The sequence below is a fragment of the Candidatus Pelagibacter sp. PS_40 genome (assembly GCF_059417765.1).
Map to the genome: position 1 here is coordinate 1,096,478 of NZ_CM182064.1, position 57,671 is coordinate 1,154,148.

The window sequence follows — 57,671 nt, forward strand, 5'->3', positions numbered from 1 at the left end:
CTTTTTGGTTTTTATTTTTTTTTAATAAACTAAAAACCGAGTCGTCTCCAAAATCTTCAATTTCTATATAATTTTTTTTATAATTTTCGCTATAAAGTTTGGGTGCTAAAACTTTATTTTTAATTAGAAGACTATTTATTGCATCATATATTAGCAAATTTTTCTCTTTTTCCTTAGAAGCAAAAACTATGATTGATTTTTTTTTTGATAATGACTTTCTATAAAAAGATCTAAATGATGCGTCACCTTTAATTTTTTTTAATTTATCATTAGTTTGTAACATCTATTATTTATTTTTAACTCCCTTAATTGTTAAATATCTTTTATTTAAATCATCATTGTATTCAAAATGTAAATCAATTTTGGAGTCAATAGTTTCTTTTATTTTCTCAGGCCATTCAATTAATGTCACAACTTCTTCTCTATTTTCAAATAAACCAATGTTTTTTATCGCACTATAGTCAGTCAACCTGTACAAATCATAATGCTGTATTATAAAATTTCCAACATCATATTCATTTACCAAATTAAAGGTAGGACTAGTAACTTCGGTTAAATTGACTTTATTTAATTGTTGAAGATTATTAATGAGATGTCTTATAAATGTGGTTTTGCCAACACCTATTTCACCATGAAAATAAGCTACATCTCCTTTTTGTAGTGTTCTTGAAAAACTTTTAGCTAGCTCAGATGTTTTATCTTCTAGGGAGATGTCTATTTTTTCGCTATTAGTAGCGATAAGCATCTGGTTTGAATGGACCTTCTGTTTCAACACTTATATAGTCAGCTTGGTCTTTTGATAGTTTCGTAAGTTTGGCACCTACTTTTTTTAAGTGAAGCATTGCCACTTTCTCATCTAATGATTTTGGTAATACATAAACTTTATTTTCATAATTTTTATGATTATGCCAAAGTTCAATTTGTGCCATTACTTGATTAGTAAATGATGCACTCATTACAAAACTTGGATGCCCTGTTGCACAACCTAAATTTACCAATCTACCTTTGGCTAAAAGAATAATTCTCTTTCCATCAACTAATTCTATTTCGTCAACTTCTGGTTTTACTTCTGTCCATTTATAATTTTTTAAGGCTTCTACTTGAATCTCATTATCGAAGTGTCCAATATTACAAAGGATTGCTCTATCTTTCATATTTCTCATATGATCTGCAGTAACAATATCTATATTACCTGTAGCAGTAACAACAATATCTGCCTTGCTTATAGCTTCATCCATTAAAACTACTTCATAACCTTCCATTGCTGCTTGGAGTGCACAAATTGGATCCGCTTCTGTAACCATCACTCGAGCACCACTTTGTCTTAAAGATGCAGCACTACCTTTTCCAACATCCCCAAAGCCTGCTACAATTGCAACTTTACCAGACATCATTACATCTGTGGCTCTTCTAATTCCATCTACTAAACTTTCTCTGCAACCATATAGGTTATCAAATTTGGATTTTGTAACTGAGTCATTAACATTAATTGCTGGAATCATTAATGTTCCATCTTTTTCCATTTTGTTTAATGCTTTAATTCCAGTCGTTGTTTCTTCTGAAACACCTTTTACTTCCTTTAACAAATCTTTGTAATCGCTGTGCATCATTGCAGTTAAATCACCACCATCATCTAATAGCATATTTGCTTTCCAGTCTTTTTTACCTTCTATTGTTTGTCTTATGCACCATACAGCTTCCTTTTCAGTTTCACCTTTCCAAGCAAAAACTGGTATTCCTGCTTTAGCTATTGCTGCAGCAGCATGATCTTGTGTTGAAAAGATATTACAAGAAGACCATCTAACTTCTGCTCCAAGCTCTACTAAAGTTTCAATTAAAACTGCTGTTTGAATTGTCATATGAAGACATCCCAGTATTCTTGCTCCTTTTAAGGGTGCTTTTCCTGAGTATTCTTCTCTTAATGCCATTAGACCAGGCATTTCACTTTCAGCTATCGAAATTTCTTTTCTTCCAAAGTCTGCTAGCGATATATCTTTAACCTTAAAATCATCCATTGCTCAGTTTTATATAATAAAAACTTAATTAATCAACTTATGATTAAACTTTAGGGAAGACAATCTCAACATTTGCGCCTTCTTGCGTTACATTGTTTGAGGCATTAATGGTAGCACTATGGAGTTCAACAAGGTTTTTTACTATATTTAAGCCTAAACCAGAGTGCTCACCAAAGGTGTCAGGTCTATTACTATAAAATCTATTAAATATTTTTTTTGTATCTGTTTCCTTAAATCCTTTACCTTCATCAATAACTTTAAAAATAATTTTATCTTTATCTCCTTTGTAAATTTCAACTAAGATTTTTTTGTTATCATCACTAAATGAAATTGAATTATCTAATAAATTTGCAATAATTTGTTCAATTCTATTTTCTATTCCATTAATAAAATATTCTTCTTGATCATCTTGATCATTTAACATTATTTTAATTCCTCTTTTTGCTTCATAAATATTATTAAAATCATCTACTACAGATCTTGCAATTAATTTGAGATTAATTTTTTTCATTTTTTCTTTACTTAATGCAACCTCATCTTTTAGTATTTGAGAATAATCAGTGATCAATCTTTCAATTCTTTGAACATCGTGATTGAGAATACTAATTAATTTACTTCTTTGAGATTGATCATCAGTTTCATTTAATATTTCTGAAGCACTTTTTAATGAGGTTAAGGGGTTTCTTATCTCATGAACAAGATCAGTTGAAAAATTTTCTGCATGTGAAATTCTTTTTTGAAGTTCACTTGTCATATCATCTAAAGAATTTGACAAAGTTCCTAGCTCGTCATTTCTACTTTTAAGTTCATTAATATTTGTTTTTTTTTTGCTCTTTTCTTTTATAATTTTTGTATATGCTACTAAGTTCTTTATAGGTTTTAGAAAATATCTATTTAAAACAAAAGAGAATATAAATATTACTATAATTATAAATATTGCTGTTCTTAGAATAAATGTTTTTCTTTCATCAATAGCAGATTTTACATCATTAGCATTTTCTGAAATTGCTAGGTATCCAATATTAACTCCATTTAGTGTTATGTTTTTAACTGTTGTTAGTAAAAATTGATCATAGCCTTCCTGTATAAAAGTAAAGGGCTTCCCATAATCTTTTGACCACGAATAATTAGTAAGAACATCTTTGAATGAAACGGTTTTTTCTTTATTTATATTTTTTGTTTCAACAATTTTTTTGCTTTTTTCTTCGTCTAATATTTCTAGCTCGACTATATCTAATCTACTAGAAAAGGATCTTGGGTCTAAATCTAGCGTATCAGTATCACCTACTAAATTAAATTGATTATCAAATAAGATAACTCTATCTAAGTTTTGAAATAAAAATCTTGTTGAAAATAAAAATTTTCTAATATCTTCTTCCTCAAATTTTATATTTAACCTTAAAATATGCTCAATTGTATTGTTAATTATTTGAATATGTTTGGAGGTTTTATTTTTTATTAAATTAGGTTTTGCATTGCTAATGTAAAGTGCTGTTAAAATTCCTATAATTAAAAAAATAACCAAATTAATGAATAAAAATTTTTTTAATATAGATAAACTTTTTAGAAAATTACTGAACATTAACTAACGTTCCATCTGTATCCACTGCCATATCTTGTTTCTATAGCTGTAAAATCAGGATCAACTTTTTTAAATTTTTTTCTAATTCTTTTAACATGACTATCAATAGTTCTATCTTCAATATCAGTATCTTCTCGATAAGCAATGTCCATAAGCTGAGCTCTTTCTTTTATTATTCCCGGTCTCTTTGCTAATTCTTTAACTATTAAAAATTCTGTGGTAGTTAGTTTATCTGGTAGTTGCTTGTTATCCCATTCACATTCAAGTTGTGAAGGGTCAAGTTTTAGCTTCCCATGTGAAATAATATTTTTTGTGTCTTCAAGATTATTGTTTATATCTTTTTTTCTAAGTTGAACTCTTATTCTTTCTATTAAAACTTTAATGGAAAAACCTCCTGATTTTTTTATAAAATCATCTGCACCCAATTTTAAGCCTAATAATTCATCTATCTCATCATCTTTTGAAGTTAAAAAAATTACAGGCAAGGAAGTTTTTTTTCTTAACTTTTTTAAAAGCTCTTCACCATCCATTTTTGGCATCTTTATATCTATAACAGCAAGGTCTGGTGGATTTCTAGTTAACCCAATTAGAGCACTTTCTCCATCAATGTAAGTTTGAACTTTAAAGCCTTCTTTTTCAAGAGCTATACTTATACTTGTGAGTATATTTCTATCATCATCAATAAGAGCTATTGTTTGAGTTTGCATATTCTACTTTAAAAATACTAAATTGTTCTAATTTAGGCAATGGAGATAAATTAATGAAGTATTCCCCAATTGTCCCCTGTATTCACGTCTACCGTCAATGGTGTTGAAAAAGTGTGTAAATCACTTTCTGTAACACTCGTCATTTCATCCTTGATTATTTCAGTTATATTTTTGACTTCTTTTACTGGAACTTCAAAAATTAACTCATCATGAATTTGTAATAATATTTTTGATTTATTATTTTTAATACTTTCAAATTTTTTATTAAGTCTAATCATTGCAAGTCGCATGATTTCTGATGCTGATCCTTGAATAGGAGCATTAATAGCTGCTCTTTCTTGAAAATTTCTTACATTGAAATTTTTATCATTAATTCCATTAAAATGAGATCTTCGACCAAAAATATTGGTTACATATCCACTTTTTCTACAAAACTTAATTGTATTATCCATATAAATTTTTATTTCGGGAAATTTTAAAAAATAAGCATTTAAAAATTCATCTGCTTCATGATTTGAAACGTTGATTTGTTTTGCAAGTCCATATTGTGAAATACCATAAATTATTCCAAAATTAATAGCCTTAGCCTTCCTTCTCATGTCTTGGTCTACTTTTTTAATATTAACGTTAAATACTTGGCTTGCTGTAAGAGAATGAATATCTTCATTGTTATTAAACGCTTTTTTCAGCTCCTTAACTTCTGCCAAGTCAGCTAAAATTCTCATTTCAATCTGATTATAATCTGCAGATATTAATGTGAAGCCCTTTTCTGCTATAAAAGCTTTTCTTATATCTTTACCATCCTCTGATTTAATAGGAATATTTTGTAGGTTTGGATCACTGGATGCCAGTCTTCCTGTTGTTGTTGCTGCCAATAAAAATGATGTGTGGACTCGTTTAGTATTTGGATTAATGTGTTCAGGTAAAGCATCTGAGTAAGTGTTTTTAAGCTTGGACACTTGTCTCCAATCTAAAATTAATTTTGGAAATTCATGTCCTTTAAATGCTAAGTCTTCTAACACACTTGCATTTGTGGCAAAACTACCTTTTCTAGTTTTTTTAAGTACAGCAATTTTTAAATCATTATAAATAATTTCACCTAATTGTTTTGGAGATGCAATATTAAATTCTTTTTTTGAAATTTTAAAAACTTCTTTTTCTAGTTTACTTATTTTTTTTTCAAATTTTTCAGACAAAACCTTTAAAAATTTATTATCAATTTTAATTCCTTCAATTTCCATAAATGCTAGTATCTTAATTAAAGGTTTTTCAAAGATTTCATAAATATTAGTTAATTTCTCTAATTTTAAATTTTTACTAAATATTTTGTATAATCTGTAAGTAATATCAGTATCTTCAGCAGCATACTCCATTGCCTTATCTAGCTCTACATCACTAAAGTTTATTTCTTTTTTACCTGTACCAACAATTTCTTTAAATGAAATTGTTTTATGCTGTAGATGAATCTCAGACAAGGTATCCATATTATGTCTATTTTTTCCAGCATCTAATACATAAGACATCAGCATTGTATCTTCCATTGAATTCATATTTATTCCATGTTTATACAAGACAATAAAATCAAACTTAATATTTTGACCAATTTTTTTTACACTCTTGTCTTCTAAAAGTGGTTTGAGTTTTTTAATTACAGTTTCTTTTTTTAAACATCCTTTAAACTTATGACCGATTGGAATATAACAAGCCTTGCCAATTTTAGTGCTTAATGAAATTCCCACTAAATCAGTCTGATGTGCATCTAAAGAACTAGTCTCTGTATCAATTGCTAGCTCTCCAGCTTCTTCTGCTTCATTAATCCACTCATCTATTTCTTTTTCATTTGTAATTAGATGATAATTTTTTTTACTTATATTTTGATGTTTTTTTTCAGGCTTTGTCTCTTTTGCTGTCTCTTCTAACAGTGGTTCTCCGTATGCAGAAATGACAGAACTAAGAAGTCTATTAAACTCCATTTCTCTTAAAAATTTATATAGTTTATCTTTATCAATCTTCTTGAGATGAAATTCCTCTAACTTTCTTTCAACTGGAGCATCTTTCATTAGTGTCACTAATTTTTTGCTAATTATCGCTTTATCTTTGTTCTCTATAAGTGTTTCTCTTCGTTTATTTTGTTTTATTTCTTGAGCGTTATCTAATAATTTTTCTAGGGTTCCATACTTATTAATCAATTCTGCTGCAGTTTTTACACCTATCCCAGGTACTCCCGGAACATTATCACTACTGTCTCCAGCTAAGGATTGAACATCAATAACTTTTTCTGGGCCCACTCCAAATTTAGTTACTATATCTTCAGGTGTTATAAATTTATTTTTCATAGGATCGAATATACGAACGTCTTTTCTATACAATTGCATTAAGTCTTTATCTGAAGAGACTATTGTCACCTTTGCACCCTTTGCTAAAATTTGCTCTACATAAGTGGCTATTAAATCATCTGCTTCATAATTTGGAAGATCTACAGATGGTAAATTAAAAGCAACTACAGACTTCCTTATGTATTCAAACTGTGGTGCTAAATCATCTGGGGCTTCTGATCTATTAGCTTTATAGTCTGAATAAATTTCATTTCTAAAAGTTTTTCTAGCAGCATCAAATATTACAGCAAAGTGTGTTGGTTTTTGAAGATTTTCATTTGATTTTGAATCCTCTAATAGTTTAAATAGCATACTGCAAAATCCACTAACTGCACCTACTGGAAGACCGTCACTTTTTCTAGTTAGGGGTGGTAATGCATAATAAGCTCTAAAAATGTAACCTGAACCATCTATTAAATAAAAATGATCTGTTTTTTTTATTTTATCCATTAAATAATATTATCTTAAATATTTTAAATACTATAAATGTATTACCACGCATGGAGCAAAAAAATATACTTTCTGTTAAAAATTTAAAAAAAATTTATTCAAACAAACAAGATGGGGACAACCTTGCATTAAACGATTTAAACTTAGACGTGAAAGAGGGAGAAATTTTTGGCCTTCTTGGTCCTAATGGTGCTGGGAAAACAACATTTATAAATATTTTAGCTGGAACAGTGGTTAAAACAGCAGGACAAGTAAGTGTCTGGGGTTTTGACTTAGATGAAAACCCCAGACAAGTTAGAGCTTCGGTTGGAATAGTTCCTCAAGAAGTAAATCTTGATCCATTTTTTAGCCCAAGAAAATTATTAGAATTACAGGCTGGTCTTTATGGAATTAAAGAAAAAGATAGAATTACAGATACAATTCTAAAATTAGTATCCTTAGAAAAACAAGCTAACAGCTATGCTAGAAGTTTATCTGGTGGAATGAAAAGAAGGTTGTTAATGGCTAAAGCTTTAGTTCATCAGCCACCAATAGTTATTCTAGATGAACCTACTGCTGGTGTTGATGTGGAGTTAAGACAAAATTTATGGAAAAATGTAAAATTATTAAATGAACTTGGTGTAACAATCATTTTAACAACTCATTACCTCGAGGAGGCTGAGGAAATGTGTGGAAGAATAGCTATATTAAATAAAGGAAATATTGTTGCCCTAGACAGCACTAAGAATTTATTAGATAGAATTCAAACCAAAAAAGTAACCTTTAAAACTGATATAAAGATAAATATTAACAATGATGATCTAGAATCTTTAAAAATAGTTTCACACTTAGATAATGAAGTTTGTGTTTCTTATGAAAAAAGTAAAATTAATATGGAAGAATTAATTAATTTAATTAAGAAAAATAACGTCAAAATTATAGATATTTCAACTGACGACGGTGATTTAGAGGATGTTTTTTTAAGATTAATAAAAAACTAGATTATCACATTAATAAATAGTAATTTGTGGATATGGATCTATTAAAAACAAATACAATTCAAAAAGTATTAAAAACATTTATTCTAATTTTTATAGGAACAATGGCTTTAACTATTTCAGCTAAATTAAAAATACCATTTTATCCTGTGCCTATGACAATGCAAACATTTGTAGTTCTTTTTTTAGGAATTGCTTTCGGGTATAAAATTGGCCTGGCATCTGTTGCCGTTTATCTTCTGGAGGGTATTCTAGGTATGCCTGTATTTTCTAACTCACCAGAAAAAGGTATTGGAATAGTTTATTTTACTGGTCCAACAATGGGATATTTAATTGGATTTTTATTTGCTTCTTTTTTTGCAGGCTATTTAAATCTTAATAAAAATATTTTTATAATTTTTGGAAAATTAATATTTTCTGTTTCTGTAATCTATGTATTTGGAGCTATTTGGTTGGGAACTTTAATTGGATGGGATAAACCAATTCTTCAATTAGGAGTGACACCATTTTTATTAGCTGAATTATTTAAAATTTGCTTATTGGCTATATTGGCTAAAAAAATTATCAAATTTAGAAAATTTATCTAGGGGATCTTTTAGATAAAATTCTTTGTAACGTTCTTCTGTGCATTTTAAGTCTTCTAGCAGTTTCAGATACATTTCTATTGCATAATTCAAAAACTCTATGAATATGTTCCCACTTAACTCTATCAGCTGACATGGGGTTTTCTGGTGGTTCAGCTTTTTTCTCTGGATCGGCTAGTAATGCTTTTTCAACATCATCTGCGTCTGCTGGCTTTGCTAGATAATCAATTGCACCTTCTTTAATCGCAGCAACAGCCGTTGGAATATTTCCATATCCTGTTAACATTATAATTCTACTGCTTGGATTAGAAATTTGAATTTGCTTTACTACCTCAAGTCCATTTCCATCAGCTAGTCTTAGGTCGACAACTGCAAAAGCTGGTTTTTTCTCTTTAACAGATAGTATTCCTTTTTGTACACCCTCAGCTTGAAAAACCTCAAATCCTTTTTTTTCCATAGCTCTTGCAAGCCTGTCTCTAAAGGGGTTGTCATCATCAACGATTAATAAGGATTTATTATCAAAATCACTTAATTTTTTTAAATTAGCTGCTTCAACCATATTATTAATATGGTGCCTTATCTGATAATTTCAACACCCATTATTTGCTTTACATTAATTAACTATTACCTTATTTGCATGATTTATATGAAAGTTTTTAAGTATTTAAGAACTTTTTTTTATTAAATTTTTTTTGGGGACATATGAAATGCAAAAATTTAAAACAGTTGATGAGCTTATAAATCAACTAAAACCAGAAAAGCCTATTTATTGTATTAGAAAAAAATCTATACAGTTTGCCTCTTCTTATTTTAGAAATAAATTTCCTGGTAAAGTTCTATATGCTGTTAAAACTAACTCACATCCTGAGGTTTTAAAAACAATAGTAGAAAGTGGAATTGAAAACTTTGATGTAGCTTCTATTCAAGAAATTAAAGACATCAGAGCTATCTCCCCTGATGCAAAATGTTCATATATGCATACTGTTAAGAGCAGAGAAAGTATTAAGGAAGCTTACTTTAACTATAATATTAAAACTTTTTCTTTAGATACTAAAGATGAATTAATAAAAATTATTGAAGCAACCAATCAAGCAAAAGATCTTGAACTATTTGTAAGAGTTGCTGTTTCAAATGAACATGCTCAAATAGATCTATCTAAAAAATTTGGTGTATTAACCTCTGAAGCTACTGGTTTATTAAGACTAACAAAACAATATGCAAAAAAAATTGGCTTAAGTTTTCACGTTGGCTCTCAATGTATGCACCCAATTTCTTATGCAAAAGGAATTGGAGAGATTGGAAATATAATAAAAAAAACAAAAATTATTCCTGATTACATTAATATTGGTGGTGGATTTCCTGCAATCTATCCTGATTTAGTACCTCAACCTTTAGAAAATTATTTTGAAGAAATAAAAAAAAGTTTAACTAATTTAGAACTAGAAAAACTTCCAGAATTATTATGTGAGCCTGGAAGAGCAATAGTTGCAGAAAGTGGCTCTACAATTGTCAGAGTAAATCTTAGAAAAAAACAAAAACTTTATATAAATGATGGAACATACGGAACTCTTTTTGATGCTGGCACACCAAATATGGTTTACCCATCTCGTTTAATTAAATCTAGCAAGATAATATCAAAAAAATTAACTGCTTTTGATTTTTATGGTCCCACCTGCGATAGCATGGATTACATGAAAGGGCCATTTTTACTTCCAAATAATATTAAAGAAAATGATTATATTGAATTAGGTCAGCTTGGAGCCTACGGTCTAACTTTTAGAACTCAATTTAATGGTTTTTATTCTAATGAGATTTATGAAGTAGAAGATGAGCCAATAATGACCCTGTATGGTAAAGACAGCAATAAGGCTATACTAGTTGCCTAATGTCAGAAAACAAAAATTTAACTCATAATAGTAAAAAAAGCTTCTTACAAAATCCAGTTGAACACATAGATATTACATCGTTTGATGCAAGAAAGATAATTTCCTCAATGGAAAAAATGTCTTTTGTTTCAAGAGAAACAGCAAATGCAGCCAACATTTTTAATGAAATGATTCAAGATAAGGATTGTACAATTTTTTTAACACTTGCTGGTTCCACTTCTGCTGCGGGATGTATGAATATTTATAAAGATTTAGTTAAATACAATATGGTTGATGCAATTATTGCTACAGGAGCTTCAATAGTTGATATGGATTTTTTTGAAGCTTTAGGCTTTAAACATTATCAAGGTTCACAATTTCAAGATGACACTGAATTAAGAAAAAACTATATAGATAGAATTTACGATACATATATTGATGAAGATGAATTACAGGAATGTGATCAAAAAATATGTGAAATAGCAGATACACTTGATCCTAAAAGTTACACATCAAGAGAATTTATTTATGAAATGGGAAAATATTTAAAGAAAAATTCTAAAAAAAAAGATTCTTTAATTGAAACTGCATATGACAATAATGTTCCCATTTTTTGTCCTGCATTTACAGACTCAAGTGCTGGTTTTGGATTGGTCACTCATCAAGAAAATAATCCTAAAAACCATATTACGATAGATTCTATTAGAGAGCTTCGTGAATTAACTGAAATAAAGATTCAATCAAAAGGATCTGGCTTATTTATGATTGGTGGAGGAGTTCCTAAAAACTTTGTTCAAGATACTGTTATCTGTGCTGAACTTTTAGGAAAAGAGGTTGAGATGCATAAATATGCAGTTCAAATTACAGTAGCAGACTCTAGAGATGGTGCTTGCAGCAGCTCTACATTAAAAGAGGCAAGCTCGTGGGGTAAAGTAGATATTGCAAAAGAACAAATGGTTTTTGCAGAAGCAACTAGTGTCCTTCCTTTGATTGCAAGTGATGCTTATCATAAAGGTGATTGGAAAAATAGAACGAGAAAAAACTTCTCAAAAATATTTAAATAAAATTGAAATATCTTTCTAATAAAAATGGTTTTCTAGGAATTGACAATGATGTTAATTTTAAAGAGAAAGTAGTAGTTGTTCCATTTGGTTTAGAAAAAACTGTAAGTTATGGTGGTGGCACTCGTAATGGCCCTAAAGAAATCATCAAAGCATCTCATCAAGTTGAGCTATATGATGAAGAATTACATTGTGAACCCTATAAAAAAATTGGGATTAAAACTTTAAAACCATTTAAAATTGATAAAGACATTAAAAAAGCTCTTAAAAAAATGTCTGATATAAATCAAGAAATATTAAATAAAAAATTATTTCCAATCACTTTTGGTGGAGAGCACTCAATAACACCTGGATGTATTGCTCCATTTGTAAAAAAATACAAAGATATATGTTTACTACATTTTGATGCGCATGCAGATTTAAGAGAGAGTTATAATGGTGAAAAATTTTCACATGCTTCAGCTATTAAGAGATGTCTTGATCATAAAAATGTTTCCATAATTTCATTTGGGATCAGAAATATATCTCAAAGTGAAATACCATTCTTAAAAAAAAACTCATCTAGGATTGATATCTTTTGGGCAAAAGACAAAAATAAATGGGATCTAAAAAAATTTAAAAAAATGATAAAGAATAAAACAGTTTATTTAACATTTGATGTTGATGGTTTAGATTCAAGCATAATGCCCGCAACAGGCACACCTGAACCAGGTGGACTATTGTGGGATGAAACTTTAGATATCATACGGATAGCTGCTAAAAACTCTAATATTGTTGGTGCAGATATAAATGAACTTTCACCTATAAAAGGTTTTAATTCTTACAATTTTCTTGTAGCAAAACTTGCTTATAAAATATTGTCATACAAATTTTTATACTAAGCTTTTGAAGCTTTAAAAGTTCCTAATAATAATCTAAATGGAATTAACATTGCTAAAGCAACAAATATTTTAACAGCTAAATCACCTAGAGATAAAGTGACCCATGGTATTCCCGTTGCATAAAATGAGATGGAGAAGAATAAAAATGTGTCAACAGTAGACCCAATTAACGAGGAAGTTAATGGAGCAACAAACCATTTCTTTTTTCTTAAATAGTCAAAAATTTGAACATCTAACAACTGTGCAACCATAAATGCTATACCTGAACCTATAGCAATTCTAACTGAAATTAAGTCTGCAAAATTTGTTGAAAAGAAAAGAGTAAATACAATCCCTATAATAAAACCAACATAAACAATTTTTCTAGCTACAACCTTGCCATAAGATCTATTTGCCAGATCCGTAATTAAAAAAGCAACTGGATAGCTAAAAGCACCATAAGTTAATATTTCTTCTAAACCATAATAATTGATTGGAAATTGTACTAAATAATTTGAAGTTAAGACAACAACTCCCATTATAAATGAGAGTAGTATAAAAAACTTTTTCATTAAGCTGATTTACTAGGAGATGCTTTTGGTGCCTTTTTAATAAAAGGCGATTTAATTAATATACTTTTTTTTAATTTTTTCAGTCTAGGCGAAATATTTTTATTTTTTACTGTCTTTAAAAATTGATCAAAGGTACCTTTTTTATCAACACATCTAACACCAGCATTACTAACAGTTAAAGTTAGGCTTCTTTTCAAAAGTTCACTTGTAAATTTAGCTTTTTTTAAATTAGGTAGAAATCTTCTTTTAGTCTTATTGTTAGCGTGACTAACATTGTGACCTTTCATAGGAATTTTACCAGTTAATTCACATTTTTTAGACATAATATTTAGTGACTATATAAGATGTGTTCATGATCTCGTCAAGTTTATTAGGATCAATTAGTCAGCTTCTTTCCTATTATTTCTTTAAAATTCTTAATACCTTCGTCAATTAATATTTCTTTAAGCTCTTTTTTTATCTTTCCTACAATGTTTGGTCCTTGAAAAACCATTCCTGTATATAACTGAACATAGCTAGCTCCTGCCTGAAACTTTTTATAAGCACTTTCTCCTGAGTCCACACCTCCTACCCCTATAATTTCAATCTTGCCCTTAAGCAGTTTATAAAACTTACTTATTAGTTTATTGGCCTCTTCCTCTAGTGGCTTGCCTGATAGCCCACCTTTTTGATGCTTTAAAATATTATTCAATTTTTCTCTATTTTTAGCTGTTGTGTTTGAAACAATTATTGCACTAACTTTATGTTTAATTAAAATTTTACTTATTAGTTCAATTTGTTCGTCTGAAATATCTGGAGAGATTTTTACTACAATTGGAATTTTTGATTTAAGTTTAACTTTTTCTTTTTCTATTGCATTCAACAATTCATCAAATTTAGTCTCATCATGAAAAGCTCTTAGATTTTCTGTGTTAGGCGAAGAAATATTAACTGTAATATAGTCAGCGATATCATAAAAGTTTCCAAGTCCAATCAAATAATCATTTAATCTATCTTCACTATCTTTATTGGGACCTATGTTGATCCCTAATAAACCTTTATGTGAATTAGATCTAATTCTATGGCTAATATTTTCTGCTCCTAAATTATTAAAACCTAACCTATTTATAAGAGCCTGATCTTCAACCAACCTAAAAACTCTTGGCTTTGGATTTCCATATTGCTCAAGTGGGGTAACCGTTCCTACTTCAACAAAACCAAACCCAAGTTTAAACAGTGGGTTATAAACTTCAGCATTTTTATCAAACCCGGCAGCCATTCCTATTGGATTATCTATATTCTTACCAAATAAATTAGTCTTAAATATTGGATCTCCTTTATTTTGATCAGCTATGTTTGGTAATATGTTTAGTTTTAAAGACTTAATTGCTAAATTATGAGCAGTTTCAGGATCAATTTTGAAAATTAGTGATCTGAATTTTGAAAACATTATTTTATTTTTTCTTTAATTAACTCTTTAGTTTCGTTTACTCCAAAAAAACTTATAAAAAATCCCATTCTTGGTCCATTTTCATTTCCAAAAACAACCTCATAAATTAATTTAAACCAATCCCGCAAGTTTTCTGCGTAACCATTTTCTTTTCCTGTTGAATAAATTAATGTCTGAATATCCTCAGGCAACATCTTATCATTGCAGCTATCAAGAGACTTAACCAGTGCTTCTAATGCAACTTTTTCATTTGCATCAGGGGTTTTGTATTTTTTTTGTAATTTTATTACGTCATTAAAATACTTAATCGCATAACCTATAAGATTATCAAAAATTGGGTGTTCTTTTTCTAAAAGGTTTTTTTTATATTTTTTTACAAACTTCCAAAGTAACTCCTTAGAGTCTGCATTGCTCGTTTCTACTAAATTTAAAAGCATTGAAAAGCTCATAATGGTATCTTCTTTAGGAATTAATCCATTATGCACATGCCAAACAGGATTCATTAATAGCTGTAACTCATTTTGTGTTTTAGCTTTTTCTATAAAGTCCAAGTACTCATCGACTGTTTTAGGAACTATTTCTTTGTATAGTTTTTTTGCTCTTTTAGGATTTTGATACATATATAATGAAAGACTTTCGGGTGATGCATACTCCAGCCACTGATCAATTGTAATTCCATTTCCTTTTGATTTGGATATTTTTTCTCCTTTTTCATCTAAAAAAAGCTCATAAGCAAACCCAGATGGGTTTGTTTTTCCAATTAACTTGATTATTTTTGATGATAATATTGCACTTTCAATTAGATCTTTTCCATACATTTCAAAATCTATATCAAGAGCGTACCATCTCATTGCCCAATCTACTTTCCATTGTAATTTGCAATTTCCATCTAAGATACTTGCCTCAAGTTTTTTTCCATTATTATCAAATATAATTTTGGATTTTTCTTTTAGTATTTCTAAAACTGGAATTTCTAAAACCTTACCAGTGTCTGGACAAATTGGTAAAAATGGACTGTAAGTTTTTTGTCTTTCTTTCCCTAGTGTTGGAAGAATTATATCCATAATACCTTGATAATTTTCTAGGATTATCTGTAATGTGGGATTAAAAAAACCACCCTTATAAAGAACTGAAGAGCTTTGAAAATTATATTCAAAATTAAATTTATTTAAAAAATCTTTTAACATTTCATTGTTGTGTTCGCCAAAACTTGAAAATTTTTCAAATGGATCTGGCACTTGAGTTAAAGGCTTATGAAGATTGTTATTCAAGAGCTCTTGATTTGGAACGTTTTCTGGAACTTTTCTAAAGCCATCCATGTCATCAGAGAAAGTTATGATTTCCGTTGGTATATCTGTGAGTTGTTTTAAAGCATTAACCATCATCGATGTTCTTGCAACTTCACCAAATGTACCTATATGGGGTAGCCCACTTGGACCATAACCAGTTTGTAAAATTATTTTACCTTTTTTATCAATAAAGGACTTTCTTTCACGCAGTAATTTTTTAGCCTCAACAAAGGGCCATGCGTTAGTTTTATCTAAATTATCTTTTTCAATCACTTTGTTTAATAACAAATATCTTATATTTGGTGTTTTTATTAATTCTTATAGAGTTGAAATTTATTTACCATAAAATAATGTTCTTTCAAAATGTCTAATTATAAAACTGTTTTTTTTACCTTGGGTGTTTTGCAAATTATTCTTGGAATTTCCATGATGATTCCAATTATAGCTCAGTTTATATATTCAGAAATTGACTCCTCTTTTATTGGAGGTTCTATAATTTCTATAATATTTGGTGTTTTATTTTTTTTAACAAATTTAAATCATGATAAAAAATTAAATCTACAACAAGCGTTCTTATTAACTGCTCTTTCTTGGTTAAGTATTGCAATATTTGGTTCTTTACCTTTTATTTTTTCTACTCTTGAACTTTCAATTACTGACTCTTTCTTTGAAAGTATGTCTGGAATCACCACGACAGGGTCGACAATTATCTCCAACTTAGAGAGTGCTCCAAGATCGATACTTTTGTGGCGAGCAATGCTTCAATGGTTAGGTGGAATTGGTATTATTGTAATGGCAATAACCTTAATGCCAATAATGAATGTTGGTGGAATGCAATTGTTTAAAATTTCAAGTAATGATTCTTCTGAAAAACTATTACCAAAATCAAAAGAAATTTCACTTAGACTAATTTACGTTTATTTAGGTCTAACCGTGCTTTGTGCTTCTACATATAAAATTTTTGGTATGAATATTTTTGATAGCTTAACTCATTCAATGACCACGATAGCAACTGGTGGCTTTTCAAATTATAACGAATCTATTGGATATTTTAATAGTCTACCTATCGAAATATCATCCATGGTTTTCATCATATTAGGGAGTTTACCTTTTATTGCTTATATAAAATTTTTAAATGGAGACAGAAAAATTCTTATCTCTGATGTTCAAATAAAATCGTTTTTAAAAATTATTATTTTTTCAATTATTATACTTTTTATTTATTTACTTTTTCATAACAAAGATTTTTCTCAAATAAATATTAGGACTATTTGTTTTAATGTTATCTCTATATTAAGTGGAACGGGATATGTTACTGGAGAATTTGATGGATGGGGTAATTTTCCACTCATTTTCTTTCTAACTTTAATGTTCATTGGTGGTTGTGCTGGTTCTACCACATGTGGAATTAAAATTTTTAGAATTCAAATTTTATACCTTTTTATTATTAATCAATTAAAAAAGATTATTTATCCAAAAGGCATATTCATAATAAAATATGATAAAAATAATGTTGATGATAAATTTATGGCTTCCATCATTTCTTTTATCTTTCTTTATTTGGTTATATTTTTTTTAATAACTGCATTTTTATCCTTAAGTGGTCTAGATTTTGTTACTTCAATTTCTGGTGCCGCAACTTCTATCTCAAATGTTGGTCCAGGATTGGGCTCTACAATTGGCCCTAATGGCAATTTTTCAAGCTTACCAGAAATATCTAAATGGATTTTAAGTCTTGGAATGATATTGGGTAGGTTGGAATTATTTGCTATACTTGTATTGTTTCTTCCATCATTTTGGAGAAATTAACTATGATTGAAATTAAAAAACAATCCTTATCAGAAACTTTTGCTGTCTACTTTGATAAGAGAATGCTTAGAATATTATTATTAGGTGCAATTTCTGGTTTTCCCTGGGTTTTAATTGGGAGCAGTTTAAGTCTATGGCTCAAAGAAGAGGGCTTAAGCAGATCAACAATTGGTTGGGCAGGACTAATATTTGCTGTTTATGCTTTTAATTATTTATGGGCCCCCCTTATTGATAGATTTCAAATACCCTACCTAACAAAAAAACTTGGTCATAGAAGAGGCTGGATAGTTTTAATGCAAATTGCAATTTTAGCTTGTCTTGTTACTTGGAGTTTCATTAATCCTACCGAAAACCTTGCGCTACTAATTACAGTTGGTTTAATTATTGCTATAGCATCAGCCACACAAGATATTACAGTTGATGCTTTAAGAATTGAACAAATAGGCGAACACGAAAGTAAATCAATGGCCGCTGGCGCTGCTATGGCTGTTGTTGGCTGGTGGAGTGGATACAAATTAGGTGGTGTAATAGCTTTATTTACAGCAGAATATTTAGAGAATATGGGTGTTACAAATTACTGGCAAATTACATTTTTAATTTTAGGAGTTTTAGTAATTTTAATGAATATAGGTTTGATGTTTGTCCATGAGCCTCTTTATACTGACAGACAAAAAAAACAAAAAGAAACTGATAAACTTATAGAAAGTAAACTTGGATCAAAAAATATTATAACTAATTTTATAACATGGATAAGCAGCACATTAGGTGGCCCTATAATAAGCTTTTTTAGGAAAAATGGTTTTACAATTGCTGTTGGAATTTTAAGTTTTATTTTTTTATTTAAGATTGGTGAGGCCTTTCTTGGACGTATGTCGATAGTTTTTTATAAAGAAATAGGCTTCTCTAAAGGTGATATTGCAATTTATTCTAAAACTTTAGGTTGGATTACTACAGTTATGTTTACATTGCTGGGTGGACTTTTTGTAATTAGATCTGGTGTTTTAAAAGCAATGTTTGTTGCAGGAATATTAATGGCTGCAACTAACTTATTATTCACAGTCTTAGCGTGGAGTGATAAATCTGAGTTGTTATTCGCAGTAGCTGTCATATTTGATGATATAGCAGCAGCATTTGCAACAGTTGCATTTGTAGCATTTATTTCATTACTAGTAGACCGAACATATACTGCAACCCAATACGCGTTACTTGCATCAATTGGAACTGCAGGCAGAACTACACTTGCATCATCATCTGGAGCATTAGTAGATTGGCTTAATGGAGATTGGGGAGTATTTTTTATTATTACAGCCATCATGGTGATACCTTCTTTGATTTGTTTGTGGCTTATAAAAGATAAATTAAAACTTCATGAAAGATAGTTATTTTTATAAAAAACCATTATCAAATATCCATAAAAAGCCCAATGCATTTTCTGAGGTTACCTCTCAAATTTTGTATGGAGAAAAATTTAAAATTATATCTAAGAACAAAAGTTGGATAAAAATAAAGGCTTTATTCGATAATTATACTGGATACATAAAAAATAAAGATTACACAAAAGATCACCAACCAACCCATAAAATATTTACTCTAAAAGCAAATATTTATAATAAACAAAAAAATAAAACAAAAAATTTTTTGCCCTTTGCATCAAGAATTTCAATGATTGATGAAAATAAAAAATTCATAGAGTTTGAAAAAAATAAATGGATTAAAAAAGTTAATATAAAAAAAATCAATCATATTGAAAAAGATTATTTAAAAGTATTAAAAATGTTTTTAAAAATTAAATATCTATGGGGTGGTAAAACTTATAGAGGTATAGACTGCTCTGCTATTTTACAATTATTTTTTTACTATAATAATAAATTTTATCCACGAGACACAAAAGACCAAATAAAATATTCAGCAAAAAAAAATAGAAGTAAAGTTTTTAAAAAAGGTGATATTATTTTTTGGAAAGGTCATGTTGCTGTTTGTATTAACGCTCAAAAGTTAATTCATGCATATGGTCCTGAAAAGAAAGTTTTGATTATGAATATAAAAGAGACAATAAATAGAATTGAAAGAACAGCAAAATTAACAGTAAAAAAAATATCCCCTATAAAATACTAATTTCTTCCAAAATCTGGCTTATTAATATCTTGTTTTAACTTAATTATTTTTTTCCTAACCTTCTTAGTATTAACTAATTTTTTAATAATAGATTTATTATTTTTAAATTGAATATCTCTTTTAAATGAACGTAAATTTTTAATAAACAGATCAATAACTTTTGAAATATTTTTTTGATTGTTAAAAAAAATATCTCTCCACATAATTTCATTAGATGCAGCAATTCTTGAAAAATCTCTCAAACCACCAGCACTAAATTTTATTAATTCATACTTTTGTTGTTTTTCAAAGTCTGTAGCTGTTTTAACCAAATTATATGCAATTAAATGAGGCAAATGACTAGTCATAGAAAAAACTGTATCATGTTTTTTTGAGTCCATAATTGCAACTTTTGAACCAATTTTTTTCCAAAACTTGGTAAGTATCAGAAGATGTTTTTTGTTAGTATTTTTTTCTTTTATTAATATGCACCATTTATTAAAGAATAAATTTTTTACTCCATTTTCTGGGCCACTAACTTCTGAGCCTGCAATAGGGTGACTGGATGTCCAAAAAATTCCTTTTTTTAATTTTCTTTTAATTAAGTCCATAGACTTTTCTTTAGATGATCCAACATCTGTAATAATAGTTTTGGGTAATAAATATCTGTTTATCTTTAAAATTATTTTTTCATATTCTCCTAGAGGAGTACAAAATATTATCAAATCTAAGTTTGGGATAATTTGCTTTAAATCATTTGTAATTTCACATGGTAATTTTAATTTTTTGATTTTTAAAATATTTGATTTTGATTTTTCATAGACAAATATTTTTTTAGCTATTTTTTTTTCAGAAATTGCTCTTAATAATGAAGAACCAATTAAACCACAGCCTATAATTAAAATATTTTTCATAATCAATTAAAGATAGCCTTAATTGTTGTTATGAATCTCATATTCTCTTTTGTTGATCCAATTGTTAGTCTTAATTTGTTTTTAATATTATACCCATCCTCTGTAGATCTTAATATAATTCCTTTTGACTGCAGTTTGTTAAAAATATAGTTAGCTGAAAATTTACATCTATCAAAATTTAATAGTAAAAAATTAGCCGTTACTTCATTTGAGAAAATTTTTAGTTTTTGTAAAACATTTCTAACTTTATTTGCTTCTCTAATATTGTGTTTCACAGAATTATTAATAAATTTTCTATCTTTTAAAGCTTCTATTGCTGCCATCTGTGCAACTTGATTTACATTAAATGGCGGTCTAATTAAGTTCATTGCAGATATAATTTTTTTTGGCCCATGACCCCAGCCAACTCTTAAGGAGGCCAGTCCATATATTTTTGAAAAAGTTCTTATCACAACAACATTATCTTTATTTTTAAATAAATCTAAACCAGATTTATAATCTTTATTTTTCATATATTCAAAATACGCATCATCTAAAACTAGTAAAATGTTTTTATTTAATTTCTTTCTTAAGTCTATTAATTCTGCTCTAGTTAAGTATGTTCCTGTTGGGTTATTTGGATTAGCAATAAATACTAGCTTGGTTTTTCTTGTTACTTTCTTAATAATTTCATTTATCGAAACTTTAAAATTTTTTTCCTTAGAAAAAACAACTTTTGCCCCCACTATTTGTGCATATATCCTGTACATTAAAAAGCTATATTGAGGAACAATCACTTCATCAGAGGGTTTTAAGTATAACTGACAAATCATTTGAATAATTTCATCTGACCCTGCACCACAAATTATTCTCTCAAAATCACACTTAAATTTCTTTGAAATTTCTTTTCTTAATTTTTTTGCTTTACCATCTGGATACTTCGATATTAACAATTCTTTATTCTGTAAAATTTTCTTTACTCTCGGGCTTACACCAAGAGCTGACTCATTTGCTGATAATTTTATAATATTTCGTATTTTTGCTATATTTGACTTACCTGGTTTATAAGCCTCTATTTTGAATTTTTTAAATTTTGGAACTGTCATTATATTAATTTAATTTACCTTATAAATAAAATATTATCCTTTCATATAGAATAAGTCATTTTTTAAAAAAATTGACATAAGAAATGCTATCTAGTACAAAAAATATGCGCTGATTTAACTGAATTGCGAGCGCTTAAAAAAAACCGCTAAATAAGTTTTTTTTCTCACAATTCAAATTTGGCTAATACTTATGAATATAAATGTGAACATAAAAAATATTATAATTGATAAACCATTAAAATTAGATTGTGGCCAAACTATCAATAATTATTCTCTTGCTTATGAGACTTATGGCTCTCTTAATGAGAATAAAGATAATGCTATTCTTATTTTTCATGCCTTGACTGGTGATCAATTTGTATCTGGAATAAATCCAATTACTAAAAAAGAAGGTTGGTGGTCTTATGCTGTTGGGTCTGGTAAAGCTATTGATACTGATAAATACTTTGTAATTTGTGCAAATGTTATTGGTGGGTGCATGGGTTCATTTGGTCCTAGTGATATTAACCCTGATACCAATAAAAAATATGGTACTACTTTTCCAGTCATAACTATTAATGATATGGTTAATGCACAATTTAATCTCTTAAATTTTTTTAATATTGAAAAATTATTTGCTGTTATGGGTGGATCAATGGGTGGTATGCAGACACTTCAATTTGTTAATAACTTCCCTGATAAAGCAAAAGTTGCTATTCCAATAGCCTGTACAGCTAGTCATTCGGCACAGAACATTGCTTTTAATGAACTTGGTAGACAATCAATTATGGCTGATGCTAATTGGGAGAACGGTGATTATTCCAATCAAAATAAAAATCCTAATAAAGGATTATCTGTTGCAAGAATGGCTGCACATATAACTTATTTGTCTAAAAATGGTCTTCAGGAAAAATTTGGAAGGAAGTTACAAGAAAGAGATGATCTGAAATTTGGTTTTGATGCTGACTTTCAAATTGAAAGCTACTTAAGATATCAAGGATCTGTATTTGTTGATAGATTTGACGCCAATAGCTACCTATACATAACAAGAGCAATGGACTATTTTGATCTAGTAAAAGAACATCATGGTAATTTATCTAAAGCATTTGAAAAAACTAAAACTAAGTTTCTTATTATATCTTTTACTTCTGATTGGCTTTATCCAACCTCTGAAAATAAAGAAATTGTTATAGCCTTAAATGCTATAGGTGCTGAGGTCGGATTTGTTGAAATTGAATCTGATAAAGGGCACGATTCATTCCTTTTAAAAGTTCCTAAATTTTTAAATACTCTAGGTGACTATATTAAAACAGCTTATTCTAAAAACTAAACATGAAACAAGAATTTAAAATAATCTCCGATTTAATTGAAAAAAATACTAGAGTTTTAGATGTGGGGTGTGGAGATGGCATATTAATGGAATATCTTAAGTATAATAAAGAAATAGACATAAGAGGAATAGAAATCTCAAAAGATAATGTTCAAAAATGTTTATCAAAAGGACTAACTGTTATCGAAGGTGATGCAGAAAAAGATCTTTTACAATTTCCTGACAGTTCCTTTGATTTCGTTATTTTAAGTCAAACATTACAAGCATTTTTAAATCCTGAAATAGTTATCAAAGAACTATTAAGAGTTGGCAAAAAAGCTATTGTTACAATACCTAATTTTGGTTTTTGGAAGGTTAGACTTCACCTATTAATTAAAGGAACAATGCCAATTACAAAAAATTTACCTGATGAGTGGTATAATACTCCCAACCTTCATATGTGTACTATAAAAGATTTTTATAATTTTTGTGAAAATAGAAAAATTAAATTAGATAAATCATTAGCTCTACATAACGAAAAGATATCTTCTATTAATAGATTTAATCTAAATACTAAAAATTTGTCTGCAGAATTGGGTATTTTTTTAATTGAAAGTTAAATGGAAATTCAAATAATACGTTGTCTACAGGATAATTATTCTTATCTAATTATTGATAAAGTTAAAAATATTGCATGTGTGATTGACCCTAGTGAAGCAAAACCTGTTATCAAATATTTGGAAGATAAAAATATACATTTAAAATATATATTAAATACACATCATCATTATGATCATGTTGGGGGAAATAAAGAATTAAAAGAAAAATATGGAGCTAGTGTTATTGGATACAAAGGAGACAAAGATAGAATTCCAGAAATAGATATACTTGTTGGTGATCAGGACATTTGGCACAAAGAAAATTTCCAGGCTAAAATATTTCATATACCTGGTCATACCCTTGGCCATATATGTTTTTATTTTTATAATGAAGAGTCTGTTTTTACTGGAGACACCCTCTTTTCACTTGGTTGTGGTAAAATTTTTGAAGGAACATACTCACAGATGTATAATTCATTAATGAAAATAAAAGCTCTACCAGAAAAAACTAAGATCTATTGTGGGCATGAATATACCAAACAAAACTCTAAATTTTGTATTACTCATGACCAAGACAATGAAAGCCTTAAAGTTAAGATTAAACTTATAGATGAAAAATTAAAAAAAAACCTACCTACTATTCCATCTACGATTAAAGAGGAATTAGAGTGCAATATTTTTCTTAGATCAGGTACAGAGGAAAACTTTTCAAAATTGAGAGATTTAAAGGACAATTTTTAGCTTATTCGAGCTTGACTATAATTTGCTCAAGACTATATTGCTGATTATAAAAAACAGATTAAACAATGTCATACGCAATAATACAAACAGGTGGAAAACAGTACAAAGTTAAAGCTGGTGAAATCCTTAAAATTGAAAGATTAGAGGATTCTAAACCTGAAACTAAAATCGAATTTAAAGAAATCCTAGCTTATGGAGATGATAAAACTATTGAAGTTGGTTCTCCAGTAGTTGAAGGTGCAAAAGTTGAAGCCGACCTTGTAGAAAATGGTAAAAATAGAACTATTTTAATATTTAAAAAAAGAAGAAGACAGAATTCAAGAAGAAAAAATGGTCATAGACAACAGTATTCATTAATTAGAATTAGCAAAATTTTTTCAAAAGATGGTAAAGTTTTATCAGAAGCTGAGAAAATGGTAAAACCAACTAAAAAAGTTGAAAAAGTTGAGACTGAAGTAGCAAGCAAATAAATTAGGTAAATTATGGCAACAAAAAAAGCAGGTGGATCATCGAGAAACGGACGAGATAGTGCCGGTCGTAGACTTGGCGTTAAAAAGTATGGTGGTGAAGTAGTAATTCCTGGAAACATAATTGTAAGACAAAGAGGCACAAAAATTTTTCCTGGTGAAAACGTGGGGATGGGTAAAGATCATTCAATTTTTTCTGTTGTTGAAGGAAAAGTTGTTTTCAAAAAGGGTAAATCAGATAGAACATTCGTTTCAGTAAAGCCCAATTAGTAGTACAACTAAAAAACTAAGAGTTGTATTATGAAGTTTCTAGATCAAGTTAAAATTTATGTAAAAGCAGGCAATGGAGGACATGGATCTCCTAGCTTCCGTAGAGAAAAATTTATTGAATACGGCGGACCTGATGGTGGCGATGGAGGTAAAGGTGGCACCATATATCTTAGGTCAGAAAGAAATTTAAATACTCTTATCGATTATAGATTTCAACAACACCATAAAGCAGGAAGAGGAGTTAATGGCTCTGGACAAAATCGTACAGGTCACAGTGGAGAAGATTTAATTTTAAAAGTTCCAATAGGTACGCAAGTTTTTGAAGAAGATAATAAAACCTTAATTTATGATTTTAAAAAAGAAGGTGAAGAATTTATTGTAGCTAATGGTGGTAAAGGTGGTCTAGGAAATACTCGATTTAAAAGTTCCACTAATAGAGCTCCCAAAAAATTTACTAAAGGTGCGCCTGGTGAAGAGTATGTAATCTGGCTTCAGCTAAAAACTATTGCTGATGTTGGTATTGTTGGACTACCTAATGCGGGTAAATCAAGCTTACTAGCTTCCATTACAAATGCGATGCCTAAAATTGCTAACTATAAATTTACAACATTAAATCCAAATCTTGGTGTTGCAAGTTATGATGATAAAGAAATAACTCTAGCTGATATTCCTGGATTGGTTGAAGGTGCGCACGAGGGTGTAGGTCTTGGTATTCAATTTTTAAAACACATAGAAAGATGCAAAACTTTAATGCATTTAATAGATATTACTGATGAGGACCTTGAAAATACGTATAAACAAGTTCGAAATGAGTTAGGGAGTTACAGTAAAGATTTACTAGAAAAAAAAGAAATAATTGTATTAAATAAGACAGACTTATTAGAAGAAGAAGAAGTGAAAGAAATTTTAAAAAATTTTTCTAAAAATAAAGATTCCGAGGTAGTTACACTCTCAACATTAGAAAAAGACTCAATATCTAAAATTAAAGCTAAATTGCTCTCCTATGTATCTTAAAGATTCTAAAATAATTGTAATTAAGATTGGTTCATCCTTGTTAATAGATGACAAAAAAAAAGTAAGGAGAAAATGGCTCACTGAATTTGCTAAAGATATTCAGGAATTAATAAAACAGAATAAAAAAGTTATTATTGTAAGCTCTGGAGCAATAGCAATGGGTTGCAAAAAACTAAATATTAGCAAAAAAAACCTTAAGATTGATAAAAGTCAGGCTGTTGCTTCTATTGGGCAAATTGAACTAATGAACTTATTTTCAGAAACATTTGTTAAATTAAAAATTAATATTTCTCAAATTCTTCTCACTCTAGAAGATACAGAACAAAGAAGAAGAGCCCTTAACGCAAAAAGAACTTTTGATAATTTATTTAAACTGAGCTTTGTACCAATAGTAAATGAAAATGATACTATCGCTACTTCAGAGATTAAGTATGGTGATAATGACAGATTAGCATCTCGTGTTGCACAAATATCAGGTGCGGACTCCCTTATTTTGCTTTCTGATGTAGATGGTCTTTATACACATAATCCAAAAATATATAAAAATGCAAAATTAATAAAAGAAATAAGAAATATAGATAAAGATATAGAAAAAATAGCGACCAAAAGTATTAGTGAGCATGGAACGGGTGGCATGAAAACTAAAATAGATGCTGCTAAAATCTGTCAATTATCAGGATGCCAGATGGTAATAGCAAATGGCTTAATAAACCGACCTATTAAAAAAATAACTGAAGAGAATAATTGTACATGGTTTTTACCTAAGGTTTCAAAATTAGATGCTAGAAAAAAATGGATTATCAGCTCTGTTTCACCTAAAGGTGCGCTGATTATTGATGATGGTGCGAAACAAGCACTTTCAAATGGTAAAAGTTTATTAGCAGCAGGAATAAAAAAAGTATCTGGGCGATTTAGTAAAGGAGATCATATTAAAGTTTTAGATAAAAATAATTACGAATGTGCAAGAGGACTTAGCTCTTTTTCATCTAATGAAATAGAAAAAATAATGGGTCACCACTCGAAAGAAATAGAAAAATTACTAGGATATATTTCCAAATCAGAAGTAATTCATAAAGATGATATAGTAGAGGTATAGAATGAGCAGATATATGAGATTAATAGGTCAAAATGCAAGAAAGGCATCACTTGATAAAGTTAATTCAAAAACTAAAAATAAAGTTTTAAAAAAATATGCTTTCTTATTAGGCAAAGAAAAAAAATCTATATTTAAAGCTAATCAAAAAGATATTCAATTTGCTCTAAACAAGGGCCTAAAAAGCAATCTGATAGAAAGATTAACTATTGATGAAAAAAAGCTAATAGGCATAAAGAATTCTATAAATAAAATTGCTAAATTGAAAGATCCTGTTGATGCTACTTTAGAAAAATGGAGCAGACCAAATGGTTTAACAATTAGCAGAGTGTCTATACCTATTGGTGTTATAGGTGTTGTTTATGAAAGCAGACCCAACGTTACAGCTGATGTTGCAAGTTTATGCTTTAAATCTGGAAATGCTGTAATTTTAAAGGGTGGCTCTGAAGCTATAAATACTAATAAAATTTTAGCAAAACTATTTCGAAAGTCGCTTAAGGAAACTAGAGTGAATGAAAACTTTATTCAATTTATAGACTCTAAAGACAGAAAAATGGTCGACTTTATGCTTTCAAAAATGAAAGATTATATTGATGTAATAATACCTCGTGGTGGAAAAAATTTAGTAAAAAGAGTTCAACAATTTTCTAACGTCCCTATTATCGGTCACTTGGAAGGTCTTTGTCATACTTTTATTGATAAGGATGCCAATCTAAAGATGGCTACAAACGTTACCTATAATGCAAAGCTAAGAAACACTAGTATTTGTGGCGCTACTGAAACAATTTTGATGCATGAAAAAATTGTTAAGAAATTCTGTAACCCAATTTTAAAAAAGTTAGAAGAAAATAACTGCAAAATTTATGGAGATCGTTTTTTGAAAAAATATTACAAGGGAAAGATTTATCCAGCAAAAGAAAAGGATTGGTCTACTGAATATTTATCATCAACAGTGTCTGTAAAAACAGTTAAAGATTGTGACGACGCTATTAGCCATATTAACAAATATGGGACTATGCATACTGACTCTATCATTACTAAAAATAAAAAAACTGCAAATAAATTCTTAAAAAATGTTAAAAGTTCAATAGCAATGCATAACACATCTACTCAATTTGCTGATGGTGGTGAATTCGGTTTTGGTGGTGAGGTTGGCATTTCGACAAATACTTTGCCTCCAAGAGGACCTGTTGGATTAGGGCAGCTCGTTTCATACAAATACGAAATTATTAGTAATGGTAAAACCAGAAAATAACTTAAAACAAAAAAAGACAAAAATTGGAATCTTGGGGGGAACTTTTGATCCTGCTCACAAAGGTCATTTAGAAATTTCTAAACAGGCTAAAAAAATATTAGAATTAAAAAATATTATATGGGCAATTACTAAACAAAACCCATTTAAAAATACAAGTAAAACAGATCTAAAAAATAGAATAAAATTTGCAAAAAAAATTATTGGTAAAAATAATTTTATTAAAGTAAAATTTTATGAGGAAAAAGTTCTCTCCAATAAAACAATTGACCTCATCAATTACTTAAATAAAGATAAAAAATTTGAGATCTATTTTATTATGGGTGCTGACAATCTAATCAATTTTCATAAATGGTATAAATGGAAATCCATTATAAAAAAATGCAATCTACTTGTATTTGATCGACAGGGATATAAAGCTAAATCGCTAAAGTCTGTGACCTATAACGGTGTAAATAAAAATAGATTATCTTTTATTAATTTTAAAAAGGTTAATATTTCATCTTCTCAATTAAGAAAAATTTGATAAGGTTAAATAAATTAATGGAAAAAAACATAGACCTTAAAGATTTAATCCTAAAAACCCTAGATTCTAATAAAGCCCTAGATATTATTTCAATAGATCTTAAAAATAAAAGTTCAATGGCTGACTATATGATTATAGCAAGCGGAACTTCTTCTAGACATATTCAAGCTTTATCTGAAATGGTGCTAGAAAAATTAAAGACCAATGGAATAAAAAATTCTAAGATTGAAGGAAAAGAAAGTGGTGATTGGAAATTAGTTGATGGTATAGATTTGATTGTTCATATATTTCATCCTGATAAAAGAAAATTTTATGAATTAGAAAAAATATGGTCAGAAATCATTCCTAAAGAAAAAGTGATGATATGATTTTGACTAAAAGATTTTTTCTTTTTTTTATAATACTATTATTTACTTTTCAAAAAAGTTTTTCTGAAAACACCGACTTATATAAAAAAATTGATTTGTTTGGTGAGGTTCTTGAGAAAATTAGCAAAGAATACGTTGATGAAGTTGATCAATCAAAAAGTATGGACTCAGCCATAAATGGTTTATTGCAATCTCTTGATCCCTATTCTGCATATATGACACCTGAAAGTTTTGAGGGTATGCAAACTGAAACTAGTGGAGAGTTTGGTGGGCTTGGTATTGAAGTTGGCATGGAAGCAGGTGTTGTAAAAGTAATATCACCAATAGATAATACTCCAGCATCAAAAGCAGGATTAAAAGCTGGTGATTATATTGTAAAAATTAATAATACTCAGGTCCAAGGCAAAACATTAATGCAAGCAGTAGACTTAATGAGGGGACCTGTTGGATCAAGTATTGAAATAACGGTTAGAAGAAGAGGTGTAAAAAAAGCATTAATTTTTAATATAACGAGAGAAGTTATTCAGGTTCAGTCTGTAAAATCAGAACTTATAGATAATAACATAGGCTATATAAGATTAACTTCCTTTAACGAAAATAGCAGTGAACAAATTAAAGATAAAATTAATAAATTAAATAAAAACAAAGATCTAAAGGGTTATATCTTAGATTTAAGAAACAACCCAGGTGGCTTGCTTTCTCAGGCAATTAAAATTTCAGACTTTTTTTTAGAAAATGGTGAGATTGTATCAACAAGAAGTCGACAAGCTTCAGAGAATAGAAAATGGTTTGCTAAAAAAGGTGATCTAACAAATGGTAAAACACTAATTATACTTATTAACTATGGATCAGCTTCAGCATCGGAAATAGTAGCTGGTGCATTAAAAGATCATAAAAGAGCTATTATACTTGGAGAAAATAGTTATGGAAAAGGTTCTGTGCAATCAATAATCCCTTTGAAAAATAGAGGTGCTATTAGATTAACAATTGCAAAATATTATCTCCCTTCAGGAAAATCTATTTCTGAAGTAGGTGTAACACCTGATATAGAAGTTGCAGAAGGTTCAGATGATTTTAAATTTAACTCTGAAACTGATAATCAATTGAATTTTGCAATAAAACTATTCAACGGATAAATGCCAGATAGTAAAGTGAATTTACCTCTTAGAAGTGGGGTTGGAATTGTTGTCCTGAACAAAGATAATAAAGTTTTTGTTGCAAAAAGGATTGATAATCAAAAAAATTTTTGGCAGATGCCCCAAGGTGGTGTTGATAAGGGTGAGGACTATTTAACTGCTGCTTACAGAGAGCTAGAAGAAGAAACTAGTATAAAAAATGTTGAACTAATCAAAGAATGTGATGGATTAATCTCTTATGAATTACCAAAAAACTTACTAGGTATAATTTGGAAAGGTAAATATAGAGGTCAGGAACAAAAGTGGTTTATAATGAGATTTTTAGGACAAGATAATGAGATTGATATTAAAACTAAACACCCTGAATTTTGTGAATGGAAATGGATTGATCTAGAAAATATAACTGACCTAGTTGTAGACTTTAAACTACATGTGTACAAAGATATTAAAGAAAAAGTAAAAGAAATTCTTAATTAAGAGTTTTTAGCACATCAATTTTTTGATCAACCAAGTATTTATTTTGATCTGTAATGTTACTATTTTTTGAATTTTCTTCTGCTTGAGCAAGTAGTTCACTAATTTTATCTTTATCAATATCTTTAATATTTAAAATAGAACTTGTTAGAACTGATAAATTATTATTCTTAAATTCAACAATTCCATCCTCAACATAGTAATTATCCTCGCCTGATTTAGAAAAGATTTTAATAATCCCTGGCTTTAGAAATGAAATAATTGAGATATGGTCCTTTAAAATCCCCATTTCTCCCTCAAAAGCAGGTACAACAACTTCTGTTACATCTTCTTTTGAAAGAAAAGATTTTTCTGGGTTTACAATTTCTATTTTAAACTCTTCACTCATTATGCAGCAGCATCTTTCGCCATTTTTTCTGCTTTTTCTACAGCTTCTTCAATTGTGCCCACCATATAAAATGCAGCTTCTGGTAAATGATCATACTCACCATTACATATTGCAGCAAAACCCTTAATTGTAGATTCTAAATCTACTAATTTTCCTGGAGAACCAGTAAAGACTTCAGCAACAAAGAAAGGTTGTGATAAAAATCTTTGTATTTTACGCGCTCTAGCTACTGTTAATTTATCTTCTTCAGATAATTCATCCATTCCTAAAATCGCAATAATATCCTGCAGAGATTTGTAAGTTTGAAGAATTTTTTGCACTTCTCTTGCAACTCTGTAGTGCTCATCACCAACTATTCTAGGATCTAAAATTCTAGAAGTGGAATCTAGAGGATCAACTGCTGGATAAATTCCAATTTCAGCTATCTGTCTCGATAATACAGTTGTTGCATCTAAGTGAGCAAAAGATGTAGCAGGTGCCGGGTCAGTTAAGTCATCTGCTGGTACATAAATCGCCTGTACAGATGTAATAGAACCCTTGTTAGTAGTCGTAATTCTTTCTTGAAGATTACCCATGTCTGTTGCAAGTGTAGGCTGATATCCCACTGCTGATGGAATTCTTCCTAATAGTGCAGAAACTTCTGAACCTGCTTGAGTAAATCTAAAGATATTATCAACGAAGAATAATACGTCTTGTCCTTCTTGATCTCTAAAATATTCAGCCACAGTTAAACCTGTTAAGGCAACTCTTGCTCTAGCTCCTGGGGGTTCATTCATTTGACCATACACTAATGCAGCTTTTGATCCTGGACCTTCTGGCTTAATAACGCCTGAATCTATCATTTCGTGATAAAGGTCATTTCCTTCTCTAGTTCTTTCTCCAACACCAGCAAACACAGAAAATCCACCATGAGCTTTTGCTACGTTGTTAATTAATTCCATAATAAGTACTGTCTTACCAACACCCGCACCTCCAAATAAACCAATTTTTCCTCCTTTGGCGTATGGTGCTAATAGATCAACTACTTTAATTCCTGTAACTAGAATTTCTGTCTCTGTTGACTGATCACTAAATTCAGGTGCAGCTCTATGAATTGGCCATTTTTCTTTTGTTTTAACTTCACCCTTTTCATCGATAGGTTCACCTATTACATTTATAATTCTTCCTAAAGTTTCCGGACCAACTGGAACTTGTATAGGAGCACCTGTTGCGGTTACTTCGTCTCCTCTTTTTAATCCTTCAGTAGCATCCATTGCAATTGTTCTAACACTTGACTCACCAAGGTGCTGAGCAACTTCTAAAACTAATCTGTTGTCTCCATTTTTACATTCTAATGCTGATAAAATTTCTGGTAGTTCTCCATCAAATTTTACGTCTACTACTGCTCCAATGATCTGTGTGATTTTTCCTTTGCTCATAATTATAAACTTTCCGCTCCTGATATGATTTCAATTAGTTCTTTTGTAATAGCTGCTTGACGACTTCTATTATACTCAATAGTTAGCTTGTCAACCATTTCACCTGCGTTACGGGTTGCATTGTCCATTGCACTCATTCTTGAGCCCTGTTCGCTAGCTGAATTTTCTAACATCGCTTTAAAAATCTGAGTAGATATATTTTTAGGCAATAAGTTGCTTAAAATTTCATCTTCGTCTGGTTCAAATTCATAATTATCCTCAGAAGAATTTTCTTCTGCTTCAGATGTTTTTAAAGGAATTATTTGTTGTTCTTGAGGTATCTGAGTGATTACATTTTTAAATTTATTATAAAAAATTGTACACACATCAAATTCTTCTTTTTCAAAGTTTTCAATTATCATTTTTCCCACTTTTTCAGCATCTAGATAATTGATAGTTTTTGAATCTTTAAAAGATATTCTCTCTACGATAGCATCTTTATAAACTCTTTTTAATTGATCATAACCTTTAGATCCAACAGTTATAATTTTTAAAGTTTTTCCCTCATCAGATATTTTTTGAAAATATGTTTTGGCTTTTTTAATAATATTTGTATTAAAACCACCACATAGACCACGATCAGATGTTAACACAATACATAAATGCACTTTATCTTCTCCTGTTCCTGAAAGAAGCTTAGGAGCATTTTCCTTATCAGAAATGCCACTAGATAAATTAAGAATAATGTTATTCATTTTTTCAGAATAAGGTCTTCCCTTTTCAGCATTTTCCTGCGCTCTTCTAAGTTTAGCGGCCGCAACCATTTTCATGGCTTTGGTAATTTTTTGTGTAGACTTTACACTCGCTATTCTTTTTTTTAAGTCGTCTAGTGTTGCCATATTTTAAGAATTAAAGTTCTTCTTAAGTTTCATGATAGTATCAACTAATGATTTTTCAGTATCTTCTTCAAGCTTACCTGAACTTAAAACAGATTCTAAAATTTCTGGTTTTTCAGATTTACATTTTTCAATAATCTTAGATTCGAACTCAGCAATATCTTTAAGTTCCACATCATCCAAATAACCTTTAACTCCACAGAAAACTGAAATTACTTGTTCAGCAACTGTCATAGGGGAATATTGTTTTTGTTTTAAAAGTTCAGTTAGTTTTGAACCTCTATTTAAAAGTTTTTGTGTAGATGCATCTAAATCAGATCCAAATTGTGCAAAGGCAGCCATCTCTCTATATTGAGCAAGCTCTAGCTTCATTGAACCAGAAACTTTTTTCATTGCTTTTGTTTGTGCTGCAGATCCAACTCTAGAAACTGATAGACCTACGTTAATCGCTGGTCTAATTCCTTGGTTAAATAATTCTGTTTCAAGAAATATTTGACCATCCGTAATTGAAATAACGTTAGTTGGAATAAAAGCAGATACGTCTCCACCTTGCGTTTCAATTATAGGAAGAGCGGTTAACGAACCTCCACCATGCTCATCACTAAGCTTGGCTGCTCTCTCAAGTAATCTGCTGTGTAAATAAAATACATCTCCCGGATAAGCTTCTCTTCCTGGAGGTCTTCTTAATAAAAGTGACATTTGTCTATAAGCTACAGCCTGTTTAGATAAATCGTCATAAATGATTAATGCATGCATACCATTATCTCTATAATATTCACCCATAGTACAGCCTGTATATGGTGCTAAAAACTGAAGCGGCGCTGCATCTGAAGCAGTAGCAGCAACAATTGTTGTATATTCCATTGCACCAGCTTCTTCTAAAGTTTTTTGAATTTGTCTAACGGTAGATCTTTTTTGACCTATAGCAACATAGATACAATAAAGTTTTTGCTTCTCATCACCAGATTCATTTATTTTTTTCTGGTTAATGATCGCATCGATAGCAACTGCAGTTTTTCCAGTTTGTCTATCCCCAATAATTAATTCACGCTGTCCTCTTCCAACTGGAACTAGACTGTCAATTGATTTTAAGCCTGTTTGCATTGGTTCACTAACAGATTGTCTTGGTATAATTCCAGGAGCTTTTACTTCAACTCTACTTCTTTTAGTTGCTTTATCTAAAGCACCTTTGCCATCAATTGGATTTCCTAATCCATCAACAACTCTTCCTAATAATTCTTTTCCAACAGGTGTATCAACAATACTTCCTGTTCTTTTAACAACGTCACCTTCTTTAATTTTTCTATCGTCTCCGAAAATTACAACTCCAACATTTTCACTTTCTAAGTTTAGAGCCATTCCTTTTGATCCATCAGAAAATTCTACCATCTCTCCAGCTTGAACATTGTCTAATCCGTACACTCTAGCAATACCATCTCCTACTGACAAAACTTGACCAACCTCAGTCACTTCTGCTTTATCGCCAAATTTTTTAATTTGCTCTTTTAATATCTTTGTTACTTCTGATGGGTTTATATCCATTTATGCCTCTATCATCCTATTTTCGATTTGTTGTAATTTATTTTTAATGGAAGTGTCCACCATTGTGCTTCCGACTTGCACAATCAAACCCCCAATTAAACTTGCATCGTGTTTGTAGTTTAATTTTATTTTTGAACTAAAGTTTTTAGTCAATTCTTCTTTTATATTGTTAATTTCATTTTCAGTAAGATCTTTTGCAGAAGTTAATTCTGCTTTTAATTCACCTCTTTTGACTGAACATGTCTCAACAAAGCTTTTTAGAATTTTATCCACATAAAAGAATCTTCTTTTAGATATTAGAAAGCTTAAAAATTTAGTTAATAATTCATTCAATTTATATTGTTCTGAAATTTTACTTAGAGCATTTAATTGGTCTTCTTTGTTATTCGTTGGATCCTTGATTAAAGATTTAAAATCTTCACTTGAAGTAATTAAATTAATAATTGAAGCAGAATGAACCTCGATCTCACTCAAATTATTAGCTTCTACAGCTAATTCATAAAGTGCCAGGGAATATCTACCTGCTGATGTTTCAGAAAAACCTTTATTTTTGCTCAATTTATTGTTCCTTATAAATATTAGAAGATTTATTAAAATTTTGTTTTAATTAACATATGACTCCTAGCTCTTCAAGTCACACATTGTCTAAAAGTCTTGTTTTTTCTTTGTTAATTGAAGTTTATTGGGTCAACATCAACCGTTAGTTTCATTCCAGCTGGAAATTTGAATTTTTCAATGACTTTTGAAAGGGAATTTTGAACCTTGAGAGATTTTCGACCCCTGATCAAAAGTCTTACTCTAAACCTTCTTTTTAATCTAAATATAGGTGCATTTACAGGACCAAGCACTCTTCCATCAACAGCACTTTCTATAAAACTTTTAAATTTATAAGCCTCTTTTTCAAGTTCTCTTTCATTATTACCGGTAATTATTAAGGCAATAAATCTTTGAAACGGTGGAAGGTTATTTTCCCTTCTAATTTCAAGTTCTTTATCTAAAAAAATATCAGGATCTTTATTGGTAATGTCTGTTATCATTTTGGTATCTAAATTATAAGTTTGAAAATAAACAGTTGCTGGCTTTCCTGTTCTTCCTGCTCTACCTGAAAGTTGATGATATAATTGTAAATTCTTTTCAGCACCTCTTAGGTCGTGACCTTGTGATGATAAATCGATATCAACAACAACAATACAATTTAAACTTGGAAAGTGAAATCCTTTAGAAATTAATTGAGTTCCAATTAAAATTTGAATTTTGTTATCTATAATTTTTTCTAAAACATCTGCTGAACTTTTTTTATTCATTGTATCGCTAGAAAATATAGTTGTTTCCTTGGTGGGAAAAATTTTTTTTACTTCTTCTGATATCCTTTCAACTCCAGGCCCACTAAAAATAAAATCACATTTTCCTTCTTTTGAGCAGTCCCTATTTAGTAAAGTTTTGTATCCACAGTAGTGACATAATAAATTTTGTTTGTTTTTGTGATAAACTAAATTTATTGAACAATTTGGACATGAATAACTAGTAAAACATTTTTTACATAAAACATGGGGTGAAAATCCTCTTCTATTTAAAAAAAATAATACTTGATCTTTTTTTTCAAGATGAACTTTTACTTTCTCAATTGTTTCTTTAGATATCCAGGATTGAGATTCAAGTTTGGAATTATTTAGATTAATTATTTCATATTTTGGCAAAGATGCATTTAAATATCTTTGATCAAGTTTTGATAAACTATATTTGCCTTTTTTAATATTGTCATAAGTTTCAATAGAGGGTACGGCTGTTATTAAATTGATTGGAATATTTTCAAAGGATGCTCTAGAAATTGCCATATCTCTTGCGTTATAAGTTACTCCCTCATCTTGCTTATAAGATTGATCATGTTCTTCATCAACAATGATTAATCCTAGTTTTTTAAAAGGTAAAAATAATGAGGACCGAGCACCAATTACAACTTTAATTTTATCATTTGCTATTCCACTCCAAATAATTTCTTTATTTTTTTTTGTAATACCTGAGTGCCACACAGCAGGCTTGAAACCAAAAAATTCTATAAATTTATTTTGAAATTGTCCTGTTAATCCGATTTCAGGTAATAGAATTAACCCCTGAAAACCCTTATTAATTATCTCTTTTAAAGCTTCAAAATAGACCATTGTTTTACCTGAGCCGGTAGTGCCTTGTAAAACATGAACTCTAAATTTTTGATTTAATACATTCATTTTTTTTAATGAATTTTTTTGTTCTTTAGAAAGTTTTATTTCATTTTCTTTGATATCAATTTTAAATGAATCATAAGCTTCAATTGGTAACTTTTCTATGGCGCCACTACTTAATAATAACAATTTTAATGCCATACCTTTAGGGGTCATATTGTATTCAGAAAACCAATTTAAGAATTTAATTGTATTTTTCTTTAATGGTGGAACATCTAATTTTCTTAAAACTTTTTTAATAGCAAAATTTTTGTTTGTTTTTTTTTCAAAATCATCCCATACAACTCCAGTCACCTCTGACTTTCCAAAAGGCACTGCCACGTAGTCTCCAACTTTTAAATTTAAATCTGAATTATAGGTAAATGGATGATTAAAAATATTTGGTATAAGAATCGGTACTTTCATATTTTTATAATATGAAAATACTTTAAGAGTGTATTGCTCTTTTATCTACTGATAAAGCTGCTTCTTTTACAGCTTCTGAGAATGTTGGATGTGCATGACACGTTCTTGCAATATCTTCAGCGCTAGCACCAAACTCCATTGCTACTCCAATTTCTCCAATTAATTCACCTGCATGAGGTCCAATAATATGTGCTCCTAAAACTCTATCTGTTTTTTCATCAGCTAAGATTTTCACAAAACCTTCTGCTTCATCAATTGCTTTAGCTCTTGAATTTGCCATAAATGAAAATTTACCAATTTTATATTTAGTATTTGCTTCTTTTAATTGTTCTTCTGTTTTCCCAATTGAAGCAACCTCTGGTGTTGTATAAACTACTCCAGGAATAATATCATAATTAACATGTCCTGATTGTCCTGCAATATTTTCTGCAACTGCAATACCTTCATCTTCAGCTTTGTGAGCAAGCATCGGTCCATCAATTACATCTCCAATAGCATATACATTCTTAATATTTGTTTGAAATGTTTTGTCAGTTTTAATTCTTTTCTTTTCATCTAATTCAACACCAATTGCTTCTAAATTTAAGTTAGTTGTATTAGGTTTTCTACCAACTGATATAAGAACTACATCACAATCAAAATCTGCTTTTTTTCCATCTTTATCTGATGTTGAAACTATAGCACCATTAGCATTTTTTTTAATTCCTTCTACTTTTGTCTGCATATGAAAATTAATTCCTTGTTTCTTTAATATTTTCATAAACTCTGTAGATATTTCTCTATCCATACCAGGAGTAATATGCTCTAAAAATTCAACCACATGAACCTCAGCACCTAATCTGGACCAAACAGATCCCATCTCCAACCCTATATAACCACCACCAACTACAACCATTTTTTTTGGCACAGTTTCTAAAGTTAATGCTCCTGTTGAAGATACAATTATTTTTTCATCAAATTCTATACCTGGTAATGCAACTGGAACTGACCCGGTGCTAACGACTGTTTTATCTGTTTCAATTATAGTTTCTTTTTTTTGATCATCTAATATTGAAATTTTATTTGCAGATTTAAAACTTCCGGTACCCTTAAAGTAAGTGACTTTGTTTTTCTTGAATAAAAATTCAACACCTTTAGTCAAAATTGTTACTGCTTTATCCTTATTTTGCATCATTTTTTGAAGATTGAGCTTTACCTCACCCACCTCTATGCCAAGTTTAGAAAAATTTTGCGCCTTATGATAATTTTCAGAAATATTTAATAAATTTTTAGAAGGTATGCACCCAACATTTAAACAGGTTCCACCTAATGAACCTCTTGATTCTATACATGCAGTTTTAAGTCCTAATTGTGCTAATCTTATCGCACACACATAGCCTCCTGGACCACCACCTATTACTACTGCTTGAAATTTATCTGACATTTAAATATTTAAAAATAACCTTCTTGGATCCTCTAAATTTTCTTTAACCATTTTTAAGAATGATACTGACTCTTTTCCATCTATAATTCTGTGATCATAAGATAAGGCAAGATACATAATAGGTCTTATTTTAATCTCACCATCAACTACCATTGGTCTTTCGACTATATTATGCATACCTAATACACCAGATTGAGGTAAGTTTAATATTGGAGTAGATAACATTGAACCATACACTCCACCATTACTAATTGTAAAAGTTCCACCCTGAAGGTCTTCTATGGTTATTTTTCCATCTCTCGCTTTTTCAGAAATAGTTTTAATATTTTTTTCAATATCAGCAAATGACAATTGATCTGCATCCCTTAATACTGGTACTACTAATCCTTTTTCAGTTCCTACTGCAAAACTCATATTATAATAATTTTTATAAATAATTTCATCTCCATCAATTTCAGCATTAACTGATGGATACATTTTTAGTGCAGCAACACATGCTTTTACAAAAAATGACATGAACCCTAATTTAATTCCGTACCTGTTTTGGAAGTCTTCCTGGTTCTCTTTTCTCATTTCCATTATGCCAGTCATATCAACTTCATTGAAAGTTGTTAATAATGCTGCATTTTCTTGTGCTTGTTTTAATCTTTTTGCAATTGTTTGTCTAAGCCTAGACATTTTAATTCTCTCTTCTTGACCATATTTAATTTTTCTTTCTGATGGTTGAGGGTTCTCTCCCATCATACTAATTAGGTCACCTTTAAGAACTCTACCCTCTTTACCAGAGCCACTAACTTTTTTTAAATCAATTTTATTTTCAACTACAATTTTTCTTACTGCTGGTGAAAGTATTTCATTATTATTATTTGAAGAATTAGTTTTCTCCTCTTTAACCTCATTGGTTAATACCAATGGCTCTTCCTCTTCAGGTTCTTTAAGAACTTTAGGAGCTTCTTTTTTAATTTCTAAATTAACTACATTATTTTCTGTTTTCTTAGGTTCAATTTTTGTAATTATCTTTTTTTCAGATGGTTGAGCTCCATTTTGACTTATCATACCAAGAAGAGCACCTACTTCGACTGTTTCTCCATCTTTAGAATTTATTTCGGACAAAACCCCATCAATTGGAGATGGTACTTCTAAATTAACTTTATCAGTTTCTAATTCTACAATTGCCTCATCAGCTACCACTGTATCGCCTTCTTTCTTAAGCCACTTAGCAACTGTCGCTTCAGTAATGCTTTCTCCAAGAACTGGTACTAAAATTTTTTCGCTCATTTTTATTCAAAAACCTTTTTTATAATTTCTTGTTGTTGGGCAAGATGTCTTTTTGCATAACCTGTAGCTGGAGACGCGTCTGGGCTTCTTCCTATATAAGAAATTCCAGTATTATTAGCGTTAATAGTTTCTAATGTCCATTGTATATAATCTCTTACAGAAAACCATGCCCCCATATTTTTTGGTTCTTCTTGGCACCAATAAAAATTAGCATTTTTTGCATATTTTTTAATTTCTCTAACTAAACTTTTTACCGGAAAAGGATAAAGTTGTTCAATTCTGTACAATACTACATCGTCTTTCTTAAGTTTTTCTCTTGCTTCTAGTAGATCAAAATAAACTTTTCCTGAACATAAAATTACTTTTTTAATTTTTGAGCTTTCTTTTAATTTTATAAATCCATTTTCTTCATCTAGTGCATGATCCCATAAAATTCTATGAAAAAAGTTATCTTTACCAAAGTCTTCTATATTTGAAACACAATGCTTATTTCTTAATAAAGATTTTGGAGTCATTATTATTAATGGCTTTCTAAATTCTCTATGCATTTGTCGTCTTAAAGCATGATAATAATTTGCAGGTGTCGTGCAATTCAATACTTGTAAGTTGTCATTTGCGCATAGTTGTAAAAATCTTTCTAGTCTTGCTGAAGAGTGTTCTGGTCCTTGGCCTTCATATCCATGAGGTAAAAGCATTACTAGCCCAGATGCTCTAGTCCATTTTCTTTCTCCTGATGCAATAAACTGATCAATAACTACTTGAGCTCCATTTGCAAAATCTCCAAATTGTGCTTCCCAAATAGTTAAAGTATTAGGTTCAACTAAACTATATCCATACTCAAAACCTAAAACTGCTAATTCTGATAAAAAACTATCAACTATTTCGTATCTCATTTGATTTTTTGAAATATTATTTAAAGGTATATATCTAGAGTTGTCTTCTTGATTCCTCAAAACTGAATGTCTTTGACTAAATGTTCCTCTACCAGAATCTTGTCCAACTAATCTTACTGGATAACCTTCTTCTAACAATGATCCAAATGCTAGTGCTTCAGCGGTTGACCAGTCAATACCTTTTCCATTAGATACCGATGCTTTCCTAGCATCTAAAATTTTAACAATAGTTTTATGTAATTTTAATTTTTCTGGAGTTGCATTAATTTTTTCAGAAATTTCTAAAAGTTTTTGTTGATCATAGCCACTTACACCTCTTTTATCTTTTCCTTTTTCTGGTTTATATCTTGACCATGTTCCCTCATACCATTCTATTTTTGGTTTATAGTCTTTTGCATTTTTATATTGATCATCAAGCAAATTTTTAAAATCTGTTTTAAATTTACTTAACTCACTTTCTGAAAGTGTATTTTCATTTACTAATTTTTTCCCATACAGCTCAACTGGTGTGGGGTGAGACCTAATCTTTTTATACATCAATGGCTGTGTAAAAGAAGGTTCGTCTCCTTCATTATGTCCGAATCTTCTATAACAGATTAAATCAACCACTACGTCTCTATTAAATTTTAATCTAAATTCTGTTGCAATCCTTGTTGCATAAACAACTGCTTCTGGATCATCTCCATTCACATGAAGTATTGGAGCGTCTACCATTTTTGCAACATCAGATGGATATGGTGATGACCTTGCAAATCTTGGGCTTGTAGTAAAGCCTATTTGATTATTAACAATAATATGAATTGTACCACCTGTATTATGGCCTGGTAAACCAGACATGGCAAAACATTCAGCCACAACTCCTTGTCCAGCAAAGGCTGCATCTCCATGTATCAGAATTGGTATAACTTTATTTCTTTCTTTATCTTTGTGAAAAAATTGTTTTGCTCGAGTTTGTCCTAGTACCACAGGATTGACTGCTTCTAAATGTGAAGGGTTATCTGTAAGACTAACATGCACAGAATTGCCATCAAACTCTCTATTTGATGATGCCCCTAGATGGTATTTTACATCTCCCGCACCTTCTTCCCCTGATGTTTGAATATCTCCTGCAAATTCATTAAATATTCTTTTGTAAGATTTTTGTAATACATTTGCTAATACATTAAGTCTTCCTCGATGAGACATACCAATTTTTACTTCTTTAACTTCAGCTTGCCCACCAATTTTAATTATTTGTTCTAGCGCAGGTATTAAGCCTTCTCCCCCATCTAAACCAAATCTTTTTGTACCCACATATTTTTTATGTAAAAATTTTTCAAAACCTTCTGCTTGAATTAGTTTCATTAAAATAGCTTCTTTACCATTTTTCGTAAATTGAAGAGAGTTCTCATCTTGCTCAATTCTATCTCTAAGCCATTTTCTTTCTGTTGGGTTTGATATGTGCATATATTCATAACCAATTGGACCACAGTAAGTTTTATTTAGGAAATTTAATATTTCTTTTATAGAAGAGTGTTCTTTATTAATTACGCCATCTAAATAAATTTTCTCATCATAATTTTCTTTTTTAAATCCATAATGCTCAGGATGAAGTTCATCTAGATATTCTGTTTCCATCATTCCTAGAGGATCAAGCTTAGCTAATAAATGTCCTCTTTGTCTATATGCTCTAATTAACGCAACAGCTCTAATTGAGTTAATATTGCTTTTGACTAAATCTTTTGAATTAACTTTTGCAATGTTGCCTTCATTAGAAAGTTTTTTTTCATCTTCTTCAATCCTTTTTTCAACTTCATCAATATCAATTTTTTTTTTTATATTCCATGATGGACCATTAATTTCTTTGGCAATCATACTTAAATCTTCACTCATACCCTCAAAATAATTTTGCCAGCTTTCAGGAAGATCTTTGTCTTTATTTATAAACTTTAAATACATTTGCTCTATAAATGCACTGTTAGACTTACTAAGAAATGAAGTTTTTTCGAATTCGAGACTTTTTGATGATGACATCTATTCTATTGATATAATATCAGATAAATAATTTTCAATTAGATAATTTATTAAATAATGTTTTGCCAAGTTCTGATGGTGATTTTGCAATTGTAATTCCACATTCTTCCATTTTTTTTATCTTATCTTCTGCTCCGCCCTTACCACCTGAAATAATAGCTCCTGCATGACCCATTGTTCTTCCTGGAGGTGCGGTTATTCCAGCAACAAATCCAACCATAGGTTTTTTTATTTTATGGTTTTTAACAAATTCAGCCGCTTCTTCTTCTGCAGAACCACCAATTTCACCAATCATAAGAATAGATTCCGTCTCAGCATCATTTAAAAATAAATCTAAACAATCAATAAAGTTTGTTCCATTTATTGGATCTCCACCAATTCCTATACAAGTAGATTGTCCTAATCCATTTTCAGTTGTTTGTGCAACTGCCTCATAAGTTAAAGTTCCTGATCTTGAAACAATTCCCACAGAACCTTTCTTGTGAATATTTCCAGGCATAATCCCAATCTTACATTCATCAGGAGTAATTATTCCTGGACAATTAGGTCCTATCAATCTGCTTTTTGAATTATTTAGCTTTTGTTTTACACGAAGCATATCTTGAATTGGTACACCTTCGGTAATACAAACTATAAGCTCAATGGATGCATCAATTGCTTCTATAATAGCTGCCGCTGCAAATTTTGCTGGCACATAAATCATAGTTGCATCAGCGCCAACTTCTTGTTTTGCTTCAGCTACAGTATTAAATACTGGACGGTCAAGATGTTTTTGTCCTCCCTTTTTTGGAGTAACTCCACCCACAAGATTAGTTCCATATTTTAATGCTTGTTCTGAATGAAAAGTTCCATGTGTACCTGTAAAACCTTGGCATATAACTTTTGTATTTTTATCAATTAAAACTGACATTCTATTTTATAGCCTCTACTATTTTTTGTGCAGCATCATCTAAATTTTCTGCTGAAATTAATTTTAATCCTGAATTATCTAAAATTTCTTTTCCTTCTTTAAAGTTTGTTCCTGCAAGTCTAACTACTAATGGAACACTTATATTTATTTCTTTGGCAGCATCAACAACACCTTGAGCAAGGACATCACATCTCATAATTCCCCCAAAAATGTTTATTAATATGCCTTTAACATTTTTGTCCGAAAGAATAATCTTAAGAGCAGCTGAAACTTTTTCTTTTGAAGCTCCTCCTCCAACATCTAAAAAATTTGCTGGCTCTTCACCATATAATTTAATTATATCCATTGTTGCCATTGCAAGACCTGCTCCATTGACCATGCAGCCAATGCTTCCATCTAGCTTTATGTAAGCAAGATCGTGTTTACTCGCATCTATTTCTGTGGGATCTTCTTCATTTAAATCCCTAAGCTCGATTATTTCAGGATGTCTAAATAAAGCATTAGAGTCAAAATTAACTTTTGCATCTAAACAAATTATTTTTTTTTCTTTAGTTAATATTAGTGGGTTAACTTCAACCATGTTGGCGTCTGTGCCTAAAAACATTTTATATACTGATTTTATCAGCGCTATTGCTTGTTTTTTTGCATCATCTGCTAAAGCATAAATTGCAATTATTTTTTCACAGTCAGCATCAGAAATTTCATCAGTAATATCTATTTTAGTTGTTATAATTTTTTCTGGAGTTTTTTCTGCAACTTCTTCAATGTCCATTCCACCTTGATCGCTGGATATAAATACTATTTTTGAACTTGCTCTATCTACTAAACAAGATAAATAAAATTCTTTATCAATATTAGAGGACTCTTCTACATATAATCTTTTTACTTCTCTTCCTGCTGGGCCAGTTTGATGTGTTACGAGTGTTTTTCCAAGCAATTCTTTTGCAGCAACACTTAATTCATCAATTGTGTTTAAAATTTTTACACCTCCAGCTTTACCTCGTCCACCAGCATGAATTTGTGCTTTTAAAACAAATTTTTCTGTTTTTAATGATTTTGCTTTTTCAATCAACTCATCAACTGTAAAAGCAAAAACTCCTTCAGGAACTACCGCTCCATATTTTTTTAAAATTTGCTTGGCCTGGTGTTCGTGAATATTCATTATTTAGAAAGATCTGGATCTATTTTAGATGCAGCTTCCCATAATGCTTTCACAGCATCTATAGAGTGCATAAATTCTTTTTTTTCTTTTTCATCTAAATCTATTTGCTCTATTTTTTCAACACCATCTTTACCAATTATTACTGGTACACCAGCATAAACATTACTAACTCCATATTCACCATTTAAATGAACTGCACATGGAAGTAATTTTTTTTCATCTTTTAAATATGCTTCTGCCATTTGTACACCTGAAGCTGCTGGTGCATAAAATGCAGAACCTTTTTCTAGATATTTAACAATCTCAGCTCCTCCATCTCTAGTTCTTTGATTAATTTCTTCTAACCTTTCTGGAGATATTTTTCCTTCTTTAACTAAGTCTAATAATGGTTTACCTGAAACTTTTGTAAATCTTGGTAGGGGAACCATTGTGTCTCCATGACCTCCCATAACCATTGCTTCAATTTCTTTTACCGGAACATTAAGCTCTAGGGATAAAAATAATTTAAATCTTGAGCTGTCCAAAATTCCTGCCATTCCAACTACTTTATTTGCTGGTAAGCCTGAAAATTTTTGAAAGGCCATCACCATAACGTCTAGTGGATTTGTAATGCATATTACAAATGCATTGGGTGCATTTTTTTTAATACCCTCTGCTACTTGTTTAATAATTTTTAAATTAATACCTAATAAATCATCTCTGCTCATTCCTGGTTTTCTTGGAACTCCTGCAGTGATTATTATTACATCTGAATCTTTTATATCTTCATAATTGTCTGTACCTGAAAATTTTACATTAAAACCATCAACAGAGGAAGATTGAGCTATGTCTAGAGCTTTTCCTTTAGCTATACCACTTGCAACATCAAAAAGTACCACCTCATCAGCTACTTCTTTAGTTCCTATTAAGTGAGCAAGAGTGCCCCCAATTTGACCTGCTCCTATTAAAGATATTTTTTTCATTTCTCTCCTTATTTCATTGTTGGCATGACAAATTCTGCATTAGATCTTATTCCAGAAGGCCATCTTGATGTTACTGTTTTAAGCTTTGTATAAAATTTAATTCCTTCAGCTCCGTGCATTGCACTATCTCCAAATAATGATCTTTTCCATCCACCAAAACTATGGAATGCCATTGGTACAGGTATTGGAACATTAATTCCAACCATACCAACTTGAATTTTACTAGCAAACGTTCTTCCAGCATCACCATCTCTTGTGTAAATGCTTACTCCATTACCATACTCATGGTCGTTAATTAACTTTGTTGCTTCTTCAAAAGTTTTAACTCTTATGACTGATAAAACAGGTCCGAATATTTCTTCTTTATAAATTCTCATATCCTTTTTAACGTGATCAAATAAACAACCCCCTATAAAAAAACCATTTTCATATCCTTGAAGTTTTATATTTCTTCCATCAACAACTAATTTAGCACCTTCTTCAACTCCAAGATCAACATAACTTTTTACTTTTTCTAAATGTTCTTTGGTAACTAGTGGACCCATCTCAGATGTTTTATCCATACCAGGTCCTACTTTTAATGCTTCAGCTTTTTTTGATAAACGAGCAACTAGCTCATCACCTATATCTCCTACAGCTACTGCTACTGATTGTGCCATACATCTCTCTCCTGCAGACCCATATGCAGCACCCATTAATCCATTTACCGCACCATCAAGGTCACAGTCAGGCATTACAACTAAATGATTTTTTGCACCACCTAAAGCTTGAACCCTTTTTTCATTTTTTGCAGAGTTTTCATAAATATATTTTGCAATTGGTGTTGAGCCTACAAAGCTTACAGCTTTGACATCTTTGTTTGTTAAAATCGCATCAACAGCTTCTTTATCTCCATTAACAACATTAAAAACACCATCTGGTAGTCCTGCTTCTGTTAGCAATTCTGCTAATCTTAGTGGGCAAGATGGATCTTTTTCTGATGGTTTTAAAATAAATGTGTTTCCACATGCAATAGCAATAGGAAACATCCACATTGGCACCATTGCAGGAAAATTAAAAGGTGTAATTCCAGCAACAACTCCAAGTGGTTGTCGCATAGACCAACTATCTACATTTGTTCCTACATTTTCTGAAAATTCTCCTTTAAGTAAATGTGGAATCCCACACGCAAATTCAACAACTTCTAGTCCTCTTGTTAAAGAACCTTTGGCATCTTCATAAACTTTCCCATGCTCTGAAACTATTAACTTTGTAAGTTCATCGGCATTTTTTTCTATTAACTCTTTAAATTTAAACATTACCCTTGCTCTTTGAAGTGAAGGTTTTAAAGACCAAGTTTCAAAAGCTTTTTGAGCTACTTCTACAGCTTTATCTAGATCAGTTTTACTGGCTAATCTTACCTCAGACTCTTGTTCACCAGTTGCTGGATTAAAAACTTTACTTTTTCTGTCAGAAGAGCCTGAAATTAGCTTTCCGCCAACAAAATGTTCTAATAAATTCATGAATGGTGTTATTTAAAGGGGTAATTAGCTTGTTGCAAGCATTTTTTTCAATTCAGCTATAGCTTTTGCTGGATTTAATCCCTTTGGACAAGCATTAGTACAATTCATAATAGTATGACATCTATAAAGTTTAAGCTCATCAGCTACTTTTTTTAATCTCTCTTTTTTTTCATCATCTCTACTATCAACTATCCATCTATAAGCCTGAAGTAAAACTGCAGGACCTAAATATTTATCACCATTCCACCAATAACTTGGACAAGATGTTGAGCAGCATGCACACATGATACATTCATATGCACCGTCTAATTTTACTCTGTCTTCTTTAGTTTGTAATATCTCAGTGGTTTCAACTTTTGTATTTGTTTTTAGCCATGGCTCGATTGATTCATACTGTTTGTATAATCCACTTAAATCACCAATTAAATCTTTTTTAACTTTTAAATGAGGTAATGGATAAATATTTATATCACCTTCAATTTCTGAATGAGGCTTTGTACATGCTAAACCATTTTTACCATCCATATTCATTGCACAAGATCCACAAACTCCATGTGCACACGATCTACGATAAGCTAATGATGGGTCAATTTCGTTTTTAATTTTATTTAAAATATCTAATACTTTTGAAGGACAATTATCCATATCCACTTCATAGGTATCTACTCTTGGGTTTTCTCCATTTGAGGGATCCCATCTGTAAACATTTACTTTTCTAATATTTTTTGACCCAGTCTTATCTTGGTAATAGTTACCTTTTTGAACTTCTGAATTTTTAGGTAAATTTATTTGAACCACTAGTAAACTCTTTCTTGAGGTGGAAAGTATTGAACTTCATTTGTTAAAGTTGTTTTAGTAACTGGTCTATATCCAATTTTTGAATCTTTTCCATTGCACCAAGCAATAGTGTGTTGCATAAATTTTTCATCATCTCTTTTTGGGAAATCTTCTCTTGCATGCGCACCTCTACTCTCTTGTCTATTATAAGCAGAATCCACTGTTGTAATTGCTTGTCTAATCAAATTATCAAATTCCAATGTTTCCACTAAATCAGTATTGAAAACAAGTGACTTATCTTTTACAGAAATTGATTCCATTCCATCGTATGCTTTTCTAATATTATCAACACCCTCTTTAAGCGTTTTTTCTGTTCTAAAAACAGCACACTTTGATTGCATAGTTTTCTGCATTGAAAGTCTAAGTTCTGCTGTACTATTTTCACCGTTAGAGTTTCTTAATTTATCAAATCTTTCTAAGCATTTTTCTGTTTCAGCCTCTCCTATATCCTCGTGTGGAGTTCCTGGTTTTACAAGTTCTGCAGCTCTCTTGGCTGCAGCTCTTCCAAATACAACTAGGTCAATTAAAGAATTAGATCCTAATCTATTTGCTCCATGAACAGAAACACAGGCAGCCTCACCAATTGCCATTAATCCTGGAACTGTTTCAGAATCATTTCCTGTTAATACTTCAGCTTTATAGTTTGTTGGGATACCTCCCATATTATAATGAACGGTGGGCACTACTGGTATTGGCTCCTTAGTTACATCAACATTTGCAAATAATCTTGCTGCTTCCGTTATTCCTGGAAGTCTACTTTCAATAATATTTTTGTCTAAATGACTTAAGTGTAAATGAACATGATCCTGTTCTTTACCCACACCTCTTCCTTCGTTAATCTCAATTGACATTGATCTACTTACTACATCTCTAGATGCTAAGTCTTTAGCTTTTGGTGCGTAACGCTCCATAAATCTTTCACCTTTTGAATTAACTAAATATCCACCTTCACCTCTAACACCTTCAGAAATTAAAGTTCCGTGCCCATAAATTCCTGTTGGGTGAAATTGTACAAATTCCATATCTTGTAATGGTAAGCCTGCTCTTAAAACCATTGCATTTCCATCTCCAGTACAAGTGTGTGCTGAGGTTGCAGAATAATAAGCTTTTCCGTAACCCCCTGTTGCAATTATTGTGCTGTGCGCTCTAAATCTATGAATTGTTCCATCATTTAAATTCCAAGCAATAAGACCTTTGCATTCACCATCCTTCATTAATAAATCTAAAGCAAAATATTCAATAAAAAATTCAGTGTTATGTTTTAAAGCTTGTCCATAAAGAGTATGAAGTATTGCGTGTCCAGTTCTATCTGCAGCTGCACATGTTCTTTGAACAATTCCATTACCATAATTTTTTGTCATTCCACCAAAAGGTCTTTGGTAAATTTTGCCATCATCAGTTCTGCTAAATGGAACTCCATATTTTTCTAATTCTATAACAGCAGCTGGAGCTTCTTTACAAAGATACTCAATACTATCTTGGTCACCTAACCAGTCAGCACCTTTAACAGTATCATACATATGCCAACGCCAATCATCTTCACCCATATTCCCTAAAGATGCAGAAATTCCTCCTTGAGCAGCTGAGGTATGACTTCTTGTTGGAAATACTTTTGAAATGCAGGCTGTCTTTAAACCAGCTTCACTTAAACCAACAGCAGCTCTTAGACCTGATCCTCCGGCACCAAGTACGATGACATCGTATTCGTGGTCTATTATTTTATATGAGCTCATTAGTTTAAATTCAATATTACAGTTATTGTTATAATTGGCATTATTATAGCAAAAATATTAAGTACTTTGTTTGCGGCATTTTTGATTTTTTCATTCTGAATATAATCTTCAAATACTTCGCTAATACTTAGGGCAGAAAAAAAGTAAGCAAATACTAGTGTTAAAGAAACTAAAATTTTAGATGGTTGAGTGGTAAAGAAATTAACAACCTCAATATAATCTTTATCAAAAATTGAAACTAAATTTAGAATAAACCAAATCATTAAAGGTACTAAAATTACTGAACTAATTTTCATGAACAGCCATTTTTTTGTTACAGAGTTCATTTTAAATAAAATTCCTTCCTAATAGATAAAATAGAATTGTAAAAAAAATAGATCCAAAAATTACAAATAAACCTGTAATCTTTGTGGTCTTTAGTTCAAAACCATAACCAAGATCCATTACTAAATGTCTTATTTCACTCAATACCTGAAAGCTAAAAGACCAAGTTAAACAAATAATAATAAATTTTCCAAAAATAGATTGCAAAAATAATTTTGTTAGATCGTAGCTAGATTCTCCTAACAACAAAGAAAATATCCACAAACAAATTACTGTTATTGCAAATATATTAACTATTCCTGTAATCCTATGAGAAATAGAAACCAAAGAAGATATGTGCCATCTATAAATTTGAATGTGTGGTGATAAAGGGTTGTTATTATCCATTATTCTTCCTAATTAAAAGCTCAGCTATTTCTACTGCATTCAGTGCAGCACCTCTTAATAAATTATCTGATACTATCCACATATTGAGTGTATTTTTTTTTGTTTTATCTTCTCTAATCCTAGAAATATAAGTTTCATTTTTACCTTCTGCCTCTAAAGGAGTAATGTAGCCTCCATCTTCTCTTTTATCATACACCTCACATCCCTCTGCACTATCTAATAAAGAGTGTATTGTTTGTAAGCTAAATGGTTTTTCAAATTCAATATTTACAGATTCAGCATGAGAAACTAGCACTGGAATTCTTACGCATGTTGCAGTTAGCTCAATTTTGTCATCTAAAATCTTTTTTGTTTCGTTAACCATCTTTAATTCTTCTTTTGTGTAACCATCATCTGCAAAAACATCTATGTGAGGAATTGCATTAAATGCAATTTGTTTAGTAAAATTTTTAGAATTTATTTTCTTTTTATCTAATGATAATTTAGTTTGTTCAATCAATTCATCCATTGATGCTTTACCACCACCAGATACAGATTGATAAGTTGATATAACTACTCTTTTTATATTAAATTCATCATGTAAGGGTTTTAGAGCTATTACCAATTGTGCTGTAGAACAGTTTGGATTAGCAATAATATTTTTTTTTAAAACATTAATTGCTTCTGGATTCACTTGTGGAACAATTAAAGGTACATCTTGATCCATTCTGAAAAAGCTAGAATTATCAATTACTGTAGTATGTTTTGCTGCTTTTTCTGCATATTTTTCTGATATTTTTCCACCAGCTGCAAAAAAGGTAATTTCAGCTTTTGAGAAATCATAAGTCTCTAAGTTAAAAATCTCATGCTCCTTACCATTAAAATTTACTTTTTGACCAGCACTCCTTGAAGAGGCAACTAAAAATAATTGGTCTATTGAAATTTTTTTCTGCTCTAATACTTCGAGCATTTTTCTTCCAACATTACCTGAGGCTCCTACAATTGCTATATTCATGATATTATTTTACTTTTATACTAGATGAAGGGTAAATCACAAACGTTTCCATTAATGGTATTATCGTTTATTTGAATTTTAAAGCCTTGAGATGCTTCCCAGTGGGATTTCTTGATCATTGCTATGCCTATAACCTTTTGAAAATGAGGTGAATAACAAGCCGATCTTAATTCACCAATCACATTATTATTTTCATCATATATGTTTTTTGATCCCGTAAGACTAATTTCTTTTATATCAATTTTAACTCCCCTTAATTTTTTTTGGGGTCCTTTTAATTTTATTTCTTTCAATTTTTCTTTTCCTAAAAAATTTATATCACTATCTAAGCTAACATATTGATCAAAACCACATTCAAATGGATTGTCGTTATTATCAAAATCATTACCATAAGATAACAGTGCACTCTCAATTCTCTCTATTAAATTCGGACATCCTGGCCCTACATTAAATTCTTTTCCAACTTCAAAAAGATGGTCATACAATTTTTGTCCTGACTGTGTGTTTTCAACGTATACTTCATATCCTCCTTGTTTAGACCATCCTGATCTAGCTATAAGGTGCTTTGTGCCTTCAAAATCAAAATAATCAAACCCAAAGAATTTTAGCTCAGTAATTTTTTTTCCAAAAACTTTTTCCATTAACGCAAAGGATTTTGGACCTTGTATTGCCATAATATCAACTACTGGTTCTACAATTTTAACATCAAATTTGTGTCCTGATGCTAAGCCTTTGGCAAAAAAGATTACATCCGAATCTGCTATTGATATCCACCATTTATTTTCATCAAGTTTTAAAACAACTGGGTCATTAACTAAATTTCCATTTTCGTCTATTATTGGACAATAATAACATCTGCCTATTTTAGATTTTGATAGATCCCGACATGTCATCAATTGTACTAACTCTGCCGAGTCTTTTCCTGATATTTCTACTTGTCTTTCTGCAGCGACATCCCATATCTGAACATGTTCTTTTAAATGTTTGTAGCTATCCTCTATTGATCCAAATGCAGCAGGTAACAACATATGATTATATATTGTGTATGCTGTAACTCCTTGTTTCTCTATTCTTGAGGTATAAGGAGTACTTCTTAATCTTCTTGATTTTGCTATTGAAAAATTTTTCATTTTTTTAAAAATTCAGAGATCTTTTCTCTCATTTCAAAAGCTTTTTCAAACATAATCATATGTCCACAATTTTTAATTATATGAGTTTTTGAATTAAGAACGAGCTCTGCAAATTTCTTACCTTTTTCAATATTAACCATCTTATCTAGCTCACCAAAGATAAATAGTGTCGGACACTTGATTGACTTTAACGCCTCAGATCCATTTTTATAATTATTACATGCTATAAGATCGATAGCTAAAACTTCTCTAATATTTCTTGGAGAATTAATAATTTTTTCTACAGGATTACCTCCAATGAATTTTTTATAATTCTCATAGCTCCATTTCATCATTAACTGAACTGCTTTATCATCTCCATTTTCAGCAAGATCAATTAAATCTTGATTAACAGGCATTCTGTAAGAACCACCTATAAATATTAAATTTTTAACTCTTTTAGAATACCTTAATGAATATTCCAATGCTTCCAAACACCCTTGGGAATGACCTATTATTGTTAATTCAGAAACATTAAGTTTTTTAAAAACTTTTTCTAACCAATCTGAAATTTCTTCTATTGATTTTAAACAATCACCTTCAGAATTTCCATGTCCAGGTAAATCTATTGCTAAAACATTATAATTTTGATTTGATAAATACTGTTCTGTTAAGGACCAAACAATATGTGAGAGACCACTTCCATGCAGCAAAACTATTGTGGATTTTTTTTTATCAATACCTTGGCCTGAATCTGATGCAAAGACTTTTTTGTTGTCTACTTGAAAGATCAACTTAATTCCTTAACTTTCTTTCTAAGTTCAAATTTTTGAATTTTTCCTGTTGAAGTTTTTGGTAAATCACAAAAAATAACACTCTTAGGAAGTTTAAATCCTGCCAATGTTTCTCTACAAAAATCTATTATTTCTTTTTCTGTTGCTGGCTTATCTTTAATTAATTCAACAAAAGCACAGGGTGTTTCTCCCCATTTTTCATCTGGTTTAGCAACTACAGCTGCTAAAGAAACTGAAGGGTGTTTTGCAATTGCATTTTCAATTTCTATTGAAGAAATATTTTCTCCTCCAGAGATAATAATATCTTTAGATCTATCTTGAATTTTTATATATCCATCAGGATGGGTCACAGCTAAATCCCCTGAATGAAACCATCCACCAGCCATTGACTTATCTGTTGCTTCTTTATCTTTGTAATATCCCTTCATTACAATATTCCCTCTAATCATAATTTCACCCATAGTCTTTCCATCTTTGGGTACTGGCTTCATTGTTTCTGGATCCATTACAATAGCGCCCTCTGTGTTTGGGTAACGTACACCTTGCCTTGCTTTGATTTCATTCTTTTTATCTTTTTCTAAAGAATTCCAATCATCATTCCACGCACACTGCAACATATGACCATAAGTTTCTGTTAATCCATAAACATGCATAACCTCAAAGCCAAGATTTTCCATTTTTTCAAAAATAATACTTGGTGGAGGTGCACCTGCAGTTAAAACATTGACTTTTCTTTTTAAGGCTTTTTGATCTTCCTTAGGAGAATTAACAATCATATTTAAAACTATTGGAGCTCCACCAAAATGTGTTACTTCATATTTATCAATTAGTTCAAACATCTTTTTAACATCAATATTTCTTAAACAAATTACTCTTGCGTGCAGCATTGCTAATGTCCAAGGATAACACCAACCATTGCAATGAAACATTGGGACAACACATAAAAAATTTAATTTGTTGGGCATATTCCAAGCTGTAACACTACCTGTTGCCATCAAATATGAACCTCTGTGATGATAAACTACTCCTTTTGGGTTTCCAGTAGTTCCTGATGTATACCCTAATGAAATAGCTTCCCATTCATCTTTTGGTTTTTTCCATTCATAATTTTCATTACCTGTGTTTAAGAAACTTTCATATTCAAGTTCACCTATTTTTTTAAAAGAACTTGTGTCTATGTCCTGGTCGTCAATATCAATAATTGTAATCTTATTTTTAACATTTTTTAAAGCCTTCTCAATTACATCATGAAATTGTCTATCTACAATTAAAACCTTTGCATCACTATGTTGTAAAATATAACTTATAGTATTGGGGTCTAGTCTTGTATTGATTGCATTAATTACTGCCCCCACCATAGGTATTGAATAATGTGCTTCAAAAATTTCTGGTGTATTGAAAGCCATTATAGAAACTGTATCTCCAGTTTTCACACCCAATTTATCTAATGCGCTAGCAAACTTAACACATCTTTTATAAACTTCTTCCCAAGTATACGACCTACTTTCATAAACTAAGGCTTCATAATTTGGATATATATCTTTAGTTCTTTCTAAGAATGTTAAAGGAGAAAGAGGAACATAATTAGCCTCATTTTTATCTAAATTTGTATCGTAATGACTCATATTAACTAAATTTAAAATTCATTATATAGTCACTTCCTGATGTGGCTGTTTTAAAATGACTTTCGGCTCTTGGTAAAACTCTTTTAAAATAAAAATTTGCAGTCTGTATTTTATCTTCATAAAAGTCTTTGTTTTGTTCATAATCTTTAAAACTTACCTCTAAAACTTTTATCCACGCATGTGCTATGGACACAAACCCCAATGCTTTTAAATAGTCATTGCATGCTGCGCTTGCATCGTCTTTTGAGTTTTGCACTTTTTCTTTAATCCAATCAGTAAAAGTAGATAATACCTCTAGATGTGTTTTTAATTCTTTTATAAAAGGTTTTAATTTTTCATTTTCAGTACTGCAATCATTCTTGATCAGTTCCAAATATTTGTCAATTATATCACCATTTTTATTTACCAATTTTCTAAAAACTAAATCAGCTGCTTGGATAGAATTTGTTCCTTCATAAATTGGGGTGATTCTATTATCTCTATACAACTGTTCTATACCTTGATCTTTCGTATAGCCATAACCACCATGAACCTGCATAGCCTCACTGGTTATTTCCATTCCCATATCACTAAACATCGTTTTAACCACAGGTGTCATTAACGACACAAGATCTGAAGCTTCTTGTTTAATTTTTTCATCTGGGTGATAAAGGCTAACTTCTGTTTGTTGAGACAGCCAAAAACATAAAGCTCTTTCGCCTTCAATAATAGATTTCATATTAAGCAAAGATTTTCTAATATCTGCATGTTCAATTATAAAATCTGCTCCATTAGTTGATTTTGTATTATTTGTTTTTCCTTGTTTTCGTTCTTTTGCGTAACTCAAAGAGTTTTGATAGGCAATTTCAGAAATCCCCAAGCCTTGGATTCCTACAACAATTCTCTCTAAATTCATCATAGTAAACATTGCGTTTAAGCCTTTATTCTTCAATCCGATCATATAACCAGTTGCATCATCAAAATTTAATACACATGTAGCAGAACCTTTGATTCCCATTTTACTTTCTATAGACCCTGTAGAAACTCCATTTCTAGCTCCAATAGATCCATCTTCATTTACTAAAAATTTAGGTACTAAGAATAAACTTATTCCTTTTGTGCCTGCTGGTGAGTCAGCTGCTCTTGCAATAACTAAGTGGATAATATTTTCAGTTAAATCTTGATCACCTGATGTAATAAAAATTTTCTGTCCACTTAACTTAAAAGTTCCATCAGATTGTTCAATAGCTTTAGTTTTTAGAAGACCTAAATCAGTTCCACAAACTGGTTCAGTAAGGCACATCGTACCACTCCATTTTCCTTCAACCATTTTTGGAAGGTATTTTTCTTTTATTTCATCTGTAGCGTGATGAGAAATACAATTATATGCACCAATACTTAACTCACTATAAAGTTTAAATGATAAACTTGCAGATGATAACATTTCGTCAAAAAAAGCACTTACTGTTTTTGGCATTCCTTGTCCTCCATATTTTGGATCACAAGAAAGTGAAGTCCAACCATCTTCTATATATTTAGAATAAGCTTCTTTGTAGCCTGGCGGTGTTCTAACCACACCATTCTCTAGAACTGTTGGATTTTCATCACCTGATTTTGCTAATGGTAATATTAAGTTTTGATTAATCTTGGCTGCTTCTTCTAAAATATCTTTTACTAATTCTGAATTAACCTCTTTATACTTTTCCAGATCATTATAATTTTTATTATTTCTTAATTTATCAAAAAGAAACATCATGTCCTCGACTGGAGCAGTATAATTTGGCATTCCAGAACTCTAGAATAATTATTTAATTATTGCAATTTTGAAATGATTGCATCACCCATAGCTGATGTTGATACTTCTTTTTTTCCCTGAGAAAGAATATCTTTTGTTCTAAGACCATCATTTAAGACATCTTGCACAGCTTTTTCTAAAGCATCAGCTTCACTATCTAAATCTAAAGAGTATCTTAAAGCCATTGCAAAACTTAAAATTGAGGCTA

At 30.4% G+C, this 57,671-nt stretch carries 56 protein-coding genes (2 of these 56 running past the window's edge); 20 read left to right on the top strand and 36 right to left on the bottom strand.

Annotated elements, in window-relative coordinates:
* The 6 genes in view from AC5SLW_RS05815 to polA are tightly spaced (at most 50 nt apart) and all read right to left on the bottom strand, a layout consistent with a single transcriptional unit that may run on beyond the window.
* Window positions 1-283, bottom strand: partial view of an aminoglycoside phosphotransferase family protein gene (locus AC5SLW_RS05815; protein ID WP_011281540.1) — the beginning only. It extends 683 nt beyond the left edge of the window; 283 of the gene's 966 nt are visible here — the first part of the coding sequence; it begins with the start codon at window positions 281-283; its stop codon lies off the left edge, out of view.
* 3 nt (window positions 284-286) lie between these two features.
* Entirely contained in the window at window positions 287-745 is a 459-nt protein-coding gene (locus AC5SLW_RS05820) for a bifunctional tRNA (adenosine(37)-N6)-threonylcarbamoyltransferase complex ATPase subunit type 1 TsaE/phosphotransferase (protein WP_011281541.1), read from the bottom strand.
* Window positions 729-2,015, bottom strand: a complete 1,287-nt coding sequence (gene ahcY, locus AC5SLW_RS05825; RefSeq protein WP_494574935.1) for an adenosylhomocysteinase — start codon at window positions 2,013-2,015, stop codon at window positions 729-731. The genes AC5SLW_RS05820 and ahcY overlap by 17 nt, the downstream gene beginning before the upstream one ends.
* 43 nt (window positions 2,016-2,058) lie before the next feature.
* Window positions 2,059-3,597 carry a sensor histidine kinase gene (locus AC5SLW_RS05830; protein ID WP_006997712.1) on the bottom strand — a complete coding sequence of 513 codons (1,539 nt, stop codon included), beginning with the start codon at window positions 3,595-3,597 and terminating at the stop codon, window positions 2,059-2,061.
* Window positions 3,597-4,304, bottom strand: coding sequence for a response regulator transcription factor (locus tag AC5SLW_RS05835; protein ID WP_006997711.1), 708 nt, complete (start codon window positions 4,302-4,304; stop codon window positions 3,597-3,599). Before AC5SLW_RS05835 ends, AC5SLW_RS05830 begins: the two co-directional genes overlap by 1 nt.
* 50 nt (window positions 4,305-4,354) lie before the next feature.
* Window positions 4,355-7,129: a DNA polymerase I gene (gene polA, locus AC5SLW_RS05840; RefSeq protein ID WP_494574937.1), complete on the bottom strand. Its 2,775-nt coding sequence runs from the start codon at window positions 7,127-7,129 to the stop codon at window positions 4,355-4,357.
* Window positions 7,130-7,179: 50 nt separating this feature from the next.
* Between polA and AC5SLW_RS05845 the strand changes: the two genes are divergently transcribed.
* Window positions 7,180-8,109 carry an ABC transporter ATP-binding protein gene (locus AC5SLW_RS05845; protein WP_494574939.1) on the top strand — a complete coding sequence of 310 codons (930 nt, stop codon included), beginning with the start codon at window positions 7,180-7,182 and terminating at the stop codon, window positions 8,107-8,109.
* A 32-nt stretch (window positions 8,110-8,141) separates the two neighbouring features.
* Window positions 8,142-8,693: a biotin transporter BioY gene (locus AC5SLW_RS05850; RefSeq protein WP_018413593.1), complete on the top strand. Its 552-nt coding sequence runs from the start codon at window positions 8,142-8,144 to the stop codon at window positions 8,691-8,693.
* Here the strand turns inward: AC5SLW_RS05850 and AC5SLW_RS05855 are convergent.
* Window positions 8,686-9,249 (bottom strand): ActR/PrrA/RegA family redox response regulator transcription factor, encoded by a 564-nt coding sequence (locus tag AC5SLW_RS05855; RefSeq protein ID WP_006997707.1) that lies wholly within the window; start codon window positions 9,247-9,249, stop codon window positions 8,686-8,688. The two genes, AC5SLW_RS05850 and AC5SLW_RS05855, sit on opposite strands and share 8 nt — an antisense overlap.
* Before the next feature lie 148 nt (window positions 9,250-9,397).
* On the opposite strand from AC5SLW_RS05855, the gene AC5SLW_RS05860 reads away from it, so the two are divergent.
* Genes AC5SLW_RS05860 through speB form a run of 3 tightly spaced genes read left to right on the top strand, consistent with a single transcriptional unit; the run spans window position 9,398 to window position 12,497 of the window.
* Entirely contained in the window at window positions 9,398-10,576 is a 1,179-nt protein-coding gene (locus AC5SLW_RS05860) for a type III PLP-dependent enzyme (RefSeq protein WP_494574941.1), read from the top strand.
* Window positions 10,576-11,619 (top strand): 1,9-bis(guanidino)-5-aza-nonane synthase, encoded by a 1,044-nt coding sequence (locus AC5SLW_RS05865; protein WP_006997705.1) that lies wholly within the window; start codon window positions 10,576-10,578, stop codon window positions 11,617-11,619. Before AC5SLW_RS05860 ends, AC5SLW_RS05865 begins: the two co-directional genes overlap by 1 nt.
* A 2-nt stretch (window positions 11,620-11,621) precedes the next feature.
* The gene (gene speB / locus AC5SLW_RS05870) at window positions 11,622-12,497 is read left to right on the top strand and encodes an agmatinase (RefSeq protein WP_494574943.1); all 876 of its coding nucleotides are present in this window, start codon (window positions 11,622-11,624) and stop codon (window positions 12,495-12,497) included.
* Here speB and AC5SLW_RS05875 read toward each other — a convergent pair.
* From AC5SLW_RS05875 to AC5SLW_RS05890, 4 genes are read right to left on the bottom strand one after another with little or no spacing between them, the layout of a single operon-like run.
* Complete coding sequence (locus tag AC5SLW_RS05875; protein WP_018413597.1) at window positions 12,494-13,048, bottom strand: queuosine precursor transporter; 555 nt, start codon at window positions 13,046-13,048, stop codon at window positions 12,494-12,496. The two genes, speB and AC5SLW_RS05875, sit on opposite strands and share 4 nt — an antisense overlap.
* Window positions 13,048-13,371 (bottom strand): 50S ribosomal protein L28, encoded by a 324-nt coding sequence (rpmB, locus tag AC5SLW_RS05880; protein ID WP_018413598.1) that lies wholly within the window; start codon window positions 13,369-13,371, stop codon window positions 13,048-13,050. Before rpmB ends, AC5SLW_RS05875 begins: the two co-directional genes overlap by 1 nt.
* 53 nt (window positions 13,372-13,424) lie before the next feature.
* A complete protein-coding gene (locus AC5SLW_RS05885; protein WP_494574945.1) occupies window positions 13,425-14,477 on the bottom strand; it encodes a quinone-dependent dihydroorotate dehydrogenase in 1,053 nt (350 codons plus the stop codon).
* Window positions 14,477-16,039, bottom strand: coding sequence for a lysine--tRNA ligase (locus AC5SLW_RS05890; RefSeq protein WP_494574947.1), 1,563 nt, complete (start codon window positions 16,037-16,039; stop codon window positions 14,477-14,479). Before AC5SLW_RS05890 ends, AC5SLW_RS05885 begins: the two co-directional genes overlap by 1 nt.
* A gap of 90 nt (window positions 16,040-16,129) precedes the next feature.
* Here AC5SLW_RS05890 and AC5SLW_RS05895 point away from each other — a divergent pair, with 90 nt between their 5' ends.
* Genes AC5SLW_RS05895 through AC5SLW_RS05905 form a run of 3 tightly spaced genes read left to right on the top strand, consistent with a single transcriptional unit; the run spans window position 16,130 to window position 19,690 of the window.
* On the top strand, window positions 16,130-17,575 hold the full coding sequence (locus tag AC5SLW_RS05895; RefSeq protein WP_271564182.1) for a TrkH family potassium uptake protein: 1,446 nt from the start codon (window positions 16,130-16,132) through the stop codon (window positions 17,573-17,575).
* A 2-nt stretch (window positions 17,576-17,577) separates the two neighbouring features.
* Window positions 17,578-18,954: an AmpG family muropeptide MFS transporter gene (locus AC5SLW_RS05900; RefSeq protein WP_494574949.1), complete on the top strand. Its 1,377-nt coding sequence runs from the start codon at window positions 17,578-17,580 to the stop codon at window positions 18,952-18,954.
* Window positions 18,944-19,690 (top strand): C40 family peptidase, encoded by a 747-nt coding sequence (locus tag AC5SLW_RS05905; protein ID WP_494574951.1) that lies wholly within the window; start codon window positions 18,944-18,946, stop codon window positions 19,688-19,690. The genes AC5SLW_RS05900 and AC5SLW_RS05905 overlap by 11 nt, the downstream gene beginning before the upstream one ends.
* Here AC5SLW_RS05905 and AC5SLW_RS05910 read toward each other — a convergent pair.
* Window positions 19,687-20,583, bottom strand: coding sequence for a prephenate dehydrogenase (locus AC5SLW_RS05910; RefSeq protein ID WP_494574953.1), 897 nt, complete (start codon window positions 20,581-20,583; stop codon window positions 19,687-19,689). The two genes, AC5SLW_RS05905 and AC5SLW_RS05910, sit on opposite strands and share 4 nt — an antisense overlap.
* A 2-nt stretch (window positions 20,584-20,585) precedes the next feature.
* Window positions 20,586-21,668, bottom strand: coding sequence for a histidinol-phosphate transaminase (gene hisC, locus AC5SLW_RS05915; RefSeq protein ID WP_494574955.1), 1,083 nt, complete (start codon window positions 21,666-21,668; stop codon window positions 20,586-20,588).
* Between the two features lie 190 nt (window positions 21,669-21,858).
* Between hisC and metX the strand changes: the two genes are divergently transcribed.
* The 12 genes from metX to AC5SLW_RS05975 all read left to right on the top strand — a co-directional run bounded on the left by metX (window position 21,859) and on the right by AC5SLW_RS05975 (window position 30,899).
* Window positions 21,859-22,977 (top strand): homoserine O-acetyltransferase MetX, encoded by a 1,119-nt coding sequence (metX, locus tag AC5SLW_RS05920; protein ID WP_020168877.1) that lies wholly within the window; start codon window positions 21,859-21,861, stop codon window positions 22,975-22,977.
* Window positions 22,978-22,979: 2 nt separating this feature from the next.
* Window positions 22,980-23,576: a methionine biosynthesis protein MetW gene (metW, locus tag AC5SLW_RS05925; RefSeq protein WP_271741755.1), complete on the top strand. Its 597-nt coding sequence runs from the start codon at window positions 22,980-22,982 to the stop codon at window positions 23,574-23,576.
* Entirely contained in the window at window positions 23,577-24,296 is a 720-nt protein-coding gene (gene gloB, locus AC5SLW_RS05930) for a hydroxyacylglutathione hydrolase (RefSeq protein WP_494574958.1), read from the top strand.
* A 65-nt stretch (window positions 24,297-24,361) separates the two neighbouring features.
* Complete coding sequence (gene rplU, locus AC5SLW_RS05935; protein ID WP_006997690.1) at window positions 24,362-24,766, top strand: 50S ribosomal protein L21; 405 nt, start codon at window positions 24,362-24,364, stop codon at window positions 24,764-24,766.
* A gap of 12 nt (window positions 24,767-24,778) precedes the next feature.
* Window positions 24,779-25,033, top strand: a complete 255-nt coding sequence (gene rpmA, locus AC5SLW_RS05940) for a 50S ribosomal protein L27 (RefSeq protein WP_006997689.1) — start codon at window positions 24,779-24,781, stop codon at window positions 25,031-25,033.
* A 30-nt stretch (window positions 25,034-25,063) separates the two neighbouring features.
* A complete protein-coding gene (gene cgtA / locus AC5SLW_RS05945) occupies window positions 25,064-26,047 on the top strand; it encodes an Obg family GTPase CgtA (protein WP_027306898.1) in 984 nt (327 codons plus the stop codon).
* Window positions 26,037-27,143, top strand: coding sequence for a glutamate 5-kinase (gene proB / locus AC5SLW_RS05950; protein ID WP_494574960.1), 1,107 nt, complete (start codon window positions 26,037-26,039; stop codon window positions 27,141-27,143). The genes cgtA and proB overlap by 11 nt, the downstream gene beginning before the upstream one ends.
* A 1-nt stretch (window position 27,144) precedes the next feature.
* Window positions 27,145-28,395, top strand: a complete 1,251-nt coding sequence (locus AC5SLW_RS05955; protein WP_020168879.1) for a glutamate-5-semialdehyde dehydrogenase — start codon at window positions 27,145-27,147, stop codon at window positions 28,393-28,395.
* Complete coding sequence (nadD, locus tag AC5SLW_RS05960) at window positions 28,376-28,918, top strand: nicotinate (nicotinamide) nucleotide adenylyltransferase (protein ID WP_006997685.1); 543 nt, start codon at window positions 28,376-28,378, stop codon at window positions 28,916-28,918. Before AC5SLW_RS05955 ends, nadD begins: the two co-directional genes overlap by 20 nt.
* Before the next feature lie 17 nt (window positions 28,919-28,935).
* Entirely contained in the window at window positions 28,936-29,286 is a 351-nt protein-coding gene (gene rsfS, locus AC5SLW_RS05965; RefSeq protein WP_006997684.1) for a ribosome silencing factor, read from the top strand.
* Window positions 29,283-30,422, top strand: coding sequence for a S41 family peptidase (locus tag AC5SLW_RS05970; RefSeq protein ID WP_018413611.1), 1,140 nt, complete (start codon window positions 29,283-29,285; stop codon window positions 30,420-30,422). The genes rsfS and AC5SLW_RS05970 overlap by 4 nt, the downstream gene beginning before the upstream one ends.
* Window positions 30,423-30,899, top strand: coding sequence for an RNA pyrophosphohydrolase (locus tag AC5SLW_RS05975; protein ID WP_494574963.1), 477 nt, complete (start codon window positions 30,423-30,425; stop codon window positions 30,897-30,899). It abuts the gene before it with no gap.
* Here the strand turns inward: AC5SLW_RS05975 and atpC are convergent.
* The 23 genes from atpC to leuB form a co-directional block, all read right to left on the bottom strand.
* A complete protein-coding gene (gene atpC, locus AC5SLW_RS05980) occupies window positions 30,892-31,284 on the bottom strand; it encodes an ATP synthase F1 subunit epsilon (RefSeq protein ID WP_494574965.1) in 393 nt (130 codons plus the stop codon). The genes AC5SLW_RS05975 and atpC overlap by 8 nt on opposite strands.
* A complete protein-coding gene (gene atpD, locus AC5SLW_RS05985) occupies window positions 31,284-32,702 on the bottom strand; it encodes a F0F1 ATP synthase subunit beta (RefSeq protein ID WP_006997680.1) in 1,419 nt (472 codons plus the stop codon). The genes atpC and atpD overlap by 1 nt, the downstream gene beginning before the upstream one ends.
* 2 nt (window positions 32,703-32,704) lie before the next feature.
* Complete coding sequence (locus AC5SLW_RS05990) at window positions 32,705-33,580, bottom strand: F0F1 ATP synthase subunit gamma (RefSeq protein WP_011281555.1); 876 nt, start codon at window positions 33,578-33,580, stop codon at window positions 32,705-32,707.
* A gap of 3 nt (window positions 33,581-33,583) precedes the next feature.
* Window positions 33,584-35,119 carry a F0F1 ATP synthase subunit alpha gene (atpA, locus tag AC5SLW_RS05995; RefSeq protein ID WP_494574967.1) on the bottom strand — a complete coding sequence of 512 codons (1,536 nt, stop codon included), beginning with the start codon at window positions 35,117-35,119 and terminating at the stop codon, window positions 33,584-33,586.
* On the bottom strand, window positions 35,120-35,677 hold the full coding sequence (gene atpH / locus AC5SLW_RS06000; RefSeq protein ID WP_018413614.1) for an ATP synthase F1 subunit delta: 558 nt from the start codon (window positions 35,675-35,677) through the stop codon (window positions 35,120-35,122). It abuts the gene before it with no gap.
* Window positions 35,678-35,787: 110 nt separating this feature from the next.
* The gene (gene priA, locus AC5SLW_RS06005; protein ID WP_494574969.1) at window positions 35,788-37,743 is read right to left on the bottom strand and encodes a replication restart helicase PriA; all 1,956 of its coding nucleotides are present in this window, start codon (window positions 37,741-37,743) and stop codon (window positions 35,788-35,790) included.
* A gap of 22 nt (window positions 37,744-37,765) precedes the next feature.
* Complete coding sequence (gene lpdA, locus AC5SLW_RS06010) at window positions 37,766-39,166, bottom strand: dihydrolipoyl dehydrogenase (RefSeq protein WP_494574971.1); 1,401 nt, start codon at window positions 39,164-39,166, stop codon at window positions 37,766-37,768.
* The gene (odhB, locus tag AC5SLW_RS06015) at window positions 39,167-40,444 is read right to left on the bottom strand and encodes a 2-oxoglutarate dehydrogenase complex dihydrolipoyllysine-residue succinyltransferase (RefSeq protein ID WP_494574973.1); all 1,278 of its coding nucleotides are present in this window, start codon (window positions 40,442-40,444) and stop codon (window positions 39,167-39,169) included.
* A gap of 2 nt (window positions 40,445-40,446) precedes the next feature.
* Window positions 40,447-43,350, bottom strand: a complete 2,904-nt coding sequence (locus AC5SLW_RS06020) for a 2-oxoglutarate dehydrogenase E1 component (protein WP_494574975.1) — start codon at window positions 43,348-43,350, stop codon at window positions 40,447-40,449.
* Window positions 43,351-43,384: 34 nt separating this feature from the next.
* Window positions 43,385-44,260 (bottom strand): succinate--CoA ligase subunit alpha, encoded by an 876-nt coding sequence (gene sucD, locus AC5SLW_RS06025; RefSeq protein WP_011281561.1) that lies wholly within the window; start codon window positions 44,258-44,260, stop codon window positions 43,385-43,387.
* A gap of 1 nt (window position 44,261) precedes the next feature.
* The gene (sucC, locus tag AC5SLW_RS06030) at window positions 44,262-45,422 is read right to left on the bottom strand and encodes an ADP-forming succinate--CoA ligase subunit beta (protein ID WP_011281562.1); all 1,161 of its coding nucleotides are present in this window, start codon (window positions 45,420-45,422) and stop codon (window positions 44,262-44,264) included.
* Entirely contained in the window at window positions 45,422-46,384 is a 963-nt protein-coding gene (mdh, locus tag AC5SLW_RS06035; protein WP_011281563.1) for a malate dehydrogenase, read from the bottom strand. Before mdh ends, sucC begins: the two co-directional genes overlap by 1 nt.
* An 8-nt stretch (window positions 46,385-46,392) precedes the next feature.
* Window positions 46,393-47,886, bottom strand: coding sequence for a CoA-acylating methylmalonate-semialdehyde dehydrogenase (locus tag AC5SLW_RS06040; protein WP_011281564.1), 1,494 nt, complete (start codon window positions 47,884-47,886; stop codon window positions 46,393-46,395).
* Between the two features lie 24 nt (window positions 47,887-47,910).
* Window positions 47,911-48,684, bottom strand: a complete 774-nt coding sequence (locus AC5SLW_RS06045) for a succinate dehydrogenase iron-sulfur subunit (protein WP_011281565.1) — start codon at window positions 48,682-48,684, stop codon at window positions 47,911-47,913.
* Window positions 48,684-50,456, bottom strand: coding sequence for a succinate dehydrogenase flavoprotein subunit (gene sdhA, locus AC5SLW_RS06050; protein WP_011281566.1), 1,773 nt, complete (start codon window positions 50,454-50,456; stop codon window positions 48,684-48,686). Before sdhA ends, AC5SLW_RS06045 begins: the two co-directional genes overlap by 1 nt.
* On the bottom strand, window positions 50,456-50,782 hold the full coding sequence (sdhD, locus tag AC5SLW_RS06055) for a succinate dehydrogenase, hydrophobic membrane anchor protein (protein ID WP_018413620.1): 327 nt from the start codon (window positions 50,780-50,782) through the stop codon (window positions 50,456-50,458). The genes sdhA and sdhD overlap by 1 nt, the downstream gene beginning before the upstream one ends.
* 1 nt (window position 50,783) lies before the next feature.
* Window positions 50,784-51,167, bottom strand: coding sequence for a succinate dehydrogenase, cytochrome b556 subunit (sdhC, locus tag AC5SLW_RS06060; protein WP_011281568.1), 384 nt, complete (start codon window positions 51,165-51,167; stop codon window positions 50,784-50,786).
* Entirely contained in the window at window positions 51,160-52,161 is a 1,002-nt protein-coding gene (locus AC5SLW_RS06065) for an aspartate-semialdehyde dehydrogenase (RefSeq protein ID WP_018413621.1), read from the bottom strand. Before AC5SLW_RS06065 ends, sdhC begins: the two co-directional genes overlap by 8 nt.
* A gap of 20 nt (window positions 52,162-52,181) precedes the next feature.
* The gene (locus AC5SLW_RS06070; RefSeq protein WP_011281570.1) at window positions 52,182-53,291 is read right to left on the bottom strand and encodes a dimethylsulfoniopropionate demethylase; all 1,110 of its coding nucleotides are present in this window, start codon (window positions 53,289-53,291) and stop codon (window positions 52,182-52,184) included.
* Window positions 53,288-54,064 carry an alpha/beta fold hydrolase gene (locus AC5SLW_RS06075; RefSeq protein WP_006997662.1) on the bottom strand — a complete coding sequence of 259 codons (777 nt, stop codon included), beginning with the start codon at window positions 54,062-54,064 and terminating at the stop codon, window positions 53,288-53,290. Before AC5SLW_RS06075 ends, AC5SLW_RS06070 begins: the two co-directional genes overlap by 4 nt.
* Window positions 54,061-55,689 carry an acyl-CoA synthetase gene (locus tag AC5SLW_RS06080; RefSeq protein WP_018413622.1) on the bottom strand — a complete coding sequence of 543 codons (1,629 nt, stop codon included), beginning with the start codon at window positions 55,687-55,689 and terminating at the stop codon, window positions 54,061-54,063. Before AC5SLW_RS06080 ends, AC5SLW_RS06075 begins: the two co-directional genes overlap by 4 nt.
* Before the next feature lies 1 nt (window position 55,690).
* Complete coding sequence (locus tag AC5SLW_RS06085) at window positions 55,691-57,454, bottom strand: acyl-CoA dehydrogenase C-terminal domain-containing protein (protein ID WP_018413623.1); 1,764 nt, start codon at window positions 57,452-57,454, stop codon at window positions 55,691-55,693.
* A 26-nt stretch (window positions 57,455-57,480) separates the two neighbouring features.
* Window positions 57,481-57,671 carry the 3' portion of a 3-isopropylmalate dehydrogenase gene (gene leuB / locus AC5SLW_RS06090; RefSeq protein ID WP_006997659.1) on the bottom strand. Its footprint extends 916 nt past the window's final position, so only the last 191 of its 1,107 coding nucleotides appear in the window; the start codon falls outside the window, past its right edge; its stop codon occupies window positions 57,481-57,483.

Bases quoted from the DNA above. Each gene is read 5' to 3' on its own strand.
- rplU (WP_006997690.1), top strand. From the start codon at position 24,362: ATGTCATACGCAATAATACAAACAGGTGGAAAACAGTACAAAGTTAAA.
- sdhA (WP_011281566.1), bottom strand. From the start codon at position 50,456: ATGAGCTCATATAAAATAATAGACCACGAATACGATGTCATCGTACTT.
- AC5SLW_RS05885 (WP_494574945.1), bottom strand. From the start codon at position 14,477: ATGTTTTCAAAATTCAGATCACTAATTTTCAAAATTGATCCTGAAACT.
- AC5SLW_RS05820 (WP_011281541.1), bottom strand. From the start codon at position 745: ATGCTTATCGCTACTAATAGCGAAAAAATAGACATCTCCCTAGAAGAT.
- AC5SLW_RS05855 (WP_006997707.1), bottom strand. From the start codon at position 9,249: ATGGTTGAAGCAGCTAATTTAAAAAAATTAAGTGATTTTGATAATAAA.
- hisC (WP_494574955.1), bottom strand. From the start codon at position 21,668: ATGACAGTTCCAAAATTTAAAAAATTCAAAATAGAGGCTTATAAACCA.
- ahcY (WP_494574935.1), bottom strand. From the start codon at position 2,015: ATGGATGATTTTAAGGTTAAAGATATATCGCTAGCAGACTTTGGAAGA.
- metW (WP_271741755.1), top strand. From the start codon at position 22,980: ATGAAACAAGAATTTAAAATAATCTCCGATTTAATTGAAAAAAATACT.
- rsfS (WP_006997684.1), top strand. From the start codon at position 28,936: ATGGAAAAAAACATAGACCTTAAAGATTTAATCCTAAAAACCCTAGAT.
- AC5SLW_RS05895 (WP_271564182.1), top strand. From the start codon at position 16,130: ATGTCTAATTATAAAACTGTTTTTTTTACCTTGGGTGTTTTGCAAATT.
- AC5SLW_RS05860 (WP_494574941.1), top strand. From the start codon at position 9,398: ATGCAAAAATTTAAAACAGTTGATGAGCTTATAAATCAACTAAAACCA.
- mdh (WP_011281563.1), bottom strand. From the start codon at position 46,384: ATGAAAAAAATATCTTTAATAGGAGCAGGTCAAATTGGGGGCACTCTT.
- atpC (WP_494574965.1), bottom strand. From the start codon at position 31,284: ATGAGTGAAGAGTTTAAAATAGAAATTGTAAACCCAGAAAAATCTTTT.
- AC5SLW_RS05990 (WP_011281555.1), bottom strand. From the start codon at position 33,580: ATGGCAACACTAGACGACTTAAAAAAAAGAATAGCGAGTGTAAAGTCT.
- sucD (WP_011281561.1), bottom strand. From the start codon at position 44,260: ATGTCAGTTTTAATTGATAAAAATACAAAAGTTATATGCCAAGGTTTT.
- AC5SLW_RS05845 (WP_494574939.1), top strand. From the start codon at position 7,180: ATGGAGCAAAAAAATATACTTTCTGTTAAAAATTTAAAAAAAATTTAT.
- AC5SLW_RS05975 (WP_494574963.1), top strand. From the start codon at position 30,423: ATGCCAGATAGTAAAGTGAATTTACCTCTTAGAAGTGGGGTTGGAATT.
- AC5SLW_RS06085 (WP_018413623.1), bottom strand. From the start codon at position 57,454: ATGCCAAATTATACTGCTCCAGTCGAGGACATGATGTTTCTTTTTGAT.
- atpD (WP_006997680.1), bottom strand. From the start codon at position 32,702: ATGAGCAAAGGAAAAATCACACAGATCATTGGAGCAGTAGTAGACGTA.
- AC5SLW_RS05910 (WP_494574953.1), bottom strand. From the start codon at position 20,583: ATGAAAAATATTTTAATTATAGGCTGTGGTTTAATTGGTTCTTCATTA.
- sdhD (WP_018413620.1), bottom strand. From the start codon at position 50,782: ATGAACTCTGTAACAAAAAAATGGCTGTTCATGAAAATTAGTTCAGTA.
- AC5SLW_RS05865 (WP_006997705.1), top strand. From the start codon at position 10,576: ATGTCAGAAAACAAAAATTTAACTCATAATAGTAAAAAAAGCTTCTTA.
- AC5SLW_RS05900 (WP_494574949.1), top strand. From the start codon at position 17,578: ATGATTGAAATTAAAAAACAATCCTTATCAGAAACTTTTGCTGTCTAC.
- priA (WP_494574969.1), bottom strand. From the start codon at position 37,743: ATGAAAGTACCGATTCTTATACCAAATATTTTTAATCATCCATTTACC.
- polA (WP_494574937.1), bottom strand. From the start codon at position 7,129: ATGGATAAAATAAAAAAAACAGATCATTTTTATTTAATAGATGGTTCA.
- odhB (WP_494574973.1), bottom strand. From the start codon at position 40,444: ATGAGCGAAAAAATTTTAGTACCAGTTCTTGGAGAAAGCATTACTGAA.
- nadD (WP_006997685.1), top strand. From the start codon at position 28,376: ATGGTAAAACCAGAAAATAACTTAAAACAAAAAAAGACAAAAATTGGA.
- AC5SLW_RS06070 (WP_011281570.1), bottom strand. From the start codon at position 53,291: ATGAAAAATTTTTCAATAGCAAAATCAAGAAGATTAAGAAGTACTCCT.
- AC5SLW_RS05830 (WP_006997712.1), bottom strand. From the start codon at position 3,597: ATGTTCAGTAATTTTCTAAAAAGTTTATCTATATTAAAAAAATTTTTA.
- proB (WP_494574960.1), top strand. From the start codon at position 26,037: ATGTATCTTAAAGATTCTAAAATAATTGTAATTAAGATTGGTTCATCC.
- AC5SLW_RS05905 (WP_494574951.1), top strand. From the start codon at position 18,944: ATGAAAGATAGTTATTTTTATAAAAAACCATTATCAAATATCCATAAA.
- cgtA (WP_027306898.1), top strand. From the start codon at position 25,064: ATGAAGTTTCTAGATCAAGTTAAAATTTATGTAAAAGCAGGCAATGGA.
- sdhC (WP_011281568.1), bottom strand. From the start codon at position 51,167: ATGGATAATAACAACCCTTTATCACCACACATTCAAATTTATAGATGG.
- AC5SLW_RS06080 (WP_018413622.1), bottom strand. From the start codon at position 55,689: ATGAGTCATTACGATACAAATTTAGATAAAAATGAGGCTAATTATGTT.
- rpmB (WP_018413598.1), bottom strand. From the start codon at position 13,371: ATGTCTAAAAAATGTGAATTAACTGGTAAAATTCCTATGAAAGGTCAC.
- gloB (WP_494574958.1), top strand. From the start codon at position 23,577: ATGGAAATTCAAATAATACGTTGTCTACAGGATAATTATTCTTATCTA.
- sucC (WP_011281562.1), bottom strand. From the start codon at position 45,422: ATGAATATTCACGAACACCAGGCCAAGCAAATTTTAAAAAAATATGGA.
- lpdA (WP_494574971.1), bottom strand. From the start codon at position 39,166: ATGTCAGATAAATTTCAAGCAGTAGTAATAGGTGGTGGTCCAGGAGGC.
- AC5SLW_RS06020 (WP_494574975.1), bottom strand. From the start codon at position 43,350: ATGTCATCATCAAAAAGTCTCGAATTCGAAAAAACTTCATTTCTTAGT.
- AC5SLW_RS05850 (WP_018413593.1), top strand. From the start codon at position 8,142: ATGGATCTATTAAAAACAAATACAATTCAAAAAGTATTAAAAACATTT.
- atpA (WP_494574967.1), bottom strand. From the start codon at position 35,119: ATGGATATAAACCCATCAGAAGTAACAAAGATATTAAAAGAGCAAATT.
- AC5SLW_RS05875 (WP_018413597.1), bottom strand. From the start codon at position 13,048: ATGAAAAAGTTTTTTATACTACTCTCATTTATAATGGGAGTTGTTGTC.
- AC5SLW_RS05955 (WP_020168879.1), top strand. From the start codon at position 27,145: ATGAGCAGATATATGAGATTAATAGGTCAAAATGCAAGAAAGGCATCA.
- AC5SLW_RS05970 (WP_018413611.1), top strand. From the start codon at position 29,283: ATGATTTTGACTAAAAGATTTTTTCTTTTTTTTATAATACTATTATTT.
- AC5SLW_RS06040 (WP_011281564.1), bottom strand. From the start codon at position 47,886: ATGAATTTATTAGAACATTTTGTTGGCGGAAAGCTAATTTCAGGCTCT.
- AC5SLW_RS06065 (WP_018413621.1), bottom strand. From the start codon at position 52,161: ATGAATATAGCAATTGTAGGAGCCTCAGGTAATGTTGGAAGAAAAATG.
- rpmA (WP_006997689.1), top strand. From the start codon at position 24,779: ATGGCAACAAAAAAAGCAGGTGGATCATCGAGAAACGGACGAGATAGT.
- metX (WP_020168877.1), top strand. From the start codon at position 21,859: ATGAATATAAATGTGAACATAAAAAATATTATAATTGATAAACCATTA.
- AC5SLW_RS05835 (WP_006997711.1), bottom strand. From the start codon at position 4,304: ATGCAAACTCAAACAATAGCTCTTATTGATGATGATAGAAATATACTC.